Raw genomic sequence first — 57,671 nt, forward strand, 5'->3', positions numbered from 1 at the left:
GCATAATACGCCTATGTTTAATTCAGTGCTTCATACCTCGCCGCAGTTAACACCTGAGACGGCTAAGCTAGATATACGCAATCTAAATTTTTATTATGGCCAAGCACAGGCACTTAAAAATATTAATATGATTATTCCTGAAAACCGAATCACAGCGCTGATCGGACCTTCAGGTTGCGGTAAATCTACGTTATTGCGTGTGTTTAACCGTATTTATGATATTTACCCAAAACTTCGTGCTGAAGGTGAGGTTTTGTTTGATGGTCAAAATATCTTAAACGACAATATTTCTGTAAACGAACTTCGCGCTAAAATCGGTATGGTTTTCCAAAAGCCAGTCCCTTTCCCAATGACCATTTATGAAAACATTGCTTATGCAATCCGTCATTATGAAAAACTGTCTAAAGCCGAGATGAACAATCGCGTAGAAAAAGTTTTGCGTGACGTAGCTTTGTGGGATGAAGTTAAAGACAAACTAAATCAAAGCGCATTAGGTTTATCAGGTGGTCAGCAACAGCGTTTATGTATTGCTCGTGCTGTGGCATTGAAACCTGAAGTATTATTGCTTGATGAGCCAACATCTGCACTAGATCCTATTTCTACTGCAAAAGTTGAGCAACTGATTGAACAGCTTAAAACCAAATATACCGTTCTGATCGTAACGCATAACATGCAACAGGCAGCGCGTATTTCTGACTATACGGGCTTTATGTTCTTAGGTAAGTTGATTGAGCTAGATACCTCTAACAATATCTTTACCAATCCAAAACAACAGCAAACCGAAGACTATATTACTGGTCGTTTCGGTTAAGTTTTTCTCTGTTTTTTAACAGTTTCGAAAAAAAGACGATTTAAATATCGTCTTTTTTTATTTGTGGAGCTTACGATAGGTCTTGATGCTTAGCATCCCAATTAACCATAAAAATGCTGTTTTAAATGCTGACTATAATCTGTCAAATACTGATATAGCTGCTCACGATGATTGGATTTTGGCATATTCTTCGCTGCCAATTGTGTTCGCTTAATCTCTAACTGTTTTAAAATTTCAACCTGCTCAAGCTCAGACAACAACGCTTTTTCTTTCTGTTGTTTTTTGATGTCTAAATAATTTTCCGCCCATATACGTAGCGGATCATTAGCATCAACTTGGGCAAACAAATTAGTTATCAGCAATGCTGGCATATCTTGCTGTAATGCCAATTCAGCCGACAATAAACCTCGAATCGAATAAAACACTTTTTTATAAGTAAAGTTATCTGCGACTTGCATGACTTTCATGCCATTTTGAGCCAAAGACAAATAGTGATAATACAATGCACTATAGTCGATGCATTCAAGCAAACCTTGTTTAAAGCTATCCCATTCGGGGAAAGTATTCATATATTCAATATGCGCCCGCACCCACTCCAAAACAGTTGGATTGCTTTTTGCCAGTAACCCAAACATTTTGTCGAGATCGTAAGATACAAAGTCGAAATCACCGTCCATGATTTCAATCAGGTCACGATGTTTTTTATAGTCAAAATATTGTGCTTTGCTCGGCAAGTGAAAACCACGTACATCATAATCACTGTCAGGGCTTGCCATGCCCCATAAGCGGCTACCACTTTCAATATAAAACAGTGGAATGTCCTGACGCTGTTCAAAGAGTTGTTGAATATTTTTTTCGATGTTCATGTTATCTATTCTCAATATAAAAAAAGCGCATCTTTCGATACGCTTTTAGCAGAAATTTTTCTATTCAATCAAGTCTTAAAGATCGAATAATTTCCCTGGGTTCATTAAACCATTCGGGTCAAATACTTTCTTCAAGGCTTTCATATATTCAATTTCTTCTGCAGAGCGGCTGTATTCCAAATATGGTTTTTTGGTCATCCCCACGCCATGTTCAGCCGAAATTGAACCGTTGTATTTTTTCACAGTTTCAAATACATACTTATTCACCACCTGACATTTGGCAAAGAATTCATCTTTCGTCAAATCAGCAGGTTTTAAAATGTTCAAGTGCAAGTTACCGTCACCAATATGACCAAACCAGCAGATTTCAAAGTCTGGGTAGTTTTCAGTCACAATCGCATCGATTTCTTTAATAAATGCAGGCACATGAGTGATTAGCACTGAAATGTCATTTTTGTACGGGATAAACGGCGCAATCGACTCTGAAATATCTTCACGTAAACGCCATAAATTTTGGACTTGTTCAAGGCTTTGGCTCATCACACCGTCAAGCACCCAACCTTGTTCCATACAGTGCTCAAAAATTTCCATGGCTTTTTCCATGATTGGCTCGTATGGTGCTTCAAACTCAAGCAACACATAGAACGGGCATGGCGTTTCAAATGGACGTTGTACATGACCATGATCAAGAACTTTTTGCATTGCAAGTTCACCAAAGAACTCAAATGCAGTCAGGTCAATCTTGCTTTGGAAAGCATGTAACAATGGCATGATTGCATCAAAATCTGGTACACCTAGCACCATCACTTGCAAGTCTTGCGGTTGGCGCTCAAGCTTGATTTCAGCTTCAGTGATTAAACCCAATGTGCCTTCACTGCCAATAAACAAGTGTTGCAATGCATAACCTGTTGCATTTTTAACCATGCCTTTGTTCAGGTGCAATACATCGCCTTTTCCTGTCACGACAGTGAGACCCAACACCCAGTTACGGGTCATACCGTATTTGATCACTTTGATACCGCCAGCATTGGTACCAATGTTACCACCAATCTGACTTGAACCTGACGATGCAAAATCGACTGGGTAATACATGCCTTGTTCTTCTGCATAGTTTTGCAGTTGCTCTGTCACTACGCCTGCCTGAACGCGCACCATACGATCTGCTGGGAAGAATTCCAGAATCTGGTTCATCTTGTCCATGCTCACCACGATTTCACCATTGGCTGCAACAGCACCCGCAGACAAGCCCGTACGGCCGCCCGATGGTGTTACGGCAACATTGTACTGGTTGGCAAGCTGAACAATCGCTTGGACTTGTTCAGTACTCGATGGGAATACAATCACCGAAGGGTTTGGGTCAAAGTGCTTAGTATGGTCTTTCCCCCAATTTCCTAAGCTATCGGCATCAGTTTTGATGCGATTTTCACCTACAATTGCCGTCAGTTGATTCAGTAATTCAGGTGATAAAGTGACAGAAGCATTCATCGTGTACACGCCTAGCAAGAAATAAACAAGTTGTTGCTCACTATGTTATCATATTGCGACCAAATTTGGCCTTATGTAGCGGAGCGGTAATGAGCCAACATCTATCACTACCTAAAGATAAAATTCGTTTCTTATTGTTAGAAGGTGTGCACCAAAATGCCATCGACACTTTAAATGCTGCGGGTTATACCAACATCGACTATCGTAAAACTGCGCTTGAAGGCGAAGCTTTGAAAGAAGCTGTTCAAGATGCGCACTTTATTGGTATTCGTTCTCGTACACAATTGACTGAAGAAGTGTTTGCTGCTGCAAACAAACTCATCGCAGTCGGTTGCTTCTGTATTGGAACAAACCAAGTTGATCTTAAAGCAGCAATGCTTCGTGGTATTCCAGTATTTAACGCACCATATTCAAATACCCGTTCAGTTGCGGAACTTGTTCTTGCAGAAACTATCCTGTTACTTCGTGGCGTGCCAGAAAAATCAGCAAGCTGTCACCGTGGTGGCTGGAACAAATCTGCAGCAGGTTCTTTTGAAACTCGCGGAAAAACTTTAGGTATTGTTGGTTACGGTTCAATTGGCTCGCAACTTTCTGTACTTGCAGAAAGCTTGGGTATGCACGTGATTTATTATGATGCAGTGACTAAATTACCAATGGGTAATGCGCGCCAAGTCGGTTCTTTAGATGAATTGCTTGAAACTGCTGACGTTGTAACATTACATGTACCAGACGTTCCATCGACACGTAACTTCTTCGGTAAAGCACAATTCAGCAAAATGAAAGAAGGTGCGATCTTCTTAAATGCTGCACGTGGTACATGTGTAATCATTGAAGATTTGGCAGATGCGATCAAATCGGGTCACCTTGCTGGTGCTGCGGTTGACGTATTCCCGAAAGAACCTAAAGCCAATGGTGAAGAATTCGTTTCTCCACTTCGTGGTTTAGACAACGTGATCTTAACACCTCACGTTGGTGGTTCAACCATGGAAGCGCAAGCGAACATCGGTTTAGAAGTTGCTGAGAAATTTGTAGCTTACTCTGACAAAGGTATGACACTTTCTGCGGTGAACTTCCCAGAAATCGCATTACCATTGATGGAAGGTAAACACCGTTTACTACACATCCACAAAAACATTCCAGGTGTATTGTCAAAAATCAACAACTTGTTTGCCGAACAAGGCATTAACATCTCTGGTCAGTCTTTAATGACCAAAGGTGATGTTGGTTACTTGGTAATGGACGTTGACGCATCTGCATCTCACGAAGCACTTGAGATGTTGAACCACGTTGAAGGCACAATCCGCGTTCGCGTATTGTTCTAAGCCTAGACCGACCGTCTTTAAAAGCCACAACCTTGTGTTGTGGCTTTTTTATCGCTATATTTTTACCATTTGATCAATAATTTCAACATGGGCTTTTTCAGAAATAATCATACTGTCCAGTCAATTGCCCTACTCATGATTGCGATTGTCAGTGTACAAGCCAGCGCCTCTCTCGCCAAAATTTTATTTGCCTCATTTCCTGTGCTCAGTATTTCCGCCTTAAGGCTATTTTTAGGTTTTGCCCTTCTGGCTGTATTTTTTCAAATTTGGCGTGTGGCATGGCAACAGATTCACTGGGCATCCATTCTCGGTTATGGTTTGGCACTTGCAGGCATGAATGCCTTATTTTACTTATCTTTAAGTCGCCTACCATTGGGTATAGCCGTATCGTTTGAGTTTATTGGGCCTTTGAGTGTCGCATTACTGCATGCCAAACATCGTTATGACTTGATCTGGGTGGGCTTGGCGATTGTAGGTTTGTTATTGTTATTTCCATGGAATCAAACGCAGCAAGCACTCGACCCTGTTGGAATTTTTCTGGCGATTGGTGCAGGTGCCTGTTGGGCGGTTTATATTTTAACAGGCTATCGCCCTTCGGGCATTTCAGGCAATCATACCGTGTGTTTAGGCATGTTGATCGGCTCTTGTGTGTTGCTCCCGATAGCACTATGGATTGGAACACCAATCAAGGTATTAGAGCTGCCTTATCTACTGTATTTTATTTGCTTGGCTTTCCTCGCCAGCGCTTTGCCTTTTTCTTTAGAAATGGTGGCATTGCGCCATTTAAGTCCATTGCTATTTGGTACGCTGACCAGTTTGGAACCCGCTTTTGCAGCGCTATCAGGTGTGCTGTTTTTATCAGAACATTTACTTTGTACACAATGGTTCGCGCTTGCCACCATTATGATTGCCTCAATTGGCTGTACATGTACCACTCAACTCGGCAAACAGAAGATAGAGCAACAACTCAATTCTCTCAAGCAAAACCAAGCATAAAAAAAGTGGCATCTCTGCCACTCTTTCAAAACCTGCAATATATTTATATTTAGAGCATCTTTAGACAACGATCCAAAGCAAAATACGTAAAGTTAGCTCGATATAAAAGTCTGATAACTAATTCGACAAATCAAAATCGTTACCAGTACCAAGAAAATCTTACGTACAAAGCCACTACCATACTTCATGGCAGCTCGCACACCAACCACAGAACCCACAACATTGGCAGCCGCCATCATTAAACCGACATGTAAAATTGCATGCCCAGTTGGAATCAAAAAGCTTAATGCAGCAAGGTTAGTCATAAAGTTGCCAATTTTCGACAAGGCTGAGGCATGTAGAAAATCCACACCCAAAAAACGGATAAAGAAGAAAATAAAAAAGCTTCCCGTTCCTGGGCCAAAAACCCCATCATAAAAACCAATTGCCAAACTACCAATAGCAGCCAACACCAGCAATTTTGGGGTAATGTGCAAATCGACTGCCACTTGCCCAAAACTTTTTTTCATAAACGTGTAAATGGCAATGATGATCAGCATCACCAACACAAAAGGACGCAAAACGGATTGGGGAATTAGAGATAAACATGCTGCACCAGCAAAAGAGCTGATCAAGGCACAAATCGCAATCACCAACAGTAATTTCCATTGCAACTTGACCTTACGTGCAAACGTATAGGCTGCCGATGCTGTACCAAAAATAGAAGAAACCTTATTGGTTCCGATTACCGTAGCAGTTGACATTGATGGGAAAGTGCTCATCAGTCCTGGAATCTGAATGAGTCCGCCACCACCCACAGCAGCATCGATGGCTCCTGCGGTAAATGCAAACCCAAGCAGACTTAAGATCGTTATTGTATCCATGCAGTAATCATCACTTTTCTAAATGAAGGACTCGCTTAGGAACTAAGCGCTTTTTATCAGTAATTTGTGCCAAACCTAAACAGCGTTCGCCATCAAATACCAAAACTTGCTCTGCGGCAGCATGATCAATGTTACTTTCCAAACCATTACAGAAATACTTGCTACGCCCCTCAGGAACTTGAACCTGTGGCAAATGCTCAACAGGTGCATACGCAGGCAATAACAATGCCTCGCGCTCAGCCTCAGTTAAGCTTTCCAAATAGGGCAAGGTATAGCTTGGAATTAAATCAAAATGACCTGTTGCCGTTCGATGCAATGCACTTAAATGCCCCCCACAGCCCAGTGCTTCACCAATATCTTCCCCCAATACACGAATGTATGTGCCTTTAGAACAAATCACATCTAAAGTTAAACTATTTTGAGTAAATTCAATTAATTGTAGTTGATAAATCGTAATCGGACGTGCTTCACGCTCAATCACGATTCCTTGGCGTGCCAACTCATATAACGGTTTGCCGTGTTTTTTTAATGCTGAATACATCGGTGGGACTTGCTGAATATCACCACGAAACTGCTCAAGTACCTGTTCAATTTTTTCTGGAGTCAGTTCAGGTACAGGACGTTGCTGTAAAATCTCACCTTCCACATCACCTGTAGTGGTAGTTTGCCCAAGCTTCACGGTGGTTTGATAGCGTTTTACCGATTCGAGTAAATAGTGCGAAAACTTGGTGGCTTCGCCCAAGCAAATTGGCAATAAGCCTGTTGCTAAGGGATCAAGTGCACCTGTATGTCCTGCTTTTTCTGCTCGATATAGCCAGCGCACCTTTTGTAATGCAGCATTAGAACTAATATCCAGTGGTTTATTCAGTAAAAAAACACCGCTAATTGGGCGACGCTGAATTTTAGGCTTAGCAACAGACATACATGAAGTAATCAAAAAAAATGACACGCCATCTTAACAAAAGCCTAACCAATCTTCAGCAGGATTGTGTACTTATTCTCAACAGTCGAATTTTTATCGCTTAGAATGATCACAGGCATAAAAAATGCGCCAGATTCGGCGCATTTTTTTGACTCAAATAAAGCGAATTAAGCTTTACGAGCTGGCAATTTTTCACGAATACGTGCAGCTTTACCAGACAAGTCACGAAGATAGTAAAGTTTAGCACGACGAACGTCACCACGACGTTTCACTTCGATTTTAGCAACGATTGGAGAGTGAGTTTGGAAAACACGCTCAACACCAATACCGCTAGAAATTTTACGTACTGTGAATGCAGAGTTCAAACCACGGTTTTTCTTAGCAATGACAACACCTTCAAAAGCCTGAAGACGTTCACGATCACCTTCTTTTACTTTTACTTGGACAATAACAGTGTCACCTGGTGCAAAAGCAGGGATGTCAGATTTTAGCTGTGCATTTTCAACAGCTTGAACTAAAGGATGCTTACCGCTCATGGGGTATCTCCAATTATGCGTGGATCAGAAGAGGTCTGATATCCACTGGGTATAGAGGCTAAATCGCATAGACCCGATTATCTTTCTCTTTATGTTTGACCACTTCAATGCATAAAGAGCCTATTCAAGAAGACTTAAACATAAGTTTAAATCCCAATTCGAAGCATTGCTTCTTCTTGTACAAGGACAGTGATGATTAATCACTGCTATTTCCTCATTCATCTTTTAGCCATTTTTTTTGCTGCTTGGTCAACTCTACCTGCTCGACCAACTCGGGACGACGTTCAAGTGTGCGTTGATAGCGTTGCAAAAACCGCCATTTTTCAATATTGGCATGATGCCCAGATTTTAAGACTTCTGGGACGTCCAATCCTTCAAAATGATCTGGCTTGGTGTATTGTGGGCAGTCTAACAGGCCGTCCACAAAAGAATCTTGTATTGCAGATTGCTCATCTGACATCGTATTCGGCAAACGACGAATAATGCTGTCTAACAAAACCATCGCAGGGAGTTCACCACCCGATAAAACGTAATCTCCAATCGACCATTCTTGATCGACATACTTTTGGAGTAAACGCTCATCAACCCCTTCATAACGTCCACACAGTACAATCAATCCGTCATATTCAACAAACTGCTGTACTGCCTGCTCATTTAAGGTTTTACCTTGTGGTGACATATACACCACAGGAACATGAACTGCTCCTGCCTGCTCTGCAAGCTGTTTGGCATGAGAGATTGCTTTTGCCAACGGCTCAGCCATCATCACCATACCTGGACCACCACCAAATGGACGTTCATCCACTCGTTTGTAGTTGCCCTCAGCAAAATCACGCGGATTAATACAAGTGACTTGTACAATATCGCGCTTTGCTGCACGTCCGCTAATCCCGTAGGCTGTAATCGCTTCAAACATTTCAGGAAAAAGCGTAATCACTGCAAAAAACACTACAGATTCCCCTATTTCCTGCTGCGTTCGTCCTTCGCAAAAAGGATTAGTAATCTACGCCCCAATTCACGTAAATTCGACCAGCTTCAAGATCAACTCGCTGCACCACATCTTTATGCCATGGAATCATTCGCTCTTCGGCATCAACACTGTCAGCTGTGGCACGAACCACCATGACATCGTTAGCACCTGTTTCAAACAGCTCGTGGATTTGACCGAGATTGACTTCCTGCTCATTATCGTCCAGACCTAACACAGTTAAGCCTTTCAAATCTGACCAGTAATACTCATCCACACCTGGTTGAGGTAATTGCGATTTTGAAATCCAGATATTAGCGCCAACCAAGCTATCGGCTGCAGTGCGATCATTCACACTTTTAAGCGCAACAACCAAGCCTTTACCATGTGGTTTCCAGCGTTTTACATCGACTGTTTGCCAACCTGCTTTGGTTTCAATGTACCAAGGCAGGTAGTCAAAGATATTGCTCATGGGTTCTGTATTGGAATAGACCCAGAGCCACCCATTCAATCCATAAGCTGAACGTAACTGTCCAATCTGAATACGATCTTCGGGTACATTCTGTGTTGGTGTCATGGGCTACCTACTACAAAAATTATGCAGCAACTGCAGCTTTTTTAGCTTGAGCAGCTAAAGAAGCAACACGTTCAGAAGCTTGAGCGCCTTGAGCAACCCAATGTGCAAAACGGTCTGTATCTAAACGAAGTTTTTCCGCTTGACCTTGAGCAGTTGGGTTAAAGAAACCGATACGTTCGATGAAACGACCATCACGTGCATTGCGGCTATCAGTCACAACGATTTGATAAAATGGACGTTTTTTTGCACCACCGCGCGCTAAACGAATAACTACCATGATAAAAGCCTTATAATTCTTACGGATTATCCCTGCGCCGACCATCGGCAACACTTCAAACCCCTTTCATAGAGGGCGGTATTTTACGTGATATTCACCCCAAAGGAAAGATCAAATCGTAAGTTATCCACCGTTTTGAATTTATTTTTAGTTACTGTCCCAGGTTGAAGAACTACTTAAACTGCAACTTGATGCCCCTTGTGACCAGTACTTTTGTCCATCTTGGTTTAAGCAGACAACTCCATTACCATTTTGTTGGGTTGAACTGATAGGAGTAGCTGTTAAAGTATATCCTTGATTGTCTGCATCCAAAGTTAACATCACCGTATAATAAGCAGTTCCTGTACTTGGATAACTCGCTGTTCCTCCAACACCTGTTAAAGTTGCACTCGCATAGTTATTGTTGGCGAGTTTATAACTTTGTAAACTTCCCGCTACTCGCATCAACTCTGTTTCCACATCAGCACGATTGGTTCGAATTTTATATTGAGTATAACTAGGATATGCAATTGCCGCTAAAATTCCAATAACTGTCACTGTAATCATCAGTTCAATCAGAGTAAAACCTAAATTTTTTGTTTTCATTACCAATTCTCTGAACCTTGTACCGTAGTTCCACAACTTGTATAAGAAACATTCGACAACGTTTTATTCTTACAGCGTATCCCTGTACTAGTCAGTAAAAAATTATAATTTTTCTGATCTGTTGTGGTTGCCTGAATAGCCCAATTGCGACCCACTGCCGAGTTATTGGTTAAAGTAACATTGCTCGCATCAGGATCTACAATCGTAATGGTATAGGGATAACTTGTTGTAGTTGCAACAGTTGTTGTTGTAGTCGAAAATCCTTTGTAATTAAAATTACGTGCTTTCCAACGATCAAGTAATATAGCTAAGCGCTGCATTTCCTGCTGCGCTTGAGCTGCACGTGAACGCCGTGCATATTCTTGATAACTAGGTATTGCAATAGCCACTAAAATAGCGACTATCACCACTGCAACCATCATTTCAATGAGAGTAAACCCTCTATCTTTGAAAAATAAAGGAGCATTTTGCATAGTCAACTCCTTTATTGACTGGCTTCATACCAACGCTGTGGAATCAAAGACAAACTCGTTGAATATATTTTACGATTAGATGACAAGTTTCCACTAGCTGTAACTAATGTACGTGTTGAACCCGTACTATTAGTACTACCTACACTTGGCGCAACAATACCTGCACCAATATTAGTATGGTTAATAAAAGATGATGATGTATAAACACTTGAAGAACACTGACCGTACGGCATACAGAACTGTGTAACGAAACTATTACCTTTTACACCTGCACCACAAGTACCTGATAACCCATCTTTACTACCATCAAAAGTAGTGACATACATATCGTTATTAATAACTAAAGGTGCGCTTAAAACTTTTTCATCTTGAATCATTGATGATGCAAAAGCGTAATACCACCCCCCAGTCGTTGAATAAGGTGCAACAATAGTCGCATTCGATGCACGCGTTGTATCGGTTAGAGGTAACAATTGAGATGTTGTCGGTGAGGCTGTAGAAGTTGCAAGTGTTAAGTCATGAGTATTCATAGAGCTTGAATAACTGTAACTTGTTGTTCCACCAGATGTAGTTGTCGTGTAATTATATAAATCTGAACGTGCTACATCCTTGTCATATATATTATAAATAGCGTCGTTATTATAATTCGAGTTTGAAGAAGATGCGGTATCAAATAAAGGCGAACTAAGATTACCACTACCAATAGATACTACACCAAAGATAGTTCCACTAGAATTATAAGTCGAAAATCCAGGCGTCTCATAGAAACGAGGACTATATTGTCCATTATTTAAATTGAGCAAGCGAACTGGTGTTTTCGCAAAAGCACTCACTGCAGGTGCATTATTATTTAAATCAACACGCCATACTTGACCACCTAAATCACCGAAGTATAAATGATCGATCAAACCATCTGAATTACGATCTACAGTTTTAATTTGACTCACCACACTATATTGCATATTTGCTGCAGTCGTATATTGAACACCTGCGGTTGTATTGCTAGCAGTTGCATTCGCCCCAGTCCACCATAAAAGCTGACCTGTTAAGGCGTCAAACATATACATGCCTGCTCCAATTTTGTTGGTCTGTGAATAGGTTGTTCCTTCATAACCAGCATAACCAGTTCGGCTACCATCTGTAGCAAAGGTACCATCACCATTTGTACCCCCAGCATCATAACCACCGCCCACAAACATGACTAGGCGCTTGGAACCATTCCATCGCACCCAACCAATACTTGGTTTTGACCAACTTTGCCCCATAAAAGCCAATTCTTTGTAAGTCGTTGAACTACCGTTATACCAAACTTTACTCGTAGTACTCGTCCCTGGATCAATATGAAAAGCAATTGATGGGCTCGAAATATTCTGCAAATTCAAAGCATAGTAGCTACGCCCACCCATCCGCAATCCACCATATGCCATCTGTTTGCCAGTTGCACCACCCATGCCAGTGCCAACTGTAAGACTACCATCTGCATTTGGTACATATTCTGAATATACTTCCCATGGCGCATCAACACCATAATAAAGCGCTGCAGTACCACCACTGGTTGACTGATATTGTAAAAATGCATTTTTTTGTTTGGTGACCATTTCATTTGGAACAAAAGCAAACTTTTCTGTACCTGTTATCGCATCTACAACATGCAATAACCCTTGTGTACTTCCAAAAAGAGCATAATCACTACGATTACTTGTACCAATAGAACCATCGGTATTGGTTGTAATTGTACCGCTACTAGTTAACAGTATAGGGGCTGAATGCATGACTGCGCCAATCTGGCGTAACTCACCAGATGAAATTAAGGCACTCGTACTTGCTGGCAAATTGTTTGGATCTATAGCAAAACCTAACAATGTAAGTAAATAGCCACGAGCAGAATCTGTTGTAGTATTCAAATAACTCACATCTATTTGATTTAATGTTGTTCCAGTCGTATTTCCACTGCTATCACGATCAATCAAGAGCGTACGGTTTGCTGTATTCGATGAGTTTGCACCTAAAGGTAAAACTCCTTTCACCCCTCCATACGCTTTTGAAGTTGAAGTACTGTTTGTCCATAAATCCGTATTGGTAACAATCTTACCCGTAGAATCAACTACACTATTGCCACTTGCATCAGTAATATAACCATTCAATACATTGTATTTTTTTAAGTTACCCTGCCAAAGCTGATAAGTTTTGTCTGGTGTAGGTTGAAACTGCGAAAAATAAGCATAATTTTGTACAGCAGTCGGGTTTAATTTATCGGTTGGAATAGTTGCTGAGCCTGTCGTTACAGGTGGAATATCGGTTGATAATGTATTAATAAAACTGTTTACACTATTAACAACATCCGATGAATTAGCACCTAAATACCATCCACCTTGACCATAAACACCCCATCTTGCAGCATTTTTAACATCAGCTACATAACTACTAGTGATAGTTGCATTATCAATATTACTAATATTGGTTTGTTGACTTAATGCTGTGCTATATGAAGGAATTCCATTAAATTCAGCACCAAAACCCACAACAGCAGTTTTAATAGATAAGCCTAAAGGGTTCTTTTGAACTGTTGAAGAGGAACCATCAATATTTCGATTCAAGAGTAATTGAGAAAAATCTGCAATACATGCCCATCCTGCATTAGAAGTTCCTCCTTGAAAATAAGTACCACCTAATGAGCCTGAACAAGTTAAAGCACTACCATAACTCGTACTTCCACCCAAAGCATTTTGCATCAATGGTTGCGCTATACTTGTACCTGAGTTATTTGGCTCACCATCCGTTAAGATATAAATCCCTTGCCCACTACACTGTGTAGTACTTGTACTAGTTAATTGGCTCGTGATTGAATCTGGAGCTGTGTACGCAGTCTGATTACTATTCCAAGCAACAGATGAATAAGGAAAACCACTATAGCTATTTGAACCTAACAACGTACCTGTAAAATTATAACAAGTGCCACTATTACTGCCTACTTTACAAGCTGCTGTTGAGGTATAACCACCATTACCTAATGGGGAAGTCTGCGTTGCCGAATTCCAAGAACTACAGCCATTGTAGCTACTATTATATGTTTTACATGATTGGTAATATGTTTTATTGCTACTTACATAACTAAAATATATAGGTAAATTTGTTGCTGTATATGTTGGCAAAGTATTTGTACCCATCATATAAGCACCAACATCAGCATAAGCATGAGCTGTTGGGGTACCACCATTCGCTGTCAAATTTGATACAGCATTGAGTAATGTTTGCCTTTGGGTAATACCATTTACAGTTGCATCTAAACGTCTAGCAGGCACAACTATATACCCTGCATTACCATCTCCATTATAAGAAAATGTAGAGAGTCCAATCACTTTATCATCAGAAAGTGCTGTAATCGATTTTGATGTATTCCCATTTAATAAATCAAAAACACCATCTTTTAAGCGATCAACGCGAGTATAGCATCGATAAGAGGAGCCATTTAAGGTACATTGATTTTTTACAGTTGTACTAGCACTACTTGCACTGACTGAACAATAATCACGACTATAACCACCACTAGCTGTATCACTAGATATTGTACAACGTGATGATAAGCCATAGTCTGTCGCAATACTACTATCCCCCATACTCCCCGAGGTATCTAGCATTAGCATTAGCGTAATCGTACCGTACTTTGCTGCCTGATAAATACTAATGTCACTCGCATAAACTGCTGGGCTAGAAAAACACATAAATAGAGAGAGTAATGCTGCTCCCCCAGAGACCATGAATTTCCTAAGGTGACAATAATAATCTGATAATTTTTTTAGTTTTTTCATAATTACCACCTTATGAACTTGAAAGTGTTTGGGTTAAATTATATTCAGATACATGCGTTGTAAATGGAACATTTAACGCTGCAAGACACTGAGAAATACTTTGATTGGCATTTGCCGACGGCGTCACTCCGCTAGGCACGACAGGATTACTCATTTTTGTTGATAAACAGTTATCAATATCTGATGTAGAGGCTGATGAGAGCGTTGGCATTAATGAAATTGCATGCACGATTGCTTTTTCAGGCTGAATTACTTTAGCAACATCAACATCTGTGCCCGCAAGACTACCAGAAAAAGGGGTTGAAGCTGAATTATTGACAAACTGAATCGATATTTGTGTAATTACAGCTCGACGACCACTAGTATAATAATTGTCAGAAGATGAAGATGAACAATAGCCTTGTGCCCCGATTGAAGTACCATCAGGAGCTGTCGCTCCATCTTGCCATTGCATAATGCTCGCATTTGTAAGCGTAAAAAAGTTACTTTGGGTTCCACGATAACAAAAAACCAGTTCTTTACCTTTATTACTATCTGTATTGATATAACCGAACATTCCATCTGCAGCAAGTTGTCGATTTAAGCTATTTAAATCCTCTACCTTAAAAACTGCAGCATCAGAATTTTCTGTCAGTAGTTGTTGAGCCTGACTATTGGTTGCAATATTTAAAGATACCAAACTTTGTCGAATCGCCAATGTCCCAATAATCATGATCAAAAGTAATATCACCAATACCACAATAAGTGTAGCTCCTTGTTGAGAACGCCGATTCATCATGATTAACGCCCTCCTAAAGCATTACGAATTGCAACAGTTTGTGTAATTATCTGACGTAAATTTTTGATTTGTGCATTTTTAATCGTGCTATTTAAAGTCACTGACTGATCTAAAAGAGTAAACGATTTAGCCAAGTTAATATTTGAATCTGCACCTACAGACTGATTAGAACGTGCCAAAATGCCCAACTTGACCCCCACAATCCGAGCAGTTGGTGCATTGGTTGTGTATTGCGCAATCGTCATGTCTTGAAAATTACCCGAGCTATTTTGAACGGTCAGCAAGACATGAAAATAATCCACACGCTTCATAACGATTTGACCATTATCATTATTAAAGGCATTCACATTATTTGAACGCCCAGCAGCGCAAGCTAACGCTAATGCTGTTGCAGATGTTTCATTGCTATTGATATTAGCATCCTGACGCACAAAATAACGTTCAACTACATAAACAGAAGCATCTGTCACTTGTGTTCCTTCACAATCAAATAAACCACTGTCAATTTGGGCTTGTGTCGGTAAATATTGAATAACCAGTTGATCACTACCGACATTCACATTCGATGTATTGCTAACCGCACTTTGACTGACAGTAGAAGATGCTACTCCTGCCAAGTTTGTCGTACCAAAAACAATGCCACCATTTGCAGAGCCTGCTGTCATGGTTGCTGTTACAGCATTTAAATTTGCCATCCGAATATCTTTTGTAATGTAGTTTAAGGCAAAATTAGCATTATCTTGAATATCAGATGCGCCTTGTTGTAAGGCAAAACTTTTTTGCCCTGCAATAAAGAGCATGGTTGCTGCCGCAACAATAATTAAACCCAAAGCCAGTGATACCATGAGTTCAATAAGCGTAAACCCTCGTTGTGAATATTGCATTTAATATGCCTCCATCACAATACAGGTTGAAGTATCATTATAAGAAAAACCTGAACTTGTACTATTGGTACATGCGATATGCCCTGTTGTTGTCGCAGTTGTATCTACAGGGTCAGTTTTATTCCATGCGATATAAATGCACTGACGACCATTTGCTGTACCAGGACAAGTGATCATATTCAAAGTCATACCTGCATTGGTTGCCTGTACATAAGCTTCATGAACATCAAATGCTGCTTTTGCTGTTGGCGTACAAAAACCACTATAACAATTACTACCAGAAGCAGCCTGATTGGTTTGACTGGCTAATTGAGTTTGATATTGCGTTATAGCAGAATTATTAATCCGTATTTTTTCAGACAAGTCCCGTGCAATATTTATTGCCTGAATTCGATTAAACCCTTCAGAAGTCGCCTCTACAGCGCGTAATTGTAAAGCGACAAAGCCTAAAACTGCGATTGCCAAAAGCAGTAACGCTACTAGAACTTCAAGCAACCCGACCCCCTGCTGATATTTAACTCGCATTGCAACTCCCCGTAACAAGATCGCCTTGTTGTACAACTCCCATTCGGGAAAGGATTATTCTTTTTGAGTACTGTGCTTGTGCTTGTGCTTGATCACATAAGACCAATGTCATATCTGCACTTAATGGTGCTGTTGTTGTCGTTGGGTCTTGAACCATGCCATCTGCACGAAAAACGATTGTTGTTGTTGTTGAAATCAGTGCCGATTTTCCTGAAGCTGCCCAGTTGAGCGTACTGTCAGTATCTGCAGCAGATGAATTTAAAACGACAGTGACAGCACTACGTTGCAAAGCAGCCTTAGATCGCGCTTTTCCTAAAGTAATCACTAAACTACGCGTGCTTGCATTCAAATTCTGTTTGAGCAACACATTGTTAAATGAGGGCACTGCAATGACTGCAATAATCGCTATAACCCCAATCGTGACCATAAGCTCAATCAGAGTAAAACCTCGAACTGAACGCATCATATTATTAGCCTGCACAGCATTTTCCCATTTAAAATCATAACTATTTTTATTACAAAAAAAATACAATCAAGATAAAAGGTCTATAAAAGCAGATAAAATGTTATCTGCCTGAATTTTCTTTGCGGTTATGCCTGTATCACATGGATCCTTAATTCTTTAGGTAGGCTAAATGTTACATTTTCTTCACGCCCATCAAGTTCTTCAGGAGACTCTGCGCCCCAGTCCTGCAACCGCTGAATCACTTGCTTAATTAAAATTTCTGGAGCTGATGCACCTGCGGTTACACCGACCTTAGTGGTTGATTGGAACCAGTCTTGTTGCAACTGTTCAGCATTGTCAACCAAATACGAAGTTTTTCCCATGCGCTCCGCAAGTTCACGCAAACGATTAGAATTGGATGAGTTGGGAGAACCCACCACCAAGACGACATCACACTTTTCAGCTAAATCACGCACCGCATCCTGACGGTTTTGGGTTGCATAGCAAATATCATCTTTACGAGGGCCCTGAATATGAGGATATTTTTGACGCAAGGCATCAATCACTTTCGCAGTATCATCAATCGACAGTGTAGTTTGAGTGACAAAAGCGACTCTTTCAGGATGTTTCACTTGTAATTCAGCAACATCTTGCTCGTTTTCAACCAGATAAATTTCACCACCGCTATTTTTATCGTATTGCCCCATCGTTCCCTCAACTTCAGGGTGACCATGATGTCCAATCAGAATCGCTTCTACGCCTTCCCGCGCATATTTGGTGACTTCAATATGTACTTTCGTTACGAGTGGACAAGTAGCATCAAAGACTTTTAAGCCACGGCGCGCGGCTTCCTGCTGTACTGCTTTGGACACCCCATGCGCACTAAAAATGACAATATTATCGTCTGGAACTTCATCAAGTTCATCGACAAAGATCGCGCCACGCTGACGCAGGTCATCTACGACAAATTTATTGTGTACGACTTCATGACGTACATAAATTGGTGGCTGGAAACATTCAAGTGCCCGATTGACAATTGCAATCGCACGGTCAACACCTGCACAAAAGCCTCGTGGGTTCGCCAATACAATTTCCATAACTTCCTCAATCTGACAGGCAATGACTGTATTTTTTGAATTTATCGACCAAACTATTCAGTTTAGCCGCGCTCTACTCTAATATAGAGAAGATATTTTATCATATCAGGAAAAAATATCATGTCGGGTCTATTGTTTGTCGTTTCTGCAGCGTCAGGAACTGGCAAAACATCTCTGGTCAAAGCCCTGCTTGAACGTGTAACCAATCTACATGTTTCTGTTTCTCATACTACTCGTGGGCAGCGTCCCGGTGAACTCGATGGCGTGCATTATCACTTCACCAGTAAAGATCACTTTTTAGCGCAAGTGAAAGAAGGTGGTTTTATCGAATATGCGGAAGTATTTGGTAATTACTATGGAACGTCACAAACAACCGTCAAGCAACAGCTTGAAAAAGGACATGACGTTCTACTCGAAATTGACTGGCAAGGTGCAGAGCAAGTTCGTAAATTATTCCCTGAATCTAAACAGATTTTTATTTTACCGCCAAGTCAGTTTGATTTACGCCAACGCCTGTCAAACCGTGGTACAGATGCGGTAGAAGTCATTGAACATCGTTTAAGTTGTGCAATTACCGACATGCAGCAATACGTCAATTTTGATTATGTGATTATTAATGATGACTTTAATAAAGCCCTACATGATTTAGAATCCGTAATCAACGCTAACCGCCTGACTATGCTACAGCAAGCTCGGCGTCATCAGCAACTGATTGAAAAATTGTTGCACCCAGAGAATTGATTAAAACTTGAGTCTATGTGCAAAGCATCTTATACTGCACAGTCTAGTTAAATTTAACTCAGCAAGAGATTTGTTATGGCACGCGTAACTGTTGAAGATTGTTTAGACCATGTAGATAACCGTTTTGAATTGGTCCTTGTGGCAAGTAAACGTGCGCGCCAATTATCACGTCAAGGCATTGAACCAACTGTAGAGTGGGACAATGACAAGCCAACTGTTGTGGCTCTACGTGAAATTGCAGCCGGCCATATAAGCAAAGACATTTTGAAACAACGTGAGCAAGACTACCAAGTATCAAGCCTTGATCTTGCTCTTTCTGCAAATAACTTAAACCTAGAAGGCTTTACTTTCTAAGTCCAAGTTTTTTGCAAAAAAGCCTAGTTGGTTCAACTAGGCTTTTTTGTTTGCACTGTTATGATGCAATATTGAGTGAAATAATCAACTTTATTGAAATATTTTTGGTTTTTTCAGTGAGAAAAATTGACAAGACCCACAGAATGTTTTTCATTAAAGGGCTAACGTTTCCATTTGTGATTTAGCATTGAATTAAGGGTGGTTTATGCCAGGCGAAGAAGTCAGCCAAGCCAAGCAACAACTGAAACTGATTATTGACGAATATCTGTCAGAAAAAGATGTCGAACTGGTGCTTGCTGCCTGTGATTTTGCCGACCTTGCTCACAGCGGGATCACACGTAAAAGCGGCGAACCTTATGTGCTGCACCCAATTGCCGTATCTAGCATACTGGCGCACATGCGACTTGATTCCCAAACGCTGATGGCAGCGTTGCTGCATGATGTAATTGAAGATACCGAATTTAGTAAAGAAGAGATTGCGAGCAAGTTTGGTAAAGTCGTTGCCGAACTGGTCGATGGTGTCACCAAACTGACCCACTCTAGTGACAAACAGGTCAATAAAGCAGCCTCTTTTCGTAAAATTCTACAAGCGACCTTGCAAGACCCACGCGTAATTATCATCAAACTGGCAGACCGCTATCACAACATGACCACGCTTGATGCGTTACGCCCTGATAAACGCGCCCGCATTGCCCAAGAAACCTTTGATATTTTTGTGCCTATGGCACGTATCGTAGGGATGAATGAAATGGGTGATAATCTCGAATATCTGTGTTATCAAAATCTTGACCTTGACGTATTCAACAAAATTCAGCAGGCACTCCAACAGACTCGACCGAAACGCTGTGAATATCAACAAATCTGGGAAAAAAATCTTACACAGTTACTACAGCGACATCAGATTACAGGTCGCATTAAAAAGAAAAATAATAATATTGAGCTGATTCGCCACTTCCTTAAAAATGACATTAATCTACAAGAACTTACCCGTAGTCATACCTTCGAAATTATTCTAACCAGCATTGCCGACTGTGACCGTCTTGTCGATGTGTTACGGGAAAACTTTCAGGTTCTACAATTTAACGACCATATCCGTCGACCATTACCAGGTGGCAACCAGTCCCTGATGATGCGATTGAAGGGTGAAAAAACCACCCTATCCCTGACCATTCAAACTGAGCTCATGCGCAAGGCTGCGCGTTTTGGTGTGGTTCTCGGTGAAAATGCACCTCAAGCATGCCGCTCAGCCATTCAGGCATCTATGCAAAACCTGAATACCTTAATTGACGGTGAATGTGCCAAAACGACTTTTAGTGATTTGCTAGACTATTTGCATCAGGAAAAGATCTGGGTTTATACACCACATGGCCATCTGCATGAGCTACCGCAAGGTGCAACCATTGTCGATTTTGCCTATGCTGCCAGCCTGTTTTTAGGTAACCATGCGATTGGGGCAAAAGTGGATGGAGAGACCAAACCTCTGTCTACCCCTCTTGCGAGTGGGCAGGTTGTAGAAATTCTAACCGATGTGCTCGCAAGCCCGAACCCTGACTGGCTGAGTTTCATTAATACACAAAAAGCACGCCGTGCGATTCAAAATATCTTGCGTGATCAAGATGTTGAAGAACAGCGCATTATTGGTAAACAGGCACTTGACCGTGCTTTACGCCTGTTTAACAGTTCTAGTCATGAGTTATCTGAAGATGACTGGATCAATGTTTTAGAATGGCGTCATGTTGACAATAAAAATACCTTATATGAACAAATTGCTGTCGGTGATCTGCTGCCACAACTGGTTGCCAATCATTTATTTTCCATCGACAGTCAATTGGAAGAACCAAGTTCACATCGTTTGATTCAGGGTACAGACGGTATTGATGTCAAGTATGCGCGCTGTTGTAACCCAATTTTGGGCGATCCAATTCAAGGGCATTTATCGCGCCGTGGGTTGATTGTACACCGTGAACGCTGCCATAACCTGCTACATGAGCAGCATCTACATCCTGAAAATATCATGCCATTACAGTGGAGTGATTACGAAGTCGATGATGTGAGTTTTACCGCATATTTATGCATTGATATGAGTATGAATGACGAACAGATTTCTGACCTGATCTATCAATGTCGTAAAGCTAAATTTGGGGTAGAAATGATTAATTCCCAAGACAACAAAACCTATGTCAATGTCGTCGTCAATAACCGTAAGGAAATTGCTCAAGTGATTCGTGAGCTGCGTTTACACTTCGGTTTTCCACGAATTCTGCGCCAAGATACGCCTGTAATGATTAGCGAAACGCATAAAGTTGTATAATTTAAGCGCATCCTACATAGATTGTGTGCTATATATAAATGATATAGGTCATTGAATTTGTAAAGGAGACATGTATGTCACGCCAAGTGATTCATACTGAAAATGCACCTGCTGCAATTGGAACTTACTCCCAAGCCATTTTAGTTGGGAATACACTGTATCTTTCTGGACAAATTGGTTTAGATCCATACAGCATGGAATTGGTGGATGGTATTGAAGCACAAATTCGTCGTGTTTTTGACAACATCAAGGCTGTTTGTGAAGCTGCTGGCGGCTCTTTAGCAGATTTTGCAAAATTGAATATCTTCTTGACAGACTTGTCTAATTTTCAATTGGTCAACCAGATTATGGGCGAATACTTCCCACAACCTTACCCTGCACGTGCAGCGTTGGGCGTGGCAAGCTTACCTAAAGGGGCTTTGGTTGAAATGGATGGTATTGTAATCATTCCTTAAGTACAAAATGATGTATATAAAACCACCGATCAGGTGGTTTTTTTCATCCAAAAAGCCAATTATAGTTTTGTAAATATGAAGATGAAACCCATTGACAAACGATAACAATTATCAATAATATCAGTAATCGTATTTATCTTTTCATGGGTGCGCACATGTATGTTTGTTTATGTCGTGGAATTACCGACCAAGATATCAAAGATGCTGTTGCCAATGGTGCAGAAAGTTTTCGGGAAATTCGTGATTTACTCGATTTAGGCACTTGTTGTGGACGTTGTGCACCTGAAGCCCGTAGCCTGATTAATGAAGAATTGGCTGCCATTGCTGCAAAGATTTCTATCGCCGCATAGCCCCATTACAGGGGCAACGTCTCCTTGTCCGCTTTTGATTTAGAGTGGGTTTATTTTAGGTGTCAAAACTCACCTTCACCATGTGATTGTGATTTTCATTTGCCGTTCGATAAATTACTCGCAGCAATACAACTTCTTGGCTAAGATAAACTTATCATTGCCTTAACCCTGTTGAGGCTTGCATTATTTGCGGAGAAATAATAATGAAAGGCAATCGCGATGTTATCAATCAGTTAAATCAGGTGTTGTATCACCATCTCACGGCGATCAATCAATATTTTCTGCATTCACGTATGTTTAACGACTGGGGCGTTGAGAAACTTGGCTCTGCCGAGTACAAAGAATCGATCCGTCAAATGAAACATGCAGACAAAGTCATTGAACGTATTTTATTTCTTGAAGGTCTGCCAAACCTGCAAAATTTAGGTAAATTATATATCGGTCAGCATACTTTAGAAGTGTTGCAGTGCGATGTGCGGAAAGTTAAAGAAAATATTGAAGCACTGCAAAAAGCAGTCGCATTGTCAGAACAACTACAAGACTATGTCTCACGTGATCTGGTTCAGGAAATTCTAGAACATGAAGAAAATTACTGGGACTGGCTGGAAACTCAGATCGACCTCACAGAAAGTGTAGGTATCGAAAACTATATTCAGAGCAACATGTCTGATGAGTAACAACCTGCCGAAAGATAAATGCCGATCAGCGAAGGAGATTTTTAATCATCTCCTTCCTGTTCTCGATAAATTATTATAAATCATAAAACTATATCAACTTCATTCTTACCAATTTATACAAGTAATACTCCTCGCCCAAAAAACAGGTCAATCCCCTCATTGAATGGATAAATCTCGGAAGCGTCTTACCCTCAATATGTTTTTATCTTGAATTATGATAGGTAACACTTCTGTGAAGCATATCGCATCATCAATTCGAAAAAGAAAATGCCAGTCAATTGCTTAACTGACTGGCATTAGGCTATAAAGCAGCTTTTTTACTTAGGCATCACTTACGAATAGCACGACCATTATGATCTTGGTCAAGCAAGAGCTGATTATAAGGATGATCAACCTGATATAAACCATGGATCAAGGCTAATTGATGCTGGGCTTCTTGATTCTGCCCGTTATATGCTAAAAGCTGAGCGTATTTATATAAATCATAATGCGTTGGTGTAGTGACCGCAACTTGATGATAATGCTCTAATTGTTGTGGTGACAAACGGCTAAAACGATCCAGATAATACCAGTTAGCCCGTTGATCGAACTGATCCAAGACATAAACTCGATAGGGTTTAACTGCTGGAATCCCCTGATCAGAATGTTTATGCCCCTGATTTAAAGCATCAATTGAACTGAGATAATCGCGCCAGATTAAACCGTAAAGCAAAATACCAATCACTAAAATAGCAGTATTCAAGTTTGCAGATAGTGAAAATGCCTTCAGTTTGGCTGTCTGCGCCTGAATGACTCCCAGTAAAAAGCCAACAGGTAATAAGAAATAAGCATAATCTTGAGGGAATTCAAACATTGCATGAATCAATACACAGCAGACCATCAGCGTTGCAACCAATGACTCGCTCTTTTCCACCTGTTTGTTGAGTCGCCAAAGCCACCATGCGATATAAGCAATAATCGCGGTTCCAACAATAACACCATTCCAGACCAGTAATTCTAAAATGAGATTATGCGCACTGTTGGTTCGTTCATTGTGCTGAAGAAAATCTGCCCCGACCAATTGTGCATAGCTGGTTTGATTCCAGCCATAGCCCAGCCACGGATGTTGCTGAATGGCATACAGCATTTGCATCCAGATATTAAAGCGAGAATGACTCGAACTGGCACGTGCAATCACATCCGACATTTCTGAATGAGATAACCCCAGATGCACCAAAATCGCATTTAGACTTGGAATTGCCAGCAAGCAACCGATGTAAATCATCACCCATGCGGCAACATGGTAACGCTTGAAACGATATGCTGCGGAGAGTTTAAAAAACAGATAAATACTGAGTACTGCACAGGCCACCCAAGGCGTACGAGACTGACTGAGTGCGATGGTAAAGGTGAGCAATAATGCCCCTAACGTCACCAGCCAAGTGGGTAAGGTGCATTTTTCAAACAGATATAGGCAACTCATTAACCCCATCATCAGGAAAGTTGCCATATTGTTGGGCTGAGCAAAGTTCGCATAAGGACGATTACCACGTAATGGCATAATCAGTGATAATCCCTGATCGAGATGCAGCCATTGCAGCAATGCTATGCCAACGCTGATTAAACCGACCACAAAGGTCAGTAAGCTCCAGCCTTTAAAGACTTTTTCACGCTGCACGGGATCTTGAGTCAGATTAAATCCAAGTACAACCATCATGGCAAAGGCAAAAACATACAATGCCGATAACAATGCCTTACTAAAATAAAACTCAATACCAAATACCCACTGCACAAACGGGATACAGGCCATCACAAATAGTGGCACATTCAGCTTGGGCAATTGTAAGGGCTTGTCAATATATAAAGCCAACGTACATAAGGCCGCCGCATACGCTAATAATTCGCTAGATAGTGTCAGCCACGGGGTATAGTGATATGGAGATAGCCAAGACAATGCCAGCAGCACCGCAATCGCAAGAAACAGTAATCTTTGCATCATGAGCAAAACAGGTGAAAAATAAAGCACGCATTATAGAATATTTTTGAGTAAAGCTATGTAGCACAACTTGACCATTACAGCCTAATCTTCAATAAATTTTTCTATTTATAGGATGATGATTTATAAAATTCAAACATGCCACGAAGGCAGAGCTTGCTAAGATCATACTCATGACATTGACAACAAAGGACGCATCGCATGCCGCATCAAGGAAAAGAGCTTCATTTACGTCGCGCCGAAATTGGGCAAGGTACAGTCATTGCCCGTGCATTGCCACACCGAGAAAAACGCATGATTGGCGCATGGTGCTTTCTCGACCATGCTGGTCCAGTCGAGTTTGTTCAGGGTGAGGGACTTGATATTGGCCCACACCCACATATTGGCTTACAGACCTTCACGTGGATGATTGAAGGTACGCTAATGCATACTGACAGTCTGGGTTCAAAACAACTAATCCAGCCCAAGCAGGTCAACCTCATGACTGCAGGCTACGGTATTTCTCATACAGAAGTCACGCCTCCTCATGAAACCCAACTGCACACGGCACAGCTCTGGATTGCCCTACCCGATAACAAACGCAATATGCCCGCCAAGTTTCAGCATTATCCTGAACTACCCGTCATACAGAAAGACCAGATCGAATGTCGGGTTTTGGTCGGGGATTTTTTGGGGCATACATCCCCTGTTGAAGTCTATAGCCCATTACTTGGCGTCGACCTGTATGCAGCACAGGTAAGTCAGACCACATTGCCGCTGAAGCCCGATTTTGAATATGGCATTTTACTACTCTCAGGACAGGCACAGGTCAATGGACATGTGCTGACCACAGACAATATGCTCATCTTTGAAACAGGTTCAAGTGACATCAGTCTGGTACTGTCCGCCGATAGCCGCGTGCTCCTGATTGGTGGAGAACCCTTTGAATCGCCGATTTTACTGTGGTGGAACTATGTTGGTCGTAGCGAAGATGAGATTAAAGCTGCGCATCAACACTGGTTACAGCATGACAGCCGCTTTGGAGAAATTCCCGATTATCCAGGTGAACGCTTACAAGCACCTGCATTTCCCGAACACATGAGGGCATCGAAATGAGTATCGTTGGTCGTAGTCAAGTTCGAACCTTACCTGAATCATGGAAAGGGCTGGTTCATTGTGGTGAACATCACTTTTTTACTGATGAACCTGAACACCTGGAAGGTCATGATCAGGGTGCAGCGCCTTATGACTTGCTATGCAGTAGTCTTGTGGCATGCACCATGATTACGCTACGCATGTATGCAAAGCATAAAGGTTTCAACTTGGGCGAGTTTAAGGTCACTGCTCAGTTTCTAAGCCATCGTGATGGTTCTGAACACATTCAGCGTCAGATTGAATTTCCTCAGCCCATAACCAATGAGTTGCGTCAGAAACTTCTGGCCGTTTGCCAAAAAACACCCGTCACAAAAACCTTGTTGCGCAGTGTCAAAATCGAAACACAAATTTTCGACCCTGTAGCATAGTTTACACTTTGACGAATGTCGTTACATTTCGCCAAAGTCACCACGGTTAAAGTCATGAATAGCTTGCATAATTTCTTGTTGGGTATTCATGACAAATGGCCCATAACCCTGAATCGGTTCATTCAATGGTTGTCCAGTTAAAATCAGAATTCCTGCCCCCTGTTCAGCACTGATCTGAATCGGTTCGGCATCGTCTCGGTCAAACAGGACAAAGCTATGATCAGCAACCTGATACTGTTGATTGATCAAGACTGTTCCTTGTCGTACGACCACAATACAGGTTTGCCCCACAGGCACGTTAAATTCATGCTGCTGCCCTGCCATCAACTGAATATCCCAGACATTTACAGGACTAAAGGTCAAAGCCGCGCCTTGCACATCGGCATATTGTCCTGCGATGACCCGCAAATAACTGCCCGCATCATCGAGTACAATTGAAGGAATTTCACTTCGGGTAATGGCTTGATATTTGCCGTGAGTCATTTTGTCTTTGGCGGGCAAGTTGACCCAAAGCTGTACCATTTCTAGCTCACCACCTTGCTGGGCAAAAGCTTTCGAATGTAACTCTTCATGCAGTAAGCCTGCGCCTGCGGTCATCCATTGCACATCACCTGTCTGGATGGTTCCACCTCCACCATGCGAATCACGATGCGAAATTTCACCTTTATAGGCGATGGTCACCGTCTCAAAACCACGATGTGGATGTTCCCCGACCCCGCGTGGCGTGCTGGTTGGGCTAAAAAATTCAGGTGCAGCATAATCCAGCATCAGAAATGGACTCAGCACTTGCCCTAAACGATCATAAGAAAATAAGGTGCTGACATGAAAACCATCGCCCACCCAATGTTTTTGCTGTGTCCGATACTGCCCAATGACTTTTTTCATGTCGGAATCCTCACTTGATTTAGAGCATAATTTTACATTCTAAGTAGCCGTCAAAAAATCATAAAAATAAGACGGATTATCTTATATATGCAATAAACAACTTCCGCTACAATCAATTAGTTGTCTGAACGCAAGAGGCTGCCATGCATATTTTTGATGATTATTATTATTTTTATCTGGTGGTCAAACATGGCGGATTCAGTGCAGCCAGTGAAGCGACTCAAATTACCAAATCCAAACTCAGTCGGCGAATTTTAGAACTTGAAGAACGCTTTAATATTAAATTGATTCAGCGTACCACACGGCATTTTCAGGTGACGCCACTTGGGCAACAGTTTTATGAAGAATGCCAGAAAGTCGTTAACCAGATTGAATGCAGTGAAAACGTACTGTTACAACAAAAAAGCGAACCTCAAGGTCTGGTACGCATTAGTTGTCCAAATATCATGCTGCAATTTCAGATTCGCCCGATTTTAAATGCTTTTTTACAACAATATCCTAAAGTTCAACTTGAGCTGGAACTGACCAGCCGCCGTGTCGATGTATTACATGACAATATCGATATTGCAATTCGCACCAGTTTCAACCCAAATGTAGATTCCAGCTTAATTGTCCGCGATGTGGTAAAAACCACACATTGTCTGGTGGCAAGCCAAAGCTTGTTACAAGGTCATACCATTCAACATTATCAGGAACTGGCGCAGTACCCAGCATTGGCTTTAGGCTTAATGAAAAACCAGTATACGTGGCATTTGCAGCACCTAACCACAGGTGAAACCGTGAATTTTCATTTTGATCCCCGTTTAAAGTGCAATGATCTGGCAGGTGTCTATTATGCAGTCAAAGATGGTTTGGGTATTGCTGATTTACCTGTGCTGAGTGTGCAAAAAGATCTGAAAAACGGCGACTTAATACAGGTATTGCCCGATTGGCAATCCAATATTGGCACAGTTCAACTGGTCTATGCGTCACGTAAAGGGCAACGTTTAGTGATTGAAAAACTGATTGAAAGCCTGATACAAGGCTTACGCAACATGGTTGGGCGCGAAGCTGGTTATATATCCTAAGTCTTTGTAAGCAGACCATTTGTAACAGTTTCACCCAGTTAATTTGCGCAAAAGCATAGAATTGAAGGCAATCTCTGCTTTAAGATAGCTTTCTTTTTGCGTAATTTTTCAAAAAATGTCGAAACTCAGTGCATTAGATCAGTTGCTACAACGCTATAAACAATTGCAATATCATCAAGATCCTGTGTTATTTCAACGCCTACAAGATGTACAACAATGGCAAAAGAACCGCTTAAAGCACTCACATCAGGCATTATTTTCCGAAAAAAATAATCGGCTCATGGCAGCTTACTTTGTCGACCGTTTATATGGCGGACCAGATTTTGATACCTTGGCCAAACAGATTGAACGCTTACTCAAACATGCCCATAAAGCTGAAAAGTTTATTCCTGAAAATGCCATTAAAGCAGGAACTCACGGGATTTTACTCGCCATTTATGCGGTTGAACTTGATGAACAAGTTGCGGCTCATATTCAGAACAATTATCCGCATAATCAAGTGTTGAATGATGAAATCATGCGCCAAACCTATTTACAGCTTGATCAGGCACAGGCACGTCTGCAACAGCTCAGTATGGCGGATGAATTCGGGCATTATCTGGATCGTTATTTGCGCTCTTTTGTGGTTCATACAGCCTTTAAAATGTGTAAATCGGTGGCGTATAAACACCATTTCCAAATGATGTATGACTTTATGGATGAAGGATTTACAGCCATGAAGCCACTCAAGTCTGCCGAAAAATTTGTGCGCGATTTTACCGCACAGGAACGCCAGGTGATTCACCGCGTACATACAGGCGATCTACAGCCTTTTCAATAATCGCCCCGCACAAAGCAGACTTTTTTCTGTATATTATTCATCTATTCAAGCATGATGATCGCTGCAAAATTCTGCATAATCTGTCATCATACGCACTAATTCTTTTATACCGGTGAATGAGGAGAGACTCATGTCGAACGAACACCCAACGCCAAATACACCAAATGAGTCGACACAAAATTCCAATAAAGTTAGTCCTTTTTTAACTTCGCCGCTTCCTGAAGGCACACCACAAGGTCAGCAAACCAGTCTTAACCAAGCTCCGCAAGACACTCCGATTACAGAGTCAGTTCCTCACTACAACTTGCCACGCGGTGCGGGCAAAACAGGCAATGTCGGCGACACTACCCACTTTGGTTTTAAAACCGTGCGTACCGAAGACAAAGCGCAAAAAGTCGCAGAAGTGTTCCACTCGGTGGCTAGCAAATACGACATTATGAATGACTTGATGTCATTCGGGATTCACCGTTTATGGAAACGCTTCGCGATTAACATGTCTGGCGTACGTCGTGGTCAGCATGTTCTAGATATTGCAGGCGGTACGGGTGATCTTGCTAAAGTATTTAGCCGTGAAGTTGGCCCTCAAGGTCATGTGGTCCTGTCTGACATTAACGAATCAATGCTCAATGTCGGTCGTAGTCGTTTACTCGATGCAGGCTGTACCAATGTCGATTTCGTGCTTGCCAATGCCGAAACCTTAGAACCATTTGCTGACAACAGCTTTGATCTGTTGACTATCAGCTTTGGTTTACGCAACGTGACCGACAAAGATGCAGCACTTGAATCAATGTACCGTGTGTTGAAGCCAGGTGGTCGTTTACTGATTCTGGAATTCTCTAAACCTGTATTTGAACCATTCTCTAAACTGTATGACCTGTATTCATTTACCGCATTGCCAATTATGGGCAAATTGGTGGCGAATGACTCAGAGAGCTATAAGTATTTGGCTGAATCGATTCGTATGCACCCAGACCAGCGTACCTTAAAAGGCATGATGGAAAAAGCTGGCTTCCAGAACTGTGATTACCATAACCTGACTGGCGGTATTGTTGCAGTACACCGTGGTTTCAAACTCTAATCGAGGACGCTCCTGATGTGGTCAATTCTTGCATTAGGTGCTGCTGAACGTCTGGTCAATCGTGTGATTGACCTTGACGCGATTACACGCATCCAACTCAATCAACTCCAAGGGCAACTCCTCCGTGTCGTGATTGCCTCGCCACAACTCTCGGTCGATGTTTTTTTTGATGAAAACATCTTACGTCTAGAGCCAACGGCAACAGGACATAGCAAAACCCCAAGCCTGTTTGAACAACGCCCTTTCGACCCACAGCATAGCCCAAGCACTGCCAACGCCACCTTACAGGTTGCCAATGTGGTTGAGCTGCTGAAATTATTACTGGACAAAGAAGTCGGTACGATTCCTGTACAGGGTGATTTTCGCCTGTTGCAAACAGTGCAAGATATTTTGCAACGCCTTGAACCAGACTTGGCGGCACATTTATCGCCGTGGATTGGTCCAACGCTAGCACATGAGCTGGGTAAAATTCAGCATTTACCCCAACTGGCGAAACGCTCGTTGCAAAGCAAACTGTTTTTTGCCGCAGATACCTTAAAAGAAGACAGTGGTTTATTTGCACCGCGCTGGCAAATGGACGAACTGCAACAAGGCACACGTGCCTTGCAACAAAATATTGACCGACTGGAAGCCAAAATTCAGGCATTACAGCAGACAATTCTCCCAAAACAAGATTAGGTGACCGCTTCAATGATTCCGCATATTTCCCGTTTACTCGAACTGTGGCGTATTGCTGCGCACTATAGACTCGACACGTTGGTTGCTGCGGAAGACATTCCTATCAAGGCGCGCCCCTTACTGAAACTGATTCGCCTGCATCCTGCAGCATGGTCAAGCAAACAGGGCAAAAATCCGCTCAAGCTCAAAGAAGCTGTAGAGGAGATGGGGCCTTTAGCCATCAAACTCGGTCAGTTATTATCGACCCGCCGTGACCTGATTGACCCTGAAATCTTGCAGCAGTTGGTATTACTACAAGATCGGGTCAAACCCTTCGATGCTGATGTCGCCAAAATACGCATTCAACAATCCTTGAAAGCGGATATCAACTCGCTATTTTCCCGTTTTGACGAACAACCACTTGCCGCTGCATCGATTGCACAGGTACATACTGCTGCACTGCATGATGGACGTGAAGTGGTGGTCAAGGTCACCCGCCCGAATATTCGCGCACAAATTCTGCAAGATTTTGAAATTCTGACGTGGCTTGGACATAACCTCGAAAACCGTTTGGAAGCTGCGCGTGCCCTGCATCTATCGGAAATTATTCAGAACTACCGCCAAACCATTCTGAATGAACTGGATTTGACCCTCGAAGCAGATAATACCCGCCGTATGCGTCATTACTTCACAGGCTCAAGCATGATGTATGTGCCTGATGTCTATATGGACAGTACCGATGTGATGGTGGCGGAACGCATTACGGGCGTACCGATTTCAGATACCGAAACCTTTGACCGTCTCGGCATGAACCGTGCGGATCTGGCAGAAAAAGGCTTGACCATTTTCTTCACCCAAGTCTTCCGTGACAACTTTTTCCATGCCGATATGCACCCTGGCAACGTGTTTGTGGAAACCATTAATCCGCAGCAACCGCGTTATATTGCGCTCGATTGCGCGATTATGGGTGAACTCTCTAAGCAAGACCAAATGACGGTTGCCCGCATGCTACTTGCCGTGATGAACGGTAATTTCATGCAGCTGATTCAGGTGGTGCATCAGGCAGGCTGGATTCCACCAGGCACCGATCAGGATGCGTTGGCACGTGAAATGCGCCGCACCGTGGGACCTATGATTTCCAAGCCCATGCATGAGCTGGATTTTGCAGGCATCTTGATTCAGGTGATGGATATTGCCCGTCGTTTCCATCTGGAAATTCCACCACAGTTGATGCTGTTGCTGAAAACCTTGGTACATGTAGAAGGTTTGGGTACAGACCTCTACCCTGCACTGGATATCTGGAAACTGGCAAAACCGATTCTGACCGAATGGGTCAAGTCCAACATGGATCCTGTGAAAAATATCAAACAGTTAGGACAGCAAATTCCTGACTTGCTCTTGGGTGCACAGGATATTCCAACGCTGATAGTGGACAGCCTCAATGGCTTAAAAAATCAGTCAGCATGGCAAGACAAGCAATTACGCGAATTACAGCATTTACGTTTACAGATGCAACAGCAGCAAAAACGCAGCTGGATTTTTGGCAGCATGATCGCGATTTTACTCAGCATCGCCATCATCAGCCCGTGGTTTGTGTCGATTCCACTGATTGTTGTTGCCAGTCTGATCGCGCTGTGGCGAATTGTGCGTTAGGTGAGATTTAAAGATCTGCATATTGTCTGTTGATTTTTGATACTTGCATACCCTGTTCGTCTGTGGTGTTTCAGTTGAATCAGATCAAAAGAATATTTCCGCATTGCAATGCTTTGCCGTACACTATAGCCCTGCTTAATTTAAGCCTCTTTTTTCCACGCAAGAAATTTGGTGATTTTCCATGAACAATATGCAATGGCTCGATGAAGTAAAATTTAACGAACAAGGTCTCATTCCTGCGATTGCACAGCATCATCATACTGGACGAATCTTGATGGTGGCATGGATGAACCGTGAATCGCTGGCGCTGACTGCTGAGAAAAAACAGGCGGTCTATTTTTCCCGTTCACGTCAAAAACTGTGGCACAAAGGTGAAGAGTCTGGGCACTTCCAGACCGTACATGAAATTCGCCTCGACTGCGATGCCGACGTGATTGTGCTGCAAATTGAACAACATGGTGGCATTGCCTGCCATACAGGTCGCGAGTCGTGTTTCTACCGAAAACTGACTGAAAATGGTTGGGAAATTGTCGATGCACAGCTCAAAGACCCGAGCGAGATCTATCACAATACCGCTTCTAGCAATCCGCATACCCTTGCCATGTCCGCTTCAAATGCACAGGCGGAAAGCATCGAAGTGCTCGATTACCTCGGTAAAATGATGATTGAGCGTAAAGCAGCCGACCCTGAAAGTTCTTATGTGGCGAAGCTGTATCACAAAGGTCTGAACAAGATTTTAGAAAAAGTCGGCGAAGAAAGCATTGAAACCATCATTGCTGCCAAAGACTATGCCAGCCATGCTAGTGAAGACAACAAGAATGACTTGATCTATGAAGTGGCCGACTTGTGGTTCCATAGCATCGTGATGCTCGGTTATTTTGATATTGACCCGCAAATCGTGCTGAATGAACTGGCACGCCGTCAAGGTCTGTCAGGACTGGTTGAAAAAGCAAATCGTGCAGCCCACTAAACCAACTGCCGAACAGCAGATCGCCATTGAGCATGCGCTCCGTGGCGAATCGTTCAAAGTGGTGGCCTACGCGGGTACGGGTAAAACTACCACCCTGCAAATGATTAGTGCTGCCATGCCTGAACGGCGTGGCATGTATCTGGCATTTAACAAAGCCATTGCCAGTGAAGCCCAACAGAAATTTCACCGCAATGTCGACAGCCGCACCTTTCACTCGCTTGCCTATCGCAGTGTGCCACGCAATATTACCGACAAATTGCGTCTGCCACGTCTGAGTCCGAGTTTTCTTGCCAAAGAATATCGGCTTGAACCCATTACCCTACGCCGTTTGATGGGGGGACGTTACGAAAAATATGCACTGATGCCAAGTCGCCTTGCGAGTATCGTAGTCAATGCTGTGGGCTACTTTTGTGCCACCAGTTCGCAATATCCTGCTCCACGGCATATTCAGGTGCCGAGCTGGCTGCATCCCGATGATGCAACTGCCCTGCAACAGCATTTATACCCTGCACTGGAGCGCCGCTGGTTGGATTCGGTGAATCCACAACATCAGGCAGGCATTGGGCACGATATCTATCTCAAACTGTGGGCACTATCTGAACCATATATTCCCGCAGACTATATTTTATTTGATGAAGCTCAAGATGCCGACCCGCTCATGCTCGGGATTTTGCTACAACAGAAAAATACTCAAGTAATTTATGTCGGTGATGCCCATCAACAGATTTACGCATGGCGTGGCGCAGTCAATGCCATGCAAAAGCTGCCACTGACAGAGTCACGCCTGACCACTTCATTTCGTTTTGGCGAACCGATTGCCGAGGTTGCCAACAGCTTGCTCGGTGGACTGAAAGAAACCGTTCCGTTGCATGGCAACCCTGAACGTAAATCCTCAGTATTTAACAAGCCACATACCAAAAAGCGTGATGCGATTTTATGTCGTACCAACGCACGTGCCATGGAATTGCTTCTGGCAGGTCTGGTCAGTGGTGAGAGAGTCAGTTTGCAGGCCGATCATGCTCGCCTGAACCGCTTTATTGATGCCGCGAGCATTTTAAAACAGGGCAAACGCGTCACTGATGTGCCTGAACTGGCATGGTTTAATTCATGGCATGATGTGCATGAATACTGCGAAACCAATGAAGGCAGTGATATTAAACCTCTCGTCAAACTGGTCGATGATCATGGGACTGCGCCACTCAAACGCGCTTTGGAAAAAATCACTCCGATTCAGGAAGCGGACTATGTGATTTCTACCGCCCACAAAGCCAAAGGCTTGGAATGGGATCGGGTACATCTGGAAGATGACTATCAATTTAAGCTCAATGCACATGATCATAAAATCAGTGATGAAGAATTGCGTTTACTTTATGTGGCATGTACCCGTGCCAAAGTCAGTCTAAATATCCATTATATTTATGATCTAATCCAACAACTTAAACAGAAAACTCCGTTTAAGCCACAGACACTTACGCCCACTTCACTGTAGATGCGATTGGCTACAAGTAAGTAACAAATTTATAAAACATAAAAATTATAATCAGAATAGGCATTTACAGGACAAACGGCGCAACAGCCTTAAAAAGGGCTAGTTTTAGCAGTCAAAAAATGTAGAATAATCTTGTACTTAATTTATTTCAGCACATATTTTACCCATCTAACCCAGTCGGTCTCTCGGTTACAGCCTAGTAGAGCGCACTTCGGCTTTTAAAAATTGAATATTGGAATGCTCTTTGCACACCTCTGATTTTTAAAAGAAACATAACTTTAGGTCATGACCTAATTGACAACTTAGGGATTCAAGTGTGTTAGCCATTATCATACTGTTACCTCTGCTTTTCGGCACAGGACTGGTTTCGTGTTTATCACACGCACCACGCCGCCTCAACATGCTCGCCGCTATAAGTATTAGCTTAAGTTGTTTCGGGCTTTTGCTCAGTCAGTCAAATTCAATTTTTCATGGTGCAACCCTGTTACAAACCTGGGCTTGGCTCCCTGAAATTGGCATTAATTTCAGTTTTCGCCTCGATGCTTTGGGCTTGTTGTTTGGCTTGCTTATCAGTGGAATTGGAACCCTGATTTTTATTTATGCCTATTATTATTTAGGTGAAAAAAACTCTCTGAGTAAACTGTATGGCTTGCTGATGCTGTTTATGGCAGCCATGCTCGGTATTTCCCTGTCCAACAACCTGATCATCTTACTGGTGTTTTGGGAACTGACCAGTATTTCCTCATTTTTACTGGTGGCGTACTGGCATCGCTATGAAGCCGCACAGCGCGGTTCACGCATGGCACTGATCATTACAGGTATGGGTGGGCTGGCGATGCTCGGCGGCTTTATGCTGCTTGGGCAAATGGCAGGTAGTTTTCAGCTGGATCAGATTTTGGCGCTGGGTTCAACTTTGCAAACGCAGCCGTTATTTGTTCCTGCGCTATTGTTGATTTTACTGGGTGCATTTACCAAAAGCGCACAGTTCCCATTTCATTTTTGGCTCCCCAATGCGATGGCAGCCCCAACGCCTGTTTCAGCCTATTTACACTCGGCGACCATGGTCAAAGCAGGGATTTTTCTGGTGGCGCGCCTACTGCAGATTTTTGTCGGGTTTAGCTTGTTTCACAATTTAGTCACCATTGTCGGGCTTATTACCTTTGCACTCGGTGCATTTTTTGCGATTTTTAAAGAAGACCTTAAAGGCTTACTGGCTTACTCAACCATCAGCCATCTAGGGCTGATTATGTGTCTGCTTGGGCTGGGTTCACCGCTTGCAGTTGCAGCTGCAATTTTCCATATTTTAAATCATGCAACCTTTAAGGCTGCCTTGTTTATGATCGCAGGAATTATTGATCATGAAACAGGTACGCGCAGCCTGAAGAAACTGCAAGGGATCTGGTACTTACTGCCGTTCACAGGCACGCTGACCATGATTACCGCTTCTGCCATGGCAGGTGTGCCATTCACCAATGGTTTTTTATCCAAAGAAATGTTCTTTACTGAACTGGTCAGCCATCTGTCTGGTTTTAGCCTCATTTTAGGCGTTGCAGTTGCCACATTGGCAGGGATTTTTGCGGTTGCCTACTCGTTCCGTCTGGTGCATGGGGTGTTTTTCGATGGCGAAATCGGCGAACAGATTCCCAATCCTCATGCACATGAACCTGCACTTGGTATGCGTGGCCCGATTATTTTACTGGCCAGTCTGTGCATTTTAGTGGGCATCTTCCCAGCATTTTTTGCTGAAACACTGGTCAATCAGGTGACTCGGGCATCATTACAGCTCAATGAATTTCACAGCGTGCATTTAGCGATTTGGCATGGGGTCAATTTACCCCTACTCATGAGTATGGTGGCGCTGGTCGGCGGCTCGGTCTTTTATCTGCATTTAAGTCGTGGGGCACTGATCCGTCATATTGACATCGAAGATTATCTACGCAAGCTGCAAGGCAAACTGATTTTTGAATACCTCATGCAGCAGGTTGTTTATGTTGGGCGTGCGGTCAAGCTCAAAACCGAAACAGGTAAGCTGCAACATTATTTGTTCTGGATCATCAGTTTTAGTATTGTCATGCTGCTCATTCCATTGTGCAGCCAACCACTGCGTACAGGTACGCATCTCCTCACTCAGGCACCGTGGATTGCCATCATGCTCTGGCTACTGTTGTTTAGTGCCTGCTGGATGATGCTGTGGTTTCATCATGAACGGATCAAGGCTGTCTTGATTAGTGGCGCAGTCGGTCTGGTGGTGACTCTGGTGTTCGTCGCGCTGTCGGCACCTGATTTGGCACTGACTCAAATTACAGTCGATGTCGTGACCACCGTACTGCTGTTAATGAGTTTGTCACTATTACCTCAACTGACTCCCTATGAATCGACTCAAACCCAACGCTGGCGCGATGCAATTTTAGCGATTGTCGCAGGTGGAGGTGTCGGTTGGATCAGCTGGCTGATTCTGACCCGAGATCATGATTCAATTTCATGGTTTTTTGTGCAGCAGTCCTTACCACTGGGCGGCGGCTCAAATATTGTTAACGTAATTCTGGTCGATTTTCGTGGTTTCGATACCTTCGGTGAAATTACGGTACTGGGTATTGCTGCACTTGGCACATTATCACTTATGGATGGGATGCGTACGCACGGCACCACCATTACCCAAGGACTGAGCTACCGTTTTAACCCATCTCCACTGTTGGTACGGACGACTGCATCATGGGTGCTGCCTATCGCATTAGTGGTCAGTCTGTATATTTTCATGCGTGGGCATAACCTCCCTGGGGGTGGCTTTATTGCAGGTTTAATCACGGCAATGGCATTGATTATTCAATATATTGCCCTAGGTCAAGATCATGCCGAACAACTGCTCAAAGTCAAATCTGGACGACTGTATGAAATCTGGATTGGCACAGGTCTAAGTATTGCAGGCATAACAGGCGTACTGGCATGGCTCTGGTCACGTCCTTTTTTGACCAGTGCTCATGTGTATGTATATCTGCCTATCCTTGGCAAACTGCATTTGGCGTCAGCGGCACTGTTTGATTTAGGCGTGTACCTGACTGTTGTCGGTGCCACCATGCTGATGATTTCAGTCTTGGGTGACTCAAGACATACCAACATTTCAGGCCCTATCCCAAAGGAGTAAGACAATGATTAGCTTAGAATTACTGTTAGCTTCAGGAATAGGACTACTGGTTGCAACAGGTGTGTATTTATTGCTACGGGCACGTACCTTCCCCGTGGTGCTGGGTCTTGCCATGATTGGCTATGCCGTGAACCTGTTTTTATTTGCCACAGGTCGGATTCAGGTCAATGCACCTGCAATCTTAACCAGAACTACACATGTAACAGACCCCTTACCTCAAGCACTGGTACTCACCGCAATTGTGATTGGTTTTGCCACAACTGCATTTATTGTGCAATTGGCGCTGCGCAGTCGCTATGAGTCAGGGACGGATCATGTCGATTCCAAAGAAATTACCGAGTTACCTGATGACCCGAGTGAGGATAAAGCATCATGATGACATGGTTTGATTTTTGGCAACAACATACGCCTATTTTAAGTATTCTCATTCCTGCATTTACAGGCTTTATTCTGCTGCTTTTAGGCAACCCTGGTGCGGGGCAACTGGCGAAAGATCATCGTCAAACATGGCGACGTGGGCTCAGTATTGTAGCGACTGCTTTAGGCTTCATCACAGCAATCAGCTATTTTGTGCATGCAAGTTCAGGGCAAATCAGTGTCTATCAACTCAGCGAATGGTCAGCACCGTTTGGTATTGTCCTCGTGCTAGATCGACTTTCGGCATTTATGCTGCTCCTGACCTATACGCTTGCACTACCAATTATTGCGTATGCCAGTCAGGGTTGGGATGCTCGCGGGCGCTATTTTCACGCACTGTTCCAGTTTTTATTGATGGGGTTATGCGGTGCGTTTCTAACTGCCGACTTATTTAACCTGTTTGTATTTTTTGAAATCCTGCTGATGGCATCTTATGTTTTGCTGATTCATGGGCAAGGCAAGGCACGCTTTCAATTGGGTATTCACTACGTGGTGATTAACCTGCTCGCCAGTGCCCTATTTTTGATTGGGCTTGGGCTGATTTATGCCAGTGTTGGCAGTCTAAACATGGCAGATGTAGCGCGTTTATTTCCAACACTTGCCCCCGATCAGGCAGCATTGGCTCAGGCAGGTGGCTATCTTTTATTTACTGTGTTTGCGATTAAGGCCGCGGTTTTGCCTTTGGGCTTTTGGTTGCCTAAAACCTATGCGGTTGCCAGCACCCCTGTCGCTGCAATTTTCACTGTGATGACCAAAGTCGGCTTATACGCAATTTTGCGGGTCAACTCGGTGATTTTCCTCAATGACCATGATCACTCCCTGTTTGATATCTTGTTAATTTTAGGATTACTCAGTTCACTGTATGGTGTGATTGGTGCGATTGGTGCCTTGCGGTTACGGCGTTTTGTCGGCTTTATGATTTTATCATCGCTGGGTACGATCTGTATTGCGATTGGCTTACACCGTACAGAAGCATGGGCGGCAGGCTTATATTATCTGTTTCATAGCACAATCATTGGTGCAGCATTTTATTTACTCTGTGGCTGGATTACGGCGCAGCGCGGTGAATTTAAAGACCACCTGAAAGTTGCTCCGCGCATGAAACAGGAAAAGCTGCTGTCGATCTACTTTTTTATTATTGCATTGATGATGGCAGGCTTACCGCCATTTAGCGGTTTTTTGGGTAAGGTGTTTATTTTACATGCTGTTCAGCAACACCCATGGCAACTTGAGATTATTGCAGGCATTTTGGTGGTGAGCTTACTCAGTATTGTGGCGTTTATTCGTGTCGGCTTTATTTTATTTTGGCAATCGAGCGAACCTGAAGATAATCCAGAAACTCAAGCTTATCGAAATTATCAAGCACTGCCTGCAATTGCGCCCAAAGGCAATGCGATGGCGCTGTATCTGCTATTGCTAATATTGGTGGCATACGTTGCTGCGGCACAACCTGTACAACGTTATTTAAGTGCAGCCAGCCTACAACTGGAGCAACAAAGTCTTTATCAACAGCATATTTTGCAACGTGATCAAGATGGGCAATATATCAGCACTCAACCCTTTGATCCTGAATATATTCCCGAAACCAAATATGGCGGTGAAAATCCCGATGCTAACGCCCATCTGATTCCTGCCATCATTCACCCGAATACGCTGCATGGCGAACATATTTCACCTTACAAGCAACAACAGATTCATGACCAGCTGAACAATCTTCATGATGTACCCGACACACCTGATCATGAACAACTGAAACTACAGTCTGTGGAGCGCTAAGCATGACAAAACTCCCTTGGATCGACCGTTGCTTGCCCCACCCTTTTGTTTCGGTTATGGTCGGGCTATCTTGGCTCATGCTGTCGCATAGTTTGGATGCTTCAGACCTACTCATGGCAGCACTACTGGCAGTATTGATTCCCAAACTGCTACAGCATTTTATTACTCACACTCCCCATATTGACTCGAAGCAAGCTATTCGACTGTTTTTTGTGGTGCTTTACGATGTCATTGTCGCCAATTTTGTGGTGGCAAAACTGGTACTGGGTTCAACCGAAAAACTGCAACCCAAATGGTTCCGTGTTCCGCTCGACTCTCAACATGAACAGGTCAATTCTTTACTGGCAATGATTATTACCACAACACCCGGTACAGTCAGCGCAGGGATCGATCAGGAACGTGGGGACATTTTGGTACATGCACTCAGTTGCAGCGACCCACAAGCTGAAATTGATCAGATCAAACAGCGCTATGAAGAGCCTTTACTGAAAATTTTCCATGCCAAACAAGGAGAAACACCATGATGATTTTGCCGTATGTATTAGGCATCTGCTTAATCATGATCTGTATTTCCATGTTGTTATGTCTGGTACGTTTGGTATTTGGCCCTTCGATTGTTGACCGCCTGTTGGCGCTAGATACCCTGTTTCTCAATGCCACAGGTCTTGTGATCGTGCTGGGTGTGTACTGGACAACCACGCAACTATTTGAAGGCGCACTTCTGATTGCAATGCTGGGTTTTGTGTCGACTGTTGCTTTGGCACGTTACTTCACCACAGGTCATGTGATCGACTAAGCAGGAGAATCAAACATGCAATTATTGATGGAAATCTTGGTGTCGTTTTTCTTACTGGTTGGTAGTTTTTTTATGTTAGTGGGCGGTATTGGCATGATTCGCCTACCCGATTTATTTACCCGTTTACATGCACCTACAAAATCCAGTACGCTCGGTTTGGGAAGCTTTCTGATAGCAGCCATGATTTACTGGGCGTTTCAGGGACATTTTGGTTTTGCCGAATTGCTCATTACCTTATTGGCATTTATTACTGCGCCTGTATCTGCAAATTTAATGGCACAGGCAGCACTGCATTTAAAGCTACGCTCTTTAAGTGGCGATGTCCCTGAGGCGATAGAACGCCCTTTGCCTTGGGATCGTTACCGTTTGCAGCGTCAGGCGCAAAAGCGTGAAAAACGCTTTAACAAGACACCTGATGAATAAGCTTCTTTTATCACTGTTAATACTCTCTTTGTCTTGCTGATGGAGAGAATACATCCTTTTGAATCTAAGTCACGATTAAAGTAGAGTAAGATTTGGGGCTTTCCTGCGAGATATTAATCTCCTGAAAACAAAATTTTACAAGGAAAATACTATAAGTTCTCGCATCATAGTGCGTTAAAAATGACAGAAGTTAAATCGAAGAATCTATACTAGAGGTCTTGATAGGACACCTATGGACGTGGATAAGAGACTTATATTCAATAAAAACCATTATAAGCCTTAACTTGTAGGTTAAGATTTTCCTTGCGGTTAGAGTAAACTCCAATCTTAGAATCACTGTCTTATTTAATTAGTAATAGAGACATTATTTTATGAAAGCAGTTTTTATTATCATTGCATTGTTTTTTCTATTCATATTTAGACATAAAAGAATCGAAACAAAGATTGTTATAAATCAACCAATAGATCATGTTTGGCAACTATTCACATGTGCTTCATCTTATCCAGAATGGAATACTTTATTTAGTTTTGATAAATTTCCAACACATGTAGGCCAAAGAATTATTGTAGATTTATATGATGAAAACAAAAATGTGAAATTTCAAATGCAACCAGAAGTAAAAGAACTTGAAGAATACTATCTAGAATGGGAAGGTAAATTCTATATAAATGGATTATTTAATGGTAGACATCAATTTGTTTTTACTAAAATTGATGCTAATAAGACTCAATTAATTCAGGCTGAAGATTTTAATGGGTTACTTGTACCTATTTTAAATTATTTTGTGATTCAACCTACACAATTAAGCTTTAAGAGAATGAATGAATCATTCAAAGAATATATTGAAAATCATAATCTTAAAAAAGATACTATCAAAATATCTTAGATAAAACAATAAAGGTAATTGAATGAATATTCGTCAATTCTCTCTAAAACATGGACTTTCATTAGATACTTTACGTTTTTATGAAAAGTGTAAAATACTAATTCCTGATAGATTAGCTAATGGATATAGAAATTATCACGATACACATGAACAAAAAGTTAAATTAATTATATGTTTAAAAAGCATGGGATTTACTTTAGAAGAGATTAAACAGTTAATTGAACTTGAAAAAAAACTACCCTCTGAAAAATGCAATATTATTTCAAATCAATTAATTGATCAAAAAATAAATATGATTAGTCAACAAATTAAGTTATTAGAATATGGAAAAAATACTCTTCATGATATTAAAAAATATATTGAAGATAATTCTTTTGTTAAAAATCAGGAAATAATTAAAAATATGATTGAAAGCTTGTATGACCTTACAAAAAGTACATATTAATAAGAAAAAGCCACCCGAAGGTGGCTTTTTCTTTATTCTTTGTCTTGCTCAGGCAAGTCTTTGACTGCCTCAGCGATCAGACCAAACATATAGTTACCATAAGCATTGGTTTTGTCATAGTGGAAACGCAATCTTGGCGTAATACGCGTCTTTATACGACGACTCAACTCATGACGCAAGAAACCAGAAGCTTTATTTAATACATCTAAAGTTTCTTTATTTGCTGCTTCACTTTGCTCATCACCAAGCTCACGTCCCATTACAGTGACATAAACTTCAGCATAACCCATGTCTGCACTGACTTTCACAGCAGAGATGGTCACTAGACCACCTAAGCGAGGATCTTTAAGCTCCTGACGGATAAGCCCAGACAACTCACGTTGTACTGAATCCGCCATGCGCTTTAAGCGTTGGCTACCCGCCATTAAAGACTCCGTTTCACAATTTGAACATCATACACTTCGATCTTGTCGAGTGCTTTGATGTCTTTATAACCTTTCACGGCAAGACCACATTCCATACCAGCACGAACTTCTTCAACTACATCTTTATAACGACGTAGAGATTCAAGTTCGCCTTGGAATACCACAACATCGTCGCGCAAGACACGAATTGGTTTGTTACGGTGAATTACACCTTCCATTACCATACAGCCCGCAGCTGCACCGAACTTGCTTGAACGGAACACTTCACGAACCTGTGCAATACCCAAGATGGTTTCACGATGTTCAGGCGCCAATTTACCGCTCATGGCATCTTTTACGTCATCGATCAATTCATAGATAACGCTGTAGTAACGAATATCGATACCGTCTTGATCAGCTTTCTGACGTGCAGTTGCATCAGCACGAACGTTAAAGCCAAGCAATACAGCTTCAGAAGATTCTGCCAAAGTCACGTCAGATTCAGTAATCGCACCAACACCAGAGCTGATAATACGAACTCGTACTTCGTCCATTGACAATTCAGTCAATGCTGCATTCAAGGCTTCTAATGTACCGCGAACGTCAGTTTTAAGCACCACGTTAACAGTTGGTACATCTTTCTTGCCCATAGACGCCATGATGTTTTCAAGACGCATTGCACTTTGACGCTCAATACGTTTTTGACGTTCACGGTCTGCGCGTGCATCCGCCACTTCACGTGCTTTTTTCTCATCGTTAACAACAAGAACTTCGTCACCTGCCATTGGCGCATCTGGAAGACCCAAGATTTCCACAGGAATAGAAGGACCTGCCGATTTGATTGGCTGACCATTTTCGTCTGACATGGCACGTACACGACCGTAAGATGAACCTGCAAGAACCAAGTCACCTACATTCAATGTACCGTTTTGTACCAAGATCGAAGTCACTGCACCGCGACCTTTGTCAACACGTGCTTCAATAACAACACCTTGTGCAGCACCTTCTTCAGAAGCTTGAAGTTCTAGCATTTCAGCCTGAATCAAGATCAAATCAAGAAGTTCATCAATACCTTGACCCGAATGTGCTGAAACCAATGCAACTGGAACGTCACCGCCCCATTGTTCAGGTACAATTTCTTTGGTCGTCAATTCATTCAATACGCGATCTGGATCAGCAGATTCTTTATCCATTTTGTTGATCGCAACAATAATTGGCGTACCTGCTGCACGAGCATGATCAATCGCTTCTGCAGTTTGTGGCATAACACCATCATCTGCTGCAACAACCAAGACCACGATATCAGTCGCTTTCGCACCACGTGAACGCATTGCAGTAAACGCTGCGTGTCCCGGAGTATCAAGGAAAGTAATAATACCTTTTTGTGTTTCCACATGGTAAGCACCGATGTGCTGAGTAATCCCGCCTGCTTCGCCCGCAGCCACTTTTGAACGGCGAATACGGTCAAGCAATGAGGTTTTACCATGGTCAACGTGACCCATAATCGTCACAACAGGTGGACGAGTGCTGAGTTCACCACGTTTTTGCTCAGCTGCTTCAAGTAAGTTGTCTTCGGCCTGAGTATCCGACACAAGAATCGGGTTATGCCCCATTTCTTCAACAACAAGTGCAGCAGTATCTTGCTCAATCGATTGGTCTTGAGTCACTAATTCACCCATTTTCATGAGTGTTTTAATCACTTCGCGTACTTTCACAGCCATTTTCTGTGCAAGGTCAGCAACGACAACTGTTGAACCAATTTCAACATCATAGACTTGTTTTTTAACTGGTTTTTCAAAGCCGTGTTTATTTGACTGGCTCAACTTCAAACCGCGTTTATGATGTGCTTTCTGGAAGTTTTGTTCTTCCTGATTGCGTCCACCTTTCTTCTGGCTACGCGTATCTTTGGTATTGCCACCACGTTTAATTTCGCGGTCTTCTTTAGCAAACGAATCTTCATATGCCTGACCAACAAGACCAGCGGCAAGTGGAGCATCATCAATTACACGAATAGTTGTAGCTGCTTCGTCAGTTGAATACTTAGATGCCATTTTACGCATCTGTTCAAGTGTACGCTGTTGTGCTTCTTCTGCAGCTTTACGGCGTGCTGCTTCTTCAGTCGCTTTCAGCTGTGCAGCTTGAGCTTCACGTGCTTTTTTCTGTTCGAGTGTTTCTGCTGGTTTTGGTAACGGTTTTAATGCACCACCGCCACGTCTTTTTACCACCACAGCCGTTTTCGGGCTTTCCACCACTTTTTTATCTTGCTTGTGCGCAGCGCGCATGGCTTCGAGGCTTGCTGTCGCATTGTTTTCAGGCTGGCGACTAGTTTGCTCTTGTGGACGTGCCTGCGCATCGGAGTCAGCGCGAGCTTTGGTTTCAGCTTCTAGCTTAGCTTTCGCTTCAGCTTTAATCTGTTCTGGGTCAGGCTTAGTAAAAGTATGCTTTTTACGTACTTCTACATTAATGGTTTTCGCCTTACCTGAGGTACTTGCAACTTTTGCGGTACTGGTTGTTTTACGTTTCAACGTGATTTTTCCTGCATTACCACTGTCTTGCCCATGAACTTTCTTCAAATAGCTGACAAGGGTATCTTGCTGTTCTGTAGTAATAATATCGTCGGCATGACGCTGTGACAGCCCTGCATCACGAACTTGCTCTAGAAGTTTTTCAACTGAACGCCCTACATTTTGCGCCAATTCTTTAATCGACTTGTCCGTCATTCACCACCTCCTAGTTAAACCATGATTCACGCGCTTTCATGATCAATTGACCTGCAGTTTCAGCATTTAAACCTTCAATATCCGCGATATCATCGGTGGCTTGGTCTGCTAAATCATCAATCGTCACAATGCCACGACCGGCAAGTGCATAGGCAATCTCTTGTGTCATGCCTTGCATATTTAATAATGCTTCACTTGGCTCTTGAACATTTTCTTGTTGTTGCAGTGCATCCGCTAAAGCGGCTTCTTTGGCACGTGTTTGTAACAACTCAACTGTGTCCGCATCCAAATCGATTTCATCGAAAGTTTCTGCAGGCACATAAGCAATTTCTTCAAGTGAAGTAAAGCCCATTTCAACCAAAGCCATCGCCAGGCCTTCATCAATATCCAGACGGGTTACAAACATGTCTAGGTATTGCTGCGCTTCGTTTTGCTGGCGTGAGCGGTATTCATCTTCAAGCATCATATCAAGCTTAAAGCCAGTTAGTTCAGAAGCTAAACGTACATTTTGACCTTGTGAGCCAATCGCACGTGCTAACTGATCACTGGTTGCAAAAATAATATCTGCAGTTTTTGCATCTTCATCAATGACAATGCCTGATACATCAGCAGGTTCCAATGCGCTGGCAATATATTGTGCTGGATCATCTGACCACACCACAACATCGATACGCTCACCATTCAATTCTGACTGAACTGCCTGAATACGCGTACCACGCATACCAATACATGCACCCACTGGGTCAATACGATGGTCGTTGGTTTTCACTGCAATTTTAGCACGGACTCCGGCTTGACGTGCAGCTGCTTTGATTTCAATAATTTCTTCAGAAATTTCTGGAATTTCTTTTTTCATTAAAGCAATCAGCATATCAGGATGTGAACGCGACAATAATAGCTGCGCACCGCGACCTTCACGATTCACTTCATAAAGAATCGCATTGACACGCTGTTTTGGACGCAAGATTTCCTTTGGAATCATTTGATCGCGTGCCAAATATGCTTCTGCATTGTCACCTAAATCAATGATAAAGCCGTCTTTGGTTTGTTTTTTCACTTCACCATAGATCAACTCACCAACTTTAGCGGCATATGCATCAGCAATAAGCGCACGTTCTGCTTCACGAATTTTTTGCACAATCACTTGTTTCGCGATTTGGGCAGCAATACGACCAAATTCAATTGATTCAACTTCAAGCTCACGAATATCGCCGATTGACCATTTCGCTGGATCAACATCAGAAATTGCATCTTGGCAAGCAGGCATTTCATGATCTTCGTCTGCTACAACTTCCCATTGGCGGAAAGTGCGATAGTCACCTGTTTTACGGTCAATTTCAACGCGCAAACGTGCTTCTTCTGAATTTGTGCCTTCGTAGAATTTTTTCTTAGTCGCAGCAACAAGCGCTTGTTCAAGTGCTTCAAAGATGGCTTCGCGGCTTACACCTTTTTCATTACTGACCGTCTCTGCAACGGTAAGAATCTCACGACCCATAAGTCACCTATATCTCAGATTTTCTTAATAATTTAGTCTTGATAAACTAAGTTTGCTTTGTCGATATTATGACTATCGATTTCCAGTACCTGCTGTTTTTCCACTTCAACCTGAATGGTTTCCGCGTCCAAATCCACCGCAACCAGTTTTGCCTGAAATTTACGGCGATTATCAACAGCACTGATTAAACGTAAAGCCACTTGTTGCCCGATATAATCTTGCAGTTGTGCCAATTGAAAAAACGGACGATCCCAACCTGGTGAAGACACTTCAAGTGCATATTCACCTGAAATCGGATCATGAACATCCAGCATTGCACCTACCTGCTGGGTCACACGGATACAATCTTCTACACCGACACCACGACCATGCTCAACTTCACCATCTTCATTGATGACAGGTTCTGCATTTTCATCGGCTGGTTTATCAATATAGATACGTAATAAAGAACGCTTACCTTGAGGTAGAAATTCAATTCCCCAAAGGTCAACGCCACAAGCATGAACTGCAGGTGCGATTAGATCTTGTAACGCTTGGGTTTTATTTGATAGTTTCATGTACTCTCGTCATTTTTGTGCAATACAACAATCGGTGAACCACCGATACAACCTTTAGTAGTGAAACACGGTTTTTTGACCAATTGATGTCGACACTACACGATCGCCAATAAAAAAGGGCGTTAATTCGCCCCATCTGTCACAACGAGCAAAGCCCATTGTGCAAAAAGGCCCACCTATATGTGAGCCTTCTCGAAAGAATCTTGGTAGCGGGAGCTGGATTTGAACCAACGACCTTCGGGTTATGAGCCCGACGAGCTACCAGACTGCTCCATCCCGCATCAACATAACTTACTTTCTGGTTTAAAGTAAGTTTTAAGTATCAGTTTACAACCGATTGGCGCATTGTATAGAAGACCCCACCTATACGCAAGCGATTTTGCACTTTTTTATTGCAATGTGCTTCAACCTGACATTTTTTATGCAATATCAAACTTAAGACGCACAAAATTCAACAATATGAGTTAAAAGCAGATCAATGAATCTAACTTTGTAGGAAAATACTTACATTATCTTACGGTTTTTGCGTCTACTGTAATTTTATACAAGCGATTAATATAGGGCCATCAGCAAATGGAAACGGACAAAGGATTTGTTCACACATGGATTGTATGCTGAGCTGTCAATGGAAAGACAAACAAAGGATGTAGTTAAACTGGACGTTTGACCAAGATATTCAACCCGAGCTTGCTCGGGTTTTATCTTTTAGCACTTAAGCACACTCTTTAGGCTTAAAATTGGCGGGTACATTACTTGATGTACTACATGACCATGTACCATCTTGTTGCCGATTCAAATAGACTGACTCACCAACCAAGCTGGATAAGACATTTTTCAGCTTACATTCTAATGCGGGGTTAGCCACACCACCTGTAGCACTATATGCGAAATAGGTACAAAATTTTGATGCCGTAGGCGACAAAAAAATATTTTCAGTTGTAAAATCAGTACTTGTTGCACCATCTTCAACAACAAGCTCATATTGAATACGCGCAACATTCAGTTCAGCAACAGCTGATGATAACTGGGAGCGTGCAATATAACTTTGATAGATGGGCACTGAAACAACCATCATAATCCCAATAATTGCTACGACAATAATTAATTCAATGAGAGTAAAGCCTTTCATTGTTATCCCCAAGCATATGCTTAAAATTTAACATAGCATCACATGTGAGTAAAATATAACCACAAAATAACCTAAAAGTTTTCTCAAGTTCTAAACAATTAAAATATGGTTATTTATTGATTTTTATCTAATCTACCCTAAATTTTTAAAGTAAAAATATAATAAGAGTGTCATAAACTGTGATAAACATCACATATTTTATATTTTTTATACAAAAAATCACTATATTTTTTATAAAATAAGGATATTTTATTATTTAATCAGAAAATAAAATTTAAGTAGCAACAACGCGTTATATGATATTTTCTTTGTCTACAGCATAGTTATCATGTAATCAGTTGCAGATGAAAAAAAATATTCTGATAGTCACACGAAACCTCCCTCCATTAATTGGAGGTATGGAGCGTCTAAACTGGCATATTGCCGATGAACTTTCGCGCCAGCACCACATTTCATTAATTAGCCATCAAGCTGCTGAAGCAACTGCTCCTAAAAATATTGATTTTTTTGCAACACCATTAAAGCCTTTACCGCTTTTTTTAATTTCTAGTTTTTTCCGTGCCTTATGTTGCTGTATAACCCAACCTGTAGATATTCTCTTTGCAGGGAGTGGATTAACAGCACCTATTGTTGTATTGCTAGCAAAGATCTTCAGAAAGAAAAGTATTGTGTATATTCATGGCTTAGATATTGGCACAAACAATAAAATCTATAACTTATTCTGGGTTCCGTTTATACGTCATGCCAATCAGGTGATCGCAAACAGCAGCCCAACATACCAGTTATGTGTGCAAAAGCAGATTGCTCAAACGAAACTTAGCATTGTTCACCCTGGTGTGACCTATCCACCCAAAGCTAAAAATGAAAAACTCATTCAGAGTCTGAAAGACAAATATAATCTAAATAATAAAAGAATTCTCATCTCGGTAGGCCGATTAACCGAAAGAAAGGGGATAAATGAATTCCTTGACCTTTGCTTACATAAAATTATTAGTGTTCATCCAAATACGGTTCTTGTAATTATTGGTGATACTCCTAATCAAGCTCTCAATAAAAACTTACAATCTAAAGAAATGATTATGACAACAGCCAATAAACACGGTATTGCACAGCATGTTATATTTACAGGGAATATTTTCCAAGATGAAATATTATCGAGTTTTTATTACTTAGCGGATCTTCATGTATTCCCAGTAAAGCATATTCCTGAAGATCCTGAAGGTTTTGGTATGGTTGCCATTGAAGCTGCGGCACATGGTACACCAACCATTGCATTTGCAACAGGCGGCGTAGTTGATGCAATTCAGAATCAAATCTCAGGCCTTTTAATCAATCACCAAAATTATGAGGCTCTTTCTCAGGCAATTATTACATCACTATCAAATCCGATATTGGAAAAACAACAATGTATGCGCTATGCTGCTAATTTTTCATGGAAAAATATGGGGAACAAAATCAGCAACCTCATTGATTCCTAATTTTTCAAAGAGATTATTATGATAAAAGTATCTGTTATTGTTCCAAATTACAATCATCATAAATTTCTACATGCTCGCTTAGATAGTATTTTAAAACAGACTTACCAAAATTTTGAGATTATCATTTTAGACGACTGCTCAACTGATCAAAGCAGAGATGTAATCGAACAATACCGCCACCATCCTAAAGTTTCTCATATTATCTACAATACAAAAAATTCAGGCTCAACTTTTATTCAATGGAATACAGGCATTGATTATGCTCAAGGTGAATATATTTGGATTGCTGAATCCGATGATATTGCAGCAACAGACTTTTTAGAAAAGCTAATTTCACCACTTGAACATGAGTATAATGTAGTACTGGCATATAGCCAATCCAATCGCATGAATGAAGTCGGTGAAATTACAGGAACATGGTTGGATTGGACAAATTCAATTGATTTTAAAAATCTCTTTCAAAATGATTTTTGTATTTTAGGTTCAGCATATATTCAAAAATTTTTGATTTTCAAAAACACCATTCCTAATGCAAGTGCAGTCCTGTTTAGAAAAACAGCTTATCTTGCAACAGGCGGTGCAAACTCAAAACTCTTTACCAATGGAGATTGGTTGCTATGGCTGAAACTGCTGACTCAAGGACAGATTTTCTATACTTCCGAATGCTTAAATAACTTTAGATATCACTCTAATAGTGTTATTGCTCAAGCACACAAATCACTTGATAAAGCTGAAATCAGAAAGCGAAATGTTTTTCTTAGGCAAGACCTCGCCGCTTTTCTTATAAAAGAAAATCTCAAACTATATCGACTAAATCAAATCTTTCTGATCAAAGATACTATTCGTTTCTATATTGCAAATATTTCAAGTGTGCTTAAAAAAAAATCTTAAGCCATCTCTAACTGCACGAAAAAGAGCATTTATCTGCTCTTTTTTTTGTTTCTTACAATATCCAATAATACACAATTGATAGATTAGCCCACCAACAATTTCATTGAGAGCATAAATTTTAGGAATATAAGATTCTTTTAATAAAAAGAAACTATTGCGCACCCGATAATATCGGCGAGATGGTGGATGAATCATAATTCTTTTACCAAAAGGAATCGAAATATTTTCCTCTCCAATTTGATGCTTCATTGTTACATTATGAGCAACATACAAATGATAACCTTGAGACAGATGCCTAAAACTCCATTCAATATCAACATAATCAATAAAATATGAATCTTTCATCTCCCCCACTTCTTTTAGCCTATCCAAAGCCAAAAATGAACCTGATGATATAAGGCAATCCACTCTTTGGGGGAGTATTATATTTGAAATATCTATTTTTTCCTTGAACCCAAAATTATTCAACTTATACATTTTATAATAATAGTTTTCTTTAATATTTAATAATTTTGGTCCAATCATTGATATCATTGGATCTATGGTATTTTTAACCTGTATATAACTTTTCATTATATTCTCTATAAAATTAGAATCCACTTCACTATCCTGATCAAAAAAAACAACATAATCGACATCTAAAGCAATAACTTTTTTTATTCCAATATTCTGAGCTGTTGCTATTCCCATATTTTGAGATAAACATTCTAAATAAATATGCTTTATAGCATCCAATTCTGCTCTATTTTCTGAATTATTATCAATAATAATAATCTCGACAGCTTGCTGTTTTAAGGTATGAATAAGCTTGGATAATGGGAAAATTTTGGGATTGAATGTTACAATAATGGCACCAACTTTCACTTGCTCCATCCCTCATGAATACCTTTAAGCATCATTCTAATTTGCTCTTTGCGCTGTTGGTTAAAAACCAAATACACTATTAACGTGATTTGCATTTTTATTAATGCCCAAAATTTCCAAGTTAATGGAATATAGGATAATTTCAATAATTTTATGGTATTTCTAAATAAAAAATAATGACGTAAGGGTGAACGTAAAGGCCAAACTCGCCACCCCAATAACCAAAATTTAAAGCTGTCTTCCCCCATACGATGATCAAAAACAGCCTGAGGGATCCCATAAAGTAAATAACCGGCAGCAATCAGACGAAAAGACCACTCTGTATCAATATGGTCAATAAAAAGTTCCTCTTTTAAACCACCCAATTCACAAAAGACCGTTAAACGCATAAATGTGCCACTACCATTAATATTGGTACATGCTATAGGCTGGATTTCTTCTACTGATGGGTAAATTCTTTGCCATAAACCGTGCTGCATATAATGAAACCCATGCTGCTGTTGGGTTTTAAAATCAATTAATTTTGGGCCAACACAACCTACTCGTTTGTTTTGATATTCTAATTGTAAAAAATGAGTTTGTAATATTTTAATAGCTTCACGATCAAAAGCACTATCCTGATCAAGCAAGAGTAAAAATTCAACCGATTCAAAGTTTGTTTTTATATAATCTACGCCTGTATTGAGTGCCTTTGCCAAACCTTGATTTGACTTATTTTGGATCAGCACACAGTTGTTTCGACACTGAATTAGACTTTCTATCTGCTTGATTTCATCAATCTGTGAGCCATTATCAACAATAATCCACAAACACTCTGTAAGCTGACAGAGTTGCTGCTCTAACAATGACAGATCTGGATGATAGGTAACTGTAATTGCAGCAATATTTATGCTATTCACAAATTTAATCATTAGAAATGGATCAACTGGTGGCAATCTTTGACTGAAGATTCCCGATGAGCAATGATTATTAGAGTTTTTTTACCATTAAGCTGTCGTATTGCCTCATTGACTGCATATTCTGTTTCAGTATCCAATGCACTAGTGGCCTCATCCATAAATAAGATTTCTGGATCTTTATATAAGGCTCTTGCAATTCCCAAGCGTTGGCGCTGTCCACCAGACAGCATAACACCACGTTCTCCAATCATGGTTTGATAAGAGTCTTCCAAATTACTTTGTATAAATTCATGGATTTGCGCTATTTGAGCGGCCTTAATAACCGCATCCATATCGATTTGAGCTGTTGGTACACCAAAAGCAATATTCTCAGCGATGGTTTTATCTGCAAGATAAATAGTTTGAGGAACATAGCCAACTAGCCGATACCATGCTTCATGATTACGATCAGTAAGTTGAACATCATCAATATAAACTTGCCCTTTCTGAGGGTGTAACAGCCCTAATAAAATATCCATTAAGGTACTTTTACCACAACCACTCTTACCCACAATACCAATACTCTGATTTTTATGAATAGTTAAATTAAAATCAGTAAAAATCTTTTTATCCAAACGATTAGGATAAGCAAACTCAATATTTCTTAGCTGAATTTCTCGATTAAAAGCCAAGGACCCTGACTTGTTTTCTTCCTGTTGAATAAGTTCTTCCAACGCAAATTCTTGCTTAATACTATTGAAAACATTTTCAGAAAATTTTATCTGGGTAACTGAGCGATAAATATTTTGTGCTGCTGGCAACATCCGATATGCAGCAAATCCATATAATCCCAAGACAGGTAAAATATGAGCAACATCTTTACCTGAAATCACCAAAGTAATGGCAAGAATAATCAAGCATCCATAAGCTACAGTTTCTACAACATGTAAAGGAATTTGCCCTAAAGTATCTTTCGTAGCAAGGTTTCGAGAAAAAATCCGAGAATAATGTTCAAACTGATCAATATACGCTTGTTGGGCATGATTAATGATGACATCTTTAATCCCCTCTAGCGCTTCCTGACAGGACTGATGACGTTGTTGGCTCGCTTCAGCAAATGTTTTTCCGATCAAATTTAATCGCTGTTTCACAATTTTATAAATCATCAGATAAAAACTGACCAATACTATCGCTGTCAAAACTGCCATAAGGGGATCATAAAACAATAAAATAGCAACCATGGCACAGGCTACAATTCCATATGACAAGATTAACAATGCAGGTTGGATCATACTCCAAACCAATTGATCCGTTTCATTCAAAATACTATTTACAAGAAGTGAGCTATTGCGCTGAATAAAGAACTCATATTTTTGTTTGAGATAAATTCTTAATAGTCGTGTAGAAAAATAATGCCGCTGCAAACTACTAAAACGATTGAGTGCATATTGAGTAACTATCTTGAAGCCTGAAGAAAAAACAACAATAAATAAAGAAATAAACCCCAAATAGACAATAAACTGTCGATTATCCTGTGCTGCTGTTAACAAATATAATTTCTTTAACAACGGATTAACTTCTATCACCGAAGCATTCGATAAGACTGCCAAAAAAGGCATAATAGAAATTACACCAATCGCTTCAATCATTGCCATAAAAATGACCAAGCAAAACACTAAAAGCAATTTTTGCTTATCGAGTGGTGTCAGTATTTCCCATAATTGTTGTAAGGTTTTAAACACCGATAACCTCTATTTATCATCTTTATACATAAGCGTCGTGATTTGTTCAGAAATCAGTCCCATCAGGAAAATCATAGTACTACCTGTATAAAGCAAAGCGCTCATATTAGTAAAGCGTCTATACTCATACAAGGTGTAACCATACCAACCAGTAGCTAAAACAAAAAGCAACAGTGCAAATGGTAAGAACATTTTTAATGGCGAATAAAGTGTTGCGATTTTAAAAATGATCAGTACAAAACGTGTGCCATCTTTAAATAAATGAATATGACTTTTACCAATTCGTTTTGCAGCATGAATTGGTATATATGTTACTGAATAACCTGCTCTAAAAAAAGCCATCGTACTGGTAGTCGGATAAGAAAAACCATTGGGAAGCAAGTACAAAAACTCACGAAATTTTTCAGCACGCACAGCACGAAAACCTGATGTTAAATCCTCTACTTGATGTTCTGTCATATAGGTTGCAAGCTTATTATAAAAAGCATTGGCAAAACCACGTCCAAGACTGGCCTGCGAACCTTTTTGCCGAGCACCAACAACCAAATCATAGCCTTGTTCTAATTTTTCTATAAATCGTGGAATATCGACAGGGTCATGCTGACCATCAGCATCCATAAATATGACAATCTCACCTTGAGCATGGCGAGCACCTGTTTTAATCGCTGCACCATTTCCTTTGGAATATGGATGTGAAATCACTTTCGCTCCTGCCTGTTCTGCAACTTGCAAAGTATGATCAGTCGACCCATCATTTACCACGATTACTTCATCAACAAGCTGTAGTGCCAAAATTTGCTCAATAGTTTGACCGATTGCACCAGCCTCATTTTTAGCAGGAAGTACGACACTAATTTTTACCATTCATCATTGCTCTTTTAATTTTATTTGGTGCTTGCAAACAGCTTTGTTCTAATGGTGATGTAGAGTTCTTCACCGAAGGGCATAAATCCTTTTGTACAAAATGAATCGCCTGATCATATTGATGTTGCTGCAATAACCACTCTAATTTTAGATTAGCCACCCAAGGATCATGAGAGAGCATCCATATCTGGTTAATTTGACGCTCTTGTTCAGAAATATTTTTCTCCGCTACAGCAATCATATACAAGTTATTATGTAGGCCGACATGATTGCCTGTGTTAATACCACCTTCTGGGCTTTGCAAGAACTTTTGATTGAGTTGTTTCAGGGTTTGCAAATCAACCAATTTACATTGCTTATTCTCTACCATATCAAATAAACTCGATAAAGTTGAAGGTAAACCTGCAACAGAGCGGAGTGGTCGATTGTATTGCAACAGATAATGGCGTGCACTTTGTACACTACTATTTAGATTCATTGAACAAGCTATCACCATCTGTTGTACATAAGAATTTAAACAATCAGGGCAATTCTTAGTATTTTCTTTGACAAACATTAGTGCATCAGGTTTATTACCATCTGCCAACAATTTTAATGCCAAATGTTCAGTGGCACGCATCGAACCTTTTTGATTATATTGCCATGCATAAGCAGCATAATATTGATTACCCCATGTTTTTGTCACTAAATAACAACAACCTGCCAAAATAACTAAATATGTTGAAAGAAATGCTGCCATAAAAATTTGTGACTTTTTACCATGAATTGTGGTAACTAAATATACGACACAAAAACATATTGCAAAAGCAGCGACATAATTACGATGCTCATAATATAGTTCGAGTGGAACAATCGTCGATTCTAAAATATGTGCTGTTAAAAACCATAAAATAGCAAAACTAAAAACTGTAAACTTCTGTCTAAAAACTACAGCTAAAATGACTAAAGCCAACCAAAATACCACACTCAAACCGCTATAAAATGTTGCAAATAGAGAACTATTGGTCGGATAATTATCGTGAAAAGGATTATAGGAAAAAATGTCAGGAATAAACAGTAAGCGTAAATAATCTAATAAAATTTGAGGCTCGGTAGAAATACGCTCGATAAATGTATATGGACGGTCTGCATATGCATTTGCAATATGAGGCAGTAAACTACCTAAATAAGCCAAAATAATAAAATAACATCCACCTAATACAACTAAACGTAATTTTCGTCCATATTGATATTCTGTTTGATTTTTAAATAAAGTAATTTCAGTCACAAATAAAAATAAAGGCAATAATATGCCATTTTCTTTGGTAAAGATTGCAAGTAGGGTAAAAATAGCAATAACTACATAAACAACCCATTGCCCTCTCTTTAGATGCTGAGCCTGATAATCCAGCGCATACAAATAAGCCAATACGCCTAAAAAAACAAAAGTTGCTGACAGGCTTGCCATCCTCTGAACAGCAATGAGAGACGTCGACACATTTAAAGGTAAAACAAGCCAAAAAAAACTGGTAAATAGCGCAAATAAAGCCTGATATTTTGACTGTGGCTTAACAAGTTTAAA

General features: G+C 41.2%; 56 protein-coding genes and 1 tRNA gene (2 of these 57 running past the window's edge). 28 read left to right on the top strand and 29 right to left on the bottom strand.

All coding sequences use genetic code 11. From position 1 onward, the window contains the following. A protein-coding gene (gene pstB / locus F975_RS13915; protein WP_004754417.1) for a phosphate ABC transporter ATP-binding protein PstB crosses the window boundary here: on the top strand, window positions 1–811 show its 3' portion. Its footprint begins 68 nt before the window's first position; only the last 811 of its 879 coding nucleotides appear in the window; its start codon lies beyond the left edge, outside the window; its stop codon occupies window positions 809–811. A gap of 101 nt (window positions 812–912) precedes the next feature. Here pstB and F975_RS13920 read toward each other — a convergent pair whose 3' ends face one another. Both F975_RS13920 and F975_RS13925 read right to left on the bottom strand, forming a co-directional pair. Continuing rightward, window positions 913–1,677 carry a nucleotidyltransferase domain-containing protein gene (locus F975_RS13920; RefSeq protein WP_004754419.1) on the bottom strand — a complete coding sequence of 255 codons (765 nt, stop codon included), beginning with the start codon at window positions 1,675–1,677 and terminating at the stop codon, window positions 913–915. Window positions 1,678–1,752: 75 nt separating this feature from the next. Next, complete coding sequence (locus F975_RS13925) at window positions 1,753–3,162, bottom strand: FAD-binding oxidoreductase (protein WP_004754421.1); 1,410 nt, start codon at window positions 3,160–3,162, stop codon at window positions 1,753–1,755. Window positions 3,163–3,251: 89 nt separating this feature from the next. Between F975_RS13925 and serA the strand changes: the two genes are divergently transcribed. Next, window positions 3,252–4,484, top strand: coding sequence for a phosphoglycerate dehydrogenase (serA, locus tag F975_RS13930; protein ID WP_004754423.1), 1,233 nt, complete (start codon window positions 3,252–3,254; stop codon window positions 4,482–4,484). Window positions 4,485–4,571: 87 nt separating this feature from the next. Continuing rightward, window positions 4,572–5,480, top strand: a complete 909-nt coding sequence (locus F975_RS13935; RefSeq protein ID WP_004754425.1) for an EamA family transporter — start codon at window positions 4,572–4,574, stop codon at window positions 5,478–5,480. A gap of 92 nt (window positions 5,481–5,572) precedes the next feature. Here the strand turns inward: F975_RS13935 and F975_RS13940 are convergent, their stop codons facing one another. From F975_RS13940 to ispH, 14 genes are all read right to left on the bottom strand, one after another. Continuing rightward, the gene (locus F975_RS13940) at window positions 5,573–6,343 is read right to left on the bottom strand and encodes a sulfite exporter TauE/SafE family protein (protein WP_004754427.1); all 771 of its coding nucleotides are present in this window, start codon (window positions 6,341–6,343) and stop codon (window positions 5,573–5,575) included. Window positions 6,344–6,353: 10 nt separating this feature from the next. Further along, on the bottom strand, window positions 6,354–7,265 hold the full coding sequence (truB, locus tag F975_RS13945; protein WP_004754429.1) for a tRNA pseudouridine(55) synthase TruB: 912 nt from the start codon (window positions 7,263–7,265) through the stop codon (window positions 6,354–6,356). Between the two features lie 167 nt (window positions 7,266–7,432). Continuing rightward, window positions 7,433–7,801 (bottom strand): 50S ribosomal protein L19, encoded by a 369-nt coding sequence (gene rplS, locus F975_RS13950; RefSeq protein ID WP_004754432.1) that lies wholly within the window; start codon window positions 7,799–7,801, stop codon window positions 7,433–7,435. Window positions 7,802–8,015: 214 nt separating this feature from the next. Continuing rightward, a complete protein-coding gene (trmD, locus tag F975_RS13955) occupies window positions 8,016–8,750 on the bottom strand; it encodes a tRNA (guanosine(37)-N1)-methyltransferase TrmD (RefSeq protein WP_004754435.1) in 735 nt (244 codons plus the stop codon). A gap of 46 nt (window positions 8,751–8,796) precedes the next feature. Then, window positions 8,797–9,345 (bottom strand): ribosome maturation factor RimM, encoded by a 549-nt coding sequence (rimM, locus tag F975_RS13960; RefSeq protein WP_004754436.1) that lies wholly within the window; start codon window positions 9,343–9,345, stop codon window positions 8,797–8,799. Between the two features lie 19 nt (window positions 9,346–9,364). Continuing rightward, window positions 9,365–9,622, bottom strand: a complete 258-nt coding sequence (gene rpsP / locus F975_RS13965) for a 30S ribosomal protein S16 (RefSeq protein WP_004754439.1) — start codon at window positions 9,620–9,622, stop codon at window positions 9,365–9,367. A 147-nt stretch (window positions 9,623–9,769) separates the two neighbouring features. After that, on the bottom strand, window positions 9,770–10,207 hold the full coding sequence (locus F975_RS13970; RefSeq protein ID WP_004754440.1) for a type IV pilin protein: 438 nt from the start codon (window positions 10,205–10,207) through the stop codon (window positions 9,770–9,772). Next, a complete protein-coding gene (locus F975_RS13975) occupies window positions 10,207–10,680 on the bottom strand; it encodes a type IV pilin protein (RefSeq protein ID WP_004754442.1) in 474 nt (157 codons plus the stop codon). The genes F975_RS13970 and F975_RS13975 overlap by 1 nt, the downstream gene beginning before the upstream one ends. A gap of 11 nt (window positions 10,681–10,691) precedes the next feature. Continuing rightward, window positions 10,692–14,489 carry a hypothetical protein gene (locus F975_RS13980; protein WP_034426088.1) on the bottom strand — a complete coding sequence of 1,266 codons (3,798 nt, stop codon included), beginning with the start codon at window positions 14,487–14,489 and terminating at the stop codon, window positions 10,692–10,694. Window positions 14,490–14,499: 10 nt separating this feature from the next. Further along, window positions 14,500–15,267 carry a hypothetical protein gene (locus tag F975_RS13985; RefSeq protein ID WP_004754445.1) on the bottom strand — a complete coding sequence of 256 codons (768 nt, stop codon included), beginning with the start codon at window positions 15,265–15,267 and terminating at the stop codon, window positions 14,500–14,502. A gap of 2 nt (window positions 15,268–15,269) precedes the next feature. Then, on the bottom strand, window positions 15,270–16,151 hold the full coding sequence (locus tag F975_RS13990) for a prepilin-type N-terminal cleavage/methylation domain-containing protein (RefSeq protein ID WP_004754447.1): 882 nt from the start codon (window positions 16,149–16,151) through the stop codon (window positions 15,270–15,272). Continuing rightward, complete coding sequence (gene pilV, locus F975_RS13995) at window positions 16,152–16,676, bottom strand: type IV pilus modification protein PilV (protein WP_004754448.1); 525 nt, start codon at window positions 16,674–16,676, stop codon at window positions 16,152–16,154. It lies immediately after the preceding gene. Beyond that, window positions 16,666–17,142, bottom strand: coding sequence for a pilus assembly FimT family protein (locus F975_RS14000; protein WP_004754450.1), 477 nt, complete (start codon window positions 17,140–17,142; stop codon window positions 16,666–16,668). The genes pilV and F975_RS14000 overlap by 11 nt, the downstream gene beginning before the upstream one ends. Before the next feature lie 125 nt (window positions 17,143–17,267). Beyond that, window positions 17,268–18,218 (bottom strand): 4-hydroxy-3-methylbut-2-enyl diphosphate reductase, encoded by a 951-nt coding sequence (gene ispH, locus F975_RS14005; RefSeq protein ID WP_004754453.1) that lies wholly within the window; start codon window positions 18,216–18,218, stop codon window positions 17,268–17,270. Window positions 18,219–18,338: 120 nt separating this feature from the next. On the opposite strand from ispH, the gene gmk reads away from it, so the two are divergent. The 6 genes from gmk to bfr all read left to right on the top strand — a co-directional run bounded on the left by gmk (window position 18,339) and on the right by bfr (window position 23,106). Next, complete coding sequence (gene gmk, locus F975_RS14010; protein WP_004754454.1) at window positions 18,339–18,959, top strand: guanylate kinase; 621 nt, start codon at window positions 18,339–18,341, stop codon at window positions 18,957–18,959. A gap of 75 nt (window positions 18,960–19,034) precedes the next feature. After that, window positions 19,035–19,313: a DNA-directed RNA polymerase subunit omega gene (gene rpoZ / locus F975_RS14015; RefSeq protein WP_004754456.1), complete on the top strand. Its 279-nt coding sequence runs from the start codon at window positions 19,035–19,037 to the stop codon at window positions 19,311–19,313. Between the two features lie 205 nt (window positions 19,314–19,518). Continuing rightward, window positions 19,519–21,624: a RelA/SpoT family protein gene (locus F975_RS14020; RefSeq protein ID WP_004754458.1), complete on the top strand. Its 2,106-nt coding sequence runs from the start codon at window positions 19,519–19,521 to the stop codon at window positions 21,622–21,624. Between the two features lie 74 nt (window positions 21,625–21,698). Further along, the gene (locus F975_RS14025; protein WP_004754460.1) at window positions 21,699–22,079 is read left to right on the top strand and encodes a RidA family protein; all 381 of its coding nucleotides are present in this window, start codon (window positions 21,699–21,701) and stop codon (window positions 22,077–22,079) included. A gap of 155 nt (window positions 22,080–22,234) precedes the next feature. Further along, complete coding sequence (locus tag F975_RS14030; RefSeq protein ID WP_034426091.1) at window positions 22,235–22,429, top strand: bacterioferritin-associated ferredoxin; 195 nt, start codon at window positions 22,235–22,237, stop codon at window positions 22,427–22,429. Window positions 22,430–22,632: 203 nt separating this feature from the next. Then, window positions 22,633–23,106: a heteropolymeric bacterioferritin subunit Bfr gene (gene bfr / locus F975_RS14035; protein WP_004754464.1), complete on the top strand. Its 474-nt coding sequence runs from the start codon at window positions 22,633–22,635 to the stop codon at window positions 23,104–23,106. Window positions 23,107–23,434: 328 nt separating this feature from the next. On the opposite strand, the gene F975_RS14040 is transcribed toward bfr, so the two are convergent. Beyond that, window positions 23,435–25,084, bottom strand: a complete 1,650-nt coding sequence (locus tag F975_RS14040; RefSeq protein ID WP_004754465.1) for a PglL family O-oligosaccharyltransferase — start codon at window positions 25,082–25,084, stop codon at window positions 23,435–23,437. Between the two features lie 198 nt (window positions 25,085–25,282). On the opposite strand from F975_RS14040, the gene F975_RS14045 reads away from it, so the two are divergent. After that, the gene (locus tag F975_RS14045; protein ID WP_004754468.1) at window positions 25,283–26,176 is read left to right on the top strand and encodes a pirin family protein; all 894 of its coding nucleotides are present in this window, start codon (window positions 25,283–25,285) and stop codon (window positions 26,174–26,176) included. After that, window positions 26,173–26,583, top strand: coding sequence for an OsmC family protein (locus tag F975_RS14050; RefSeq protein ID WP_004754469.1), 411 nt, complete (start codon window positions 26,173–26,175; stop codon window positions 26,581–26,583). The genes F975_RS14045 and F975_RS14050 overlap by 4 nt, the downstream gene beginning before the upstream one ends. 21 nt (window positions 26,584–26,604) lie before the next feature. Here the strand turns inward: F975_RS14050 and F975_RS14055 are convergent, their stop codons facing one another. Further along, window positions 26,605–27,468, bottom strand: coding sequence for a pirin family protein (locus tag F975_RS14055; RefSeq protein WP_004754471.1), 864 nt, complete (start codon window positions 27,466–27,468; stop codon window positions 26,605–26,607). A gap of 143 nt (window positions 27,469–27,611) precedes the next feature. Between F975_RS14055 and F975_RS14060 the strand changes: the two genes are divergently transcribed. The 15 genes from F975_RS14060 to F975_RS14130 all read left to right on the top strand — a co-directional run bounded on the left by F975_RS14060 (window position 27,612) and on the right by F975_RS14130 (window position 43,088). After that, on the top strand, window positions 27,612–28,535 hold the full coding sequence (locus F975_RS14060; protein WP_004754474.1) for a LysR substrate-binding domain-containing protein: 924 nt from the start codon (window positions 27,612–27,614) through the stop codon (window positions 28,533–28,535). 115 nt (window positions 28,536–28,650) lie between these two features. Further along, window positions 28,651–29,355, top strand: a complete 705-nt coding sequence (locus F975_RS14065; RefSeq protein WP_004754475.1) for a DUF8198 family protein — start codon at window positions 28,651–28,653, stop codon at window positions 29,353–29,355. A 130-nt stretch (window positions 29,356–29,485) separates the two neighbouring features. Beyond that, entirely contained in the window at window positions 29,486–30,433 is a 948-nt protein-coding gene (gene ubiE / locus F975_RS14070; RefSeq protein ID WP_004754479.1) for a bifunctional demethylmenaquinone methyltransferase/2-methoxy-6-polyprenyl-1,4-benzoquinol methylase UbiE, read from the top strand. A gap of 15 nt (window positions 30,434–30,448) precedes the next feature. Then, entirely contained in the window at window positions 30,449–31,111 is a 663-nt protein-coding gene (locus tag F975_RS14075) for a hypothetical protein (protein ID WP_004754481.1), read from the top strand. A gap of 12 nt (window positions 31,112–31,123) precedes the next feature. After that, the gene (locus F975_RS14080; RefSeq protein ID WP_004754482.1) at window positions 31,124–32,743 is read left to right on the top strand and encodes an ABC1 kinase family protein; all 1,620 of its coding nucleotides are present in this window, start codon (window positions 31,124–31,126) and stop codon (window positions 32,741–32,743) included. Between the two features lie 181 nt (window positions 32,744–32,924). Then, a complete protein-coding gene (gene hisIE, locus F975_RS14085; protein WP_004754483.1) occupies window positions 32,925–33,713 on the top strand; it encodes a bifunctional phosphoribosyl-AMP cyclohydrolase/phosphoribosyl-ATP diphosphatase HisIE in 789 nt (262 codons plus the stop codon). After that, window positions 33,649–35,202, top strand: coding sequence for a UvrD-helicase domain-containing protein (locus tag F975_RS14090; protein WP_051064842.1), 1,554 nt, complete (start codon window positions 33,649–33,651; stop codon window positions 35,200–35,202). Before hisIE ends, F975_RS14090 begins: the two co-directional genes overlap by 65 nt. 316 nt (window positions 35,203–35,518) lie before the next feature. Continuing rightward, entirely contained in the window at window positions 35,519–38,344 is a 2,826-nt protein-coding gene (locus tag F975_RS14095) for a monovalent cation/H+ antiporter subunit A (RefSeq protein WP_004754489.1), read from the top strand. 4 nt (window positions 38,345–38,348) lie between these two features. Beyond that, complete coding sequence (locus F975_RS14100) at window positions 38,349–38,720, top strand: Na+/H+ antiporter subunit C (RefSeq protein ID WP_004754490.1); 372 nt, start codon at window positions 38,349–38,351, stop codon at window positions 38,718–38,720. After that, window positions 38,717–40,537, top strand: a complete 1,821-nt coding sequence (locus F975_RS14105) for a monovalent cation/H+ antiporter subunit D (protein WP_004754492.1) — start codon at window positions 38,717–38,719, stop codon at window positions 40,535–40,537. Before F975_RS14100 ends, F975_RS14105 begins: the two co-directional genes overlap by 4 nt. 2 nt (window positions 40,538–40,539) lie before the next feature. After that, window positions 40,540–41,061, top strand: coding sequence for a Na+/H+ antiporter subunit E (locus F975_RS14110; RefSeq protein WP_004754495.1), 522 nt, complete (start codon window positions 40,540–40,542; stop codon window positions 41,059–41,061). Beyond that, entirely contained in the window at window positions 41,058–41,333 is a 276-nt protein-coding gene (locus F975_RS14115; protein WP_004754496.1) for a monovalent cation/H+ antiporter subunit F, read from the top strand. The genes F975_RS14110 and F975_RS14115 overlap by 4 nt, the downstream gene beginning before the upstream one ends. Window positions 41,334–41,348: 15 nt before the next feature. Next, entirely contained in the window at window positions 41,349–41,756 is a 408-nt protein-coding gene (locus F975_RS14120) for a Na+/H+ antiporter subunit G (protein ID WP_004754499.1), read from the top strand. A gap of 371 nt (window positions 41,757–42,127) precedes the next feature. Beyond that, a complete protein-coding gene (locus F975_RS16055) occupies window positions 42,128–42,643 on the top strand; it encodes an SRPBCC domain-containing protein (protein WP_004754500.1) in 516 nt (171 codons plus the stop codon). Window positions 42,644–42,665: 22 nt separating this feature from the next. Further along, window positions 42,666–43,088 (top strand): MerR family transcriptional regulator, encoded by a 423-nt coding sequence (locus F975_RS14130; protein WP_004754503.1) that lies wholly within the window; start codon window positions 42,666–42,668, stop codon window positions 43,086–43,088. Between the two features lie 32 nt (window positions 43,089–43,120). Here F975_RS14130 and F975_RS14135 read toward each other — a convergent pair whose 3' ends face one another. The 6 genes from F975_RS14135 to F975_RS14160 all read right to left on the bottom strand — a co-directional run bounded on the left by F975_RS14135 (window position 43,121) and on the right by F975_RS14160 (window position 49,393). Next, entirely contained in the window at window positions 43,121–43,513 is a 393-nt protein-coding gene (locus F975_RS14135) for a ribosome-binding factor A (protein ID WP_004754506.1), read from the bottom strand. Further along, window positions 43,513–46,212: a translation initiation factor IF-2 gene (infB, locus tag F975_RS14140; RefSeq protein ID WP_004754507.1), complete on the bottom strand. Its 2,700-nt coding sequence runs from the start codon at window positions 46,210–46,212 to the stop codon at window positions 43,513–43,515. The genes F975_RS14135 and infB overlap by 1 nt, the downstream gene beginning before the upstream one ends. Before the next feature lie 10 nt (window positions 46,213–46,222). Continuing rightward, window positions 46,223–47,707 (bottom strand): transcription termination factor NusA, encoded by a 1,485-nt coding sequence (gene nusA, locus F975_RS14145; protein ID WP_004754509.1) that lies wholly within the window; start codon window positions 47,705–47,707, stop codon window positions 46,223–46,225. Window positions 47,708–47,739: 32 nt separating this feature from the next. Further along, window positions 47,740–48,264, bottom strand: coding sequence for a ribosome maturation factor RimP (rimP, locus tag F975_RS14150; protein ID WP_004754511.1), 525 nt, complete (start codon window positions 48,262–48,264; stop codon window positions 47,740–47,742). Between the two features lie 204 nt (window positions 48,265–48,468). Further along, window positions 48,469–48,545 (bottom strand) — tRNA-Met (locus tag F975_RS14155). A gap of 431 nt (window positions 48,546–48,976) precedes the next feature. After that, window positions 48,977–49,393, bottom strand: a complete 417-nt coding sequence (locus F975_RS14160; protein WP_004754514.1) for a pilin — start codon at window positions 49,391–49,393, stop codon at window positions 48,977–48,979. Window positions 49,394–49,737: 344 nt separating this feature from the next. Between F975_RS14160 and F975_RS14165 the strand changes: the two genes are divergently transcribed. Continuing rightward, window positions 49,738–50,871, top strand: a complete 1,134-nt coding sequence (locus F975_RS14165) for a glycosyltransferase family 4 protein (RefSeq protein WP_004754515.1) — start codon at window positions 49,738–49,740, stop codon at window positions 50,869–50,871. Window positions 50,872–50,889: 18 nt separating this feature from the next. Then, window positions 50,890–51,762, top strand: a complete 873-nt coding sequence (locus tag F975_RS14170; RefSeq protein ID WP_004754517.1) for a glycosyltransferase family 2 protein — start codon at window positions 50,890–50,892, stop codon at window positions 51,760–51,762. Here F975_RS14170 and F975_RS14175 read toward each other — a convergent pair. The 5 genes in view from F975_RS14175 to F975_RS14195 are tightly spaced (at most 11 nt apart) and all read right to left on the bottom strand, a layout consistent with a single transcriptional unit that may run on beyond the window. Beyond that, the gene (locus F975_RS14175) at window positions 51,736–52,635 is read right to left on the bottom strand and encodes a glycosyltransferase family 2 protein (RefSeq protein WP_051064844.1); all 900 of its coding nucleotides are present in this window, start codon (window positions 52,633–52,635) and stop codon (window positions 51,736–51,738) included. The genes F975_RS14170 and F975_RS14175 overlap by 27 nt on opposite strands. Continuing rightward, the gene (locus tag F975_RS14180) at window positions 52,623–53,525 is read right to left on the bottom strand and encodes a rhamnosyltransferase (protein ID WP_131388626.1); all 903 of its coding nucleotides are present in this window, start codon (window positions 53,523–53,525) and stop codon (window positions 52,623–52,625) included. The genes F975_RS14175 and F975_RS14180 overlap by 13 nt, the downstream gene beginning before the upstream one ends. An 11-nt stretch (window positions 53,526–53,536) precedes the next feature. Continuing rightward, complete coding sequence (locus F975_RS14185) at window positions 53,537–55,246, bottom strand: ABC transporter ATP-binding protein (protein WP_004754523.1); 1,710 nt, start codon at window positions 55,244–55,246, stop codon at window positions 53,537–53,539. A gap of 9 nt (window positions 55,247–55,255) precedes the next feature. Then, window positions 55,256–56,110, bottom strand: coding sequence for a glycosyltransferase family 2 protein (locus F975_RS14190; RefSeq protein ID WP_004754524.1), 855 nt, complete (start codon window positions 56,108–56,110; stop codon window positions 55,256–55,258). Then, window positions 56,097–57,671, bottom strand: the 3' portion of a protein-coding gene (locus F975_RS14195) for a hypothetical protein (protein ID WP_004754526.1). Its footprint extends 330 nt past the window's final position; only the last 1,575 of its 1,905 coding nucleotides appear in the window; its start codon lies off the right edge, out of view — the gene reads right to left on this strand; its stop codon occupies window positions 56,097–56,099. Before F975_RS14195 ends, F975_RS14190 begins: the two co-directional genes overlap by 14 nt.

Origin of the sequence: Acinetobacter brisouisimilis, from assembly GCF_000368265.1 — a bacterium.
Taxonomy (GTDB): domain Bacteria; phylum Pseudomonadota; class Gammaproteobacteria; order Pseudomonadales; family Moraxellaceae; genus Acinetobacter.

What these genes read in the sequence shown, in the direction of transcription:
- F975_RS13920 (WP_004754419.1), bottom strand. Translation starts at nt 1,677, where the DNA reads ATGAACATCGAAAAAAATATTCAACAACTCTTTGAACAGCGTCAGGAC.
- F975_RS13925 (WP_004754421.1), bottom strand. Translation starts at nt 3,162, where the DNA reads ATGAATGCTTCTGTCACTTTATCACCTGAATTACTGAATCAACTGACG.
- serA (WP_004754423.1), top strand. Translation starts at nt 3,252, where the DNA reads ATGAGCCAACATCTATCACTACCTAAAGATAAAATTCGTTTCTTATTG.
- F975_RS13935 (WP_004754425.1), top strand. Translation starts at nt 4,572, where the DNA reads ATGGGCTTTTTCAGAAATAATCATACTGTCCAGTCAATTGCCCTACTC.
- F975_RS13940 (WP_004754427.1), bottom strand. Translation starts at nt 6,343, where the DNA reads ATGGATACAATAACGATCTTAAGTCTGCTTGGGTTTGCATTTACCGCA.
- truB (WP_004754429.1), bottom strand. Translation starts at nt 7,265, where the DNA reads ATGTCTGTTGCTAAGCCTAAAATTCAGCGTCGCCCAATTAGCGGTGTT.
- rplS (WP_004754432.1), bottom strand. Translation starts at nt 7,801, where the DNA reads ATGAGCGGTAAGCATCCTTTAGTTCAAGCTGTTGAAAATGCACAGCTA.
- rimM (WP_004754436.1), bottom strand. Translation starts at nt 9,345, where the DNA reads ATGACACCAACACAGAATGTACCCGAAGATCGTATTCAGATTGGACAG.
- rpsP (WP_004754439.1), bottom strand. Translation starts at nt 9,622, where the DNA reads ATGGTAGTTATTCGTTTAGCGCGCGGTGGTGCAAAAAAACGTCCATTT.
- F975_RS13970 (WP_004754440.1), bottom strand. Translation starts at nt 10,207, where the DNA reads ATGAAAACAAAAAATTTAGGTTTTACTCTGATTGAACTGATGATTACA.
- F975_RS13975 (WP_004754442.1), bottom strand. Translation starts at nt 10,680, where the DNA reads ATGCAAAATGCTCCTTTATTTTTCAAAGATAGAGGGTTTACTCTCATT.
- F975_RS13980 (WP_034426088.1), bottom strand. Translation starts at nt 14,489, where the DNA reads ATGAAAAAACTAAAAAAATTATCAGATTATTATTGTCACCTTAGGAAA.
- F975_RS13985 (WP_004754445.1), bottom strand. Translation starts at nt 15,267, where the DNA reads ATGATGAATCGGCGTTCTCAACAAGGAGCTACACTTATTGTGGTATTG.
- F975_RS13990 (WP_004754447.1), bottom strand. Translation starts at nt 16,151, where the DNA reads ATGCAATATTCACAACGAGGGTTTACGCTTATTGAACTCATGGTATCA.
- pilV (WP_004754448.1), bottom strand. Translation starts at nt 16,676, where the DNA reads ATGCGAGTTAAATATCAGCAGGGGGTCGGGTTGCTTGAAGTTCTAGTA.
- F975_RS14000 (WP_004754450.1), bottom strand. Translation starts at nt 17,142, where the DNA reads ATGATGCGTTCAGTTCGAGGTTTTACTCTGATTGAGCTTATGGTCACG.
- ispH (WP_004754453.1), bottom strand. Translation starts at nt 18,218, where the DNA reads ATGGAAATTGTATTGGCGAACCCACGAGGCTTTTGTGCAGGTGTTGAC.
- gmk (WP_004754454.1), top strand. Translation starts at nt 18,339, where the DNA reads ATGTCGGGTCTATTGTTTGTCGTTTCTGCAGCGTCAGGAACTGGCAAA.
- rpoZ (WP_004754456.1), top strand. Translation starts at nt 19,035, where the DNA reads ATGGCACGCGTAACTGTTGAAGATTGTTTAGACCATGTAGATAACCGT.
- F975_RS14020 (WP_004754458.1), top strand. Translation starts at nt 19,519, where the DNA reads ATGCCAGGCGAAGAAGTCAGCCAAGCCAAGCAACAACTGAAACTGATT.
- F975_RS14025 (WP_004754460.1), top strand. Translation starts at nt 21,699, where the DNA reads ATGTCACGCCAAGTGATTCATACTGAAAATGCACCTGCTGCAATTGGA.
- F975_RS14030 (WP_034426091.1), top strand. Translation starts at nt 22,235, where the DNA reads ATGTATGTTTGTTTATGTCGTGGAATTACCGACCAAGATATCAAAGAT.
- bfr (WP_004754464.1), top strand. Translation starts at nt 22,633, where the DNA reads ATGAAAGGCAATCGCGATGTTATCAATCAGTTAAATCAGGTGTTGTAT.
- F975_RS14040 (WP_004754465.1), bottom strand. Translation starts at nt 25,084, where the DNA reads ATGATGCAAAGATTACTGTTTCTTGCGATTGCGGTGCTGCTGGCATTG.
- F975_RS14045 (WP_004754468.1), top strand. Translation starts at nt 25,283, where the DNA reads ATGCCGCATCAAGGAAAAGAGCTTCATTTACGTCGCGCCGAAATTGGG.
- F975_RS14050 (WP_004754469.1), top strand. Translation starts at nt 26,173, where the DNA reads ATGAGTATCGTTGGTCGTAGTCAAGTTCGAACCTTACCTGAATCATGG.
- F975_RS14055 (WP_004754471.1), bottom strand. Translation starts at nt 27,468, where the DNA reads ATGAAAAAAGTCATTGGGCAGTATCGGACACAGCAAAAACATTGGGTG.
- F975_RS14060 (WP_004754474.1), top strand. Translation starts at nt 27,612, where the DNA reads ATGCATATTTTTGATGATTATTATTATTTTTATCTGGTGGTCAAACAT.
- F975_RS14065 (WP_004754475.1), top strand. Translation starts at nt 28,651, where the DNA reads ATGTCGAAACTCAGTGCATTAGATCAGTTGCTACAACGCTATAAACAA.
- ubiE (WP_004754479.1), top strand. Translation starts at nt 29,486, where the DNA reads ATGTCGAACGAACACCCAACGCCAAATACACCAAATGAGTCGACACAA.
- F975_RS14075 (WP_004754481.1), top strand. Translation starts at nt 30,449, where the DNA reads ATGTGGTCAATTCTTGCATTAGGTGCTGCTGAACGTCTGGTCAATCGT.
- F975_RS14080 (WP_004754482.1), top strand. Translation starts at nt 31,124, where the DNA reads ATGATTCCGCATATTTCCCGTTTACTCGAACTGTGGCGTATTGCTGCG.
- hisIE (WP_004754483.1), top strand. Translation starts at nt 32,925, where the DNA reads ATGAACAATATGCAATGGCTCGATGAAGTAAAATTTAACGAACAAGGT.
- F975_RS14090 (WP_051064842.1), top strand. Translation starts at nt 33,649, where the DNA reads ATGAACTGGCACGCCGTCAAGGTCTGTCAGGACTGGTTGAAAAAGCAA.
- F975_RS14100 (WP_004754490.1), top strand. Translation starts at nt 38,349, where the DNA reads ATGATTAGCTTAGAATTACTGTTAGCTTCAGGAATAGGACTACTGGTT.
- F975_RS14105 (WP_004754492.1), top strand. Translation starts at nt 38,717, where the DNA reads ATGATGACATGGTTTGATTTTTGGCAACAACATACGCCTATTTTAAGT.
- F975_RS14110 (WP_004754495.1), top strand. Translation starts at nt 40,540, where the DNA reads ATGACAAAACTCCCTTGGATCGACCGTTGCTTGCCCCACCCTTTTGTT.
- F975_RS14115 (WP_004754496.1), top strand. Translation starts at nt 41,058, where the DNA reads ATGATGATTTTGCCGTATGTATTAGGCATCTGCTTAATCATGATCTGT.
- F975_RS14120 (WP_004754499.1), top strand. Translation starts at nt 41,349, where the DNA reads ATGCAATTATTGATGGAAATCTTGGTGTCGTTTTTCTTACTGGTTGGT.
- F975_RS16055 (WP_004754500.1), top strand. Translation starts at nt 42,128, where the DNA reads ATGAAAGCAGTTTTTATTATCATTGCATTGTTTTTTCTATTCATATTT.
- F975_RS14130 (WP_004754503.1), top strand. Translation starts at nt 42,666, where the DNA reads ATGAATATTCGTCAATTCTCTCTAAAACATGGACTTTCATTAGATACT.
- F975_RS14135 (WP_004754506.1), bottom strand. Translation starts at nt 43,513, where the DNA reads ATGGCGGGTAGCCAACGCTTAAAGCGCATGGCGGATTCAGTACAACGT.
- infB (WP_004754507.1), bottom strand. Translation starts at nt 46,212, where the DNA reads ATGACGGACAAGTCGATTAAAGAATTGGCGCAAAATGTAGGGCGTTCA.
- nusA (WP_004754509.1), bottom strand. Translation starts at nt 47,707, where the DNA reads ATGGGTCGTGAGATTCTTACCGTTGCAGAGACGGTCAGTAATGAAAAA.
- rimP (WP_004754511.1), bottom strand. Translation starts at nt 48,264, where the DNA reads ATGAAACTATCAAATAAAACCCAAGCGTTACAAGATCTAATCGCACCT.
- F975_RS14160 (WP_004754514.1), bottom strand. Translation starts at nt 49,393, where the DNA reads ATGAAAGGCTTTACTCTCATTGAATTAATTATTGTCGTAGCAATTATT.
- F975_RS14165 (WP_004754515.1), top strand. Translation starts at nt 49,738, where the DNA reads ATGAAAAAAAATATTCTGATAGTCACACGAAACCTCCCTCCATTAATT.
- F975_RS14170 (WP_004754517.1), top strand. Translation starts at nt 50,890, where the DNA reads ATGATAAAAGTATCTGTTATTGTTCCAAATTACAATCATCATAAATTT.
- F975_RS14175 (WP_051064844.1), bottom strand. Translation starts at nt 52,635, where the DNA reads ATGGAGCAAGTGAAAGTTGGTGCCATTATTGTAACATTCAATCCCAAA.
- F975_RS14190 (WP_004754524.1), bottom strand. Translation starts at nt 56,110, where the DNA reads ATGGTAAAAATTAGTGTCGTACTTCCTGCTAAAAATGAGGCTGGTGCA.